This window comes from Microbacterium sp. JZ101 (genome assembly GCF_053903175.1).
Window position 1 is genome coordinate 3,353,799 of sequence record NZ_CP096400.1, and the last position, 57,671, is coordinate 3,411,469.

Here is a 57,671-nt window from a genome sequence, read left to right on the forward strand (position 1 = left end):
GTCGGCGCCGGGGTAGGCGAGCACGAGGTCGACGCGGACGGCGTCGAAGGCGGCACCCGGTCGGGCGAGAGGTGCGCGGGCGTCGGGGCGGAACGCGTACTCCGGTCGCTCGAGGACGCGCCCGATCGGCCCTCCGAAGACGTTCGCGAACGGCTGGGCGGCGAGCGTGTGCGCTTTGCGAAGCCCGAACGCGCTGAAGACCTCGCCCGCGAACACCACGAGCGCCCCGCGACCGCGGCTGTCGGGCGAGGCAGCCACGACGAGGGCGTCTCGCAGGTTGCGCGGGCCGTCGGTGTCCGGCGCGTCGGCCGAGCGCTGCGCACCGGTGAGCACGACGGGGCGGGGATCGTCGTGGACGAGGTCGAGCAGAGCAGCCGTCTCCTCGAGCGTGTCCGTGCCGTGCGAGACGACGATGCCGTCGACGTCGTCTCGGGAGAGCGCGTGAGCCACCGCGTCGGAGATGGTGCGCAGGTCGCGCAGCGCGAGGTTGAACGAGTTGACCGCCAGCACGTCGTGCACCTCGACCGTGATGTCGCCGTCGAGATCCCCCGCGGCGGCGGCGAGCTCGGCCGCGGAGTCGGTCGCCTTCGACCCGCCGGAGGGCATGCGCCGCGAGGCGATGGTGCCTCCGGTACCGAGGAGCACGAGGTGGGGCATGAGCTTCTTCCGAGGGTCGAGCGAGCGGGTTGCCGTCCATACTGCTCCCACACAATCGTTAAACGCAATCGTTTGTGTGAAGATCGTGTTACAGGAGTTTGCGGCAAACCGACGTGACATCGCGTCGGCGGCGACGGCGCCGTGCGCCACAATGGACTCGTCCCACGAGGAGCACGCGTGACACCACCACCGGGCCGGCGCCCCATCACCCAGCGCGGCATCGCCGACCTCGCCGGCGTGAGCATCACGACCGTCTCCCGCGTCCTGGGCGCCCCCGGCGAGGAGGCCCTGCGCTGGGCTTCACCGGGCAAGGTCGCGGAGATCCGGCAGATCGCCGAGGAGCACGGCTACCGACGCAACCCCCACGCAGCGAGCCTGCGCACGGCGCGATCGAACCAGATCGGCGTCATCGTCCCCCGGCTCCAGGACTACGTGCTCGCCACGATCTACGAGGGCATCGACGAGGCCGCCGGAGAGCGCGGCATCTCGACGTTCGTGACGAACTCGCTCGACGACGTCGCGCAGCAGCGCATCCGCACCCAGCAGATGCTCGACCGCCGCGTCGACGGGATCATCTTCGGAGACGCCCACCTCGACGACCCGTTCCTCGACGAGCTCGCGGAGCAGGGAGTGCCGTTCGTCGTGACCTCGCGACGACGCCCTCCGCACGTGGGGGTCACGTGCGACGACTATCTGGGAGGCCGCCTCGTCGGCGAGCACCTGCTCCGGATCGGCCGCACCGACGTCCTGATCCTCGCGGGCCTCGCGTTCGCCTCCACCGCCCGCGACCGCACGCAGGGGCTCATCGACAGCTTCCATGACGCGGGCGTGGACGTGCCGCCCGAGCGCATCGTCTATCGCGGATTCGACGCGGCCGCCGGGCAGGAGGCGACGATGGCGGCGCTCGACGCCGGGATCCGCCCCGACGCGGTCTTCGCGACCAACGACTTCGCCGCGATCGGAAGCCTCGGCGCCCTCATCACGCGGGGCCTGTCGGTGCCGGACGACGTCGCCCTCGTCGGCTACAACGACACGCCGCTCGCGGCCTCCGTGGGCATCCCGCTCACGACCGTCCGCTCGCCGATGCACGAGATGGGGCGGCGTGCTCTCGAGACCCTCCTGCGGGTCGTCGCGGGCGAGACACCCGAGTCCTCGCTGCTGACGCCCGAGCTCCTCGTGCGCGCGTCGACCACCGTGTCCGAGTCACCGTGACTCACGGCCCGGTCGCCCGAGTCACCGTGACTCACGCGGCCACGGACATCCCGATCACCGCCACGCCGAGCAGCGCGTCGAGAGCGCAGCAGAACTCGGCCATGGATGGCGCGACGACGCGTCGCGCACGCAGGTGCCGCGCATCCCACGCCGCGTGCCCGAGCAGCCCGAGCCCGACGAGCACTCCCGCCCACGGCTGACCGAGCGCCGCGACGACGAGCGCGATCCCGATGATCGCGGCCATCGCAGCGGCCTGCAGCGGGAGCCCCCACGGCGGCCGGATGGCTCCGCGCACGACGCCGACGACGGCGAGCGCGATCGCGAGGACGACCAGGGCCCAGAACGGGTCGAATCCGTCGACGAGGGCCCCGACGCCGATGAGCACGAAGGTGACGCCGAAGAGCGGCCACGCGAGGCTGGGCCGGCCGAGCGCGGCGGCGCCGAGGTAGACGAAGCCGGCCGCCGTGAGCACCTGAGCGACCTCGGCGGAGTCCGAGAAGCCGCGCGCGAAGGCGAGGGCGAGGGCCCCTCCGAACACGATCCCGGCGAGGGCGGCCCAGCGGCGCAGCAGCCAGGGACGGCTCCGGGGCGTGATGGCGGTCATGGGCACTCCTCCGGCGTCGAGCGCGTCGGCTTCTCGCACAGCACGGTAGGGCCGCGGCGCACGAGCGGCAAGGGCCCTGGCCCAACGTTGGGCCGCGGCCTGTCCGTACGATCGACCCATGGAACCGGACGAACGCCTCTACCTCCGCGTCACCCTGCGCGACGTCGAGCCGGAGATCTGGCGCGAGTTCGAGATCGACGGCCAGATGACCATCCGCCAGCTGCACATGGCGATCCAGGTGATGCTGGGCTGGCGCGAGACCCATCGACACGAGACCTTCGAGGGGCTGCCCCTCACCGAGGACCTGACCCCGCGCCCGCCGCTGCGGTGGGGGCAGCCGTCGTCCGACGATCCGGAGATCCTCGATGAGGACGAGTGGACCATCCTCGGCGCCCTCGAGGAGTCACCGCTCGCCTACATCTACGACTTCGGCGACACGTGGCACCACCTCGTGGAGATCAACCACGAGATGACGCCGATCGCCGAGGCCCCGCCCGTGCTTCTGCGCACGGGGCGCAATCGCGGGCCGTGGGAGGACTCCGGCGGCGCGGAGGGGTACCAGGAGAAGTGCGCGATCTGGGCCGACCCCGACCATCCCGAGCACGACGAGATCCGGCAGTGGGTCGCCGACACCGTCGGGCCCTGGGCGCCGGCGGACCCCACGTTCTTCGACCCGCCGTCGATCCAGGCCGAGCTCAATCTGCTCTTCAACCCCGGCGGCTCGGGCGTCCACCCGTACGACTTGTCGGGCCTCGTCAAGGCCGACGAGCTGCGCCCGCCGGGCGATGTCGACCTCGAGTCGCCCATCGTCGCGTTCGCGGGGACGCTGCCTCCGGCCATCCGCTCCGAGCTCCGCCAGCATCTCTATCGCACCGGCGTGCTCGCGCCGACCGACATCGACGATGCGGCGGCTGAGCGACTCATCCGACCGTTCGCGTGGCTCGTCGATGCCGTCGGCGCGGGCGGCATCGATCTCACCTCGGCGGGCTGGCTGCCGCCCGACGTCGTGCTCGACGGCATGACCGCGCTCGGCTGGATCGAGGACTGGATCGGCAAGGGCAACCGCGAGGACCTCACGCCGCCGATCGCGAACCTGCGCGAGACGGCGCAGCGCCTCGGGCTCGTGCGGGTGCAGAAGGGGCGCCTGCTGCTGGGCGCCGAGGCGAAGAAGTCGCTCGGCCACCCGCGGCGGCTGCTGCGACTCGTCGCGCGCGGGCTCTACCGCAAGCTGCAGGACGCCGAGGTCGACGCGGCGGTGCTCCTGTTCCTCTCGCTCGCCGACGGCACCCCGGCGGATGAGCGGTGGCGCGCGATCGCCTTCGGGCTCACGATGGCGGGATGGCAGCACCCGAGCGGCGAGTTCGCTCGCGATGACATCGCGAGCGTCGCCGGGCGCACGGAGGACCTGCTCGGGGTGCTCTTCGGATGGCGCGAGCGGCTCACGCGCGAGGGAAGCGCCGACATCGCCCTCTTCGCGCGCGAGGCGCTGCGGTAGCACCCGACCGGATCGGTCCGGAACGGTCGGGCGGAGCAGCGGTCGTGCGAACGAGACTCGATGCGGAAGGAGGGCCATGATCGCCGCACTCAACGACCTGATCGACGCCGTCGAGCGCACGCCCGACGACGAGATCGACGTGGCCGCCGTCGCGCACGCCCACGGCACGACGGAGCACCACCTGCGACGGATGTTCTCGTCGCTCGCGGGCATGCCGGTCTCGGAATACGTCCGGAGGCGGCGCATGACCCTGGCCGCGGCGGATGTCGCGGAGTCGTCGGGCGACCTGCTCGCGATCGCGGTGCGGTACGGCTACGGATCGACCGAGGCGTTCGCGCGGGCGTTCCGCAGCGTGCACGGCGTCGGCCCGAGCGAGGCCCGTCGCGACGGCGGCCCCTTCCGCAGTCAACAGCAGCTCAGGTTCCGCCTGACCGTCGAAGGGAGCACCCCCATGCACGTCCGCCTCATCGAACGCCCCGCACTCCGGCTGGTCGGCCACGCCACGCGCGTGCCGCTCATCCACGAGGGGGTCAACCCGCACATCCAGGAGCACATCGCCCGCATCCCGATGGAAGAGCACGTGCGTCTCAAGGCGCTCGGCGACACCGAGCCGGCGGGCATCCTCCAGGTGACCGACGACATCGAGCAGGACAGCGCGGAGGGCAGCGAGCTGACGTACCTGCACGGTGTCGCGATCTCGGACGACGTCGACGCTCCCGACGACCTCGATGCGATCGCGGTGCCCGCCGGCAGCTGGGCCGTCTTCACGAGCGACGGCCCGCATCCGAAGGCCCTGCAGGACATGTGGGCCGCGACCGCCGCCGAGTGGTTCCCGTCGAACCCCTGGCGCCTGCGCCCGGGGCCCTCCATCGTGGCCGTTCTTGAGCACGACGCCGCGTTCACGCACGCCCGGTGCGAGCTCTGGCTCCCGGTCGAGCGCGCCTGACGGGCATCGGGCCATCCGCCGCGTGCGAGACGCGCGGCGGATGGCCCGCCGTCAGGCGGCCGGCGCGCGGCCGACTTCCCGCAGCCATCCGAATCGATCCGGGACGGTGCCGAACTGCATGCCGGTCAGCTCGTCGCGCAGCCGGGCGGCGATCGGGCCGAAGCACGCGGTCGGCGTCTCGATGACGCGCTCGGGCGAGACGAGACGGGCGATGGGCGTCACGACGGCGGCGGTTCCCGTCGCGAACACCTCGGCGAGGGTTCCGTCCGCGGCCGCCCTGGCCCACTCGCCGACGCTCACGGGGCGCTCCTCGACCCGGTGGCCGAGGTCGGCCGCGAGTGCGAGCGCGCTGTCGCGCGTGACGCCCTCGAGGATCGTCCCCTCGGCAGGGGGCGTGACGATCGAGCCGTCGGCGAAGGCGAAGAAGATGTTCATGCTGCCGGCTTCCTCGACCCAGGTGTGCGTCTCGGCATCGGTGAAGAGCACCTGTGCGCAGCCGTGCGCCTCGGCCTCGCGCTGGGCGGCGAGCGATGCCGCGTAGTTCCCTCCGCACTTCGCGGCTCCCGTGCCGCCGCGCCCCGCGCGCGAGAAGTCCGTCGAGAGCCAGAGCGAGACACCCTCGCTCGCGCCCGAGAAATAGGCGCCCGCGGGCGAGGCGATCACTCCGAAGAGCGCCTGCTTCGCCGGCCGCACACCGAGGAACGCCTCCGATGCGATGACGAACGGACGCAGGTAGAGGCTCGCGCCGGGGCGCGCGGGAACCCATTCCGCGTCCTGCGCGAGGAGCGCGTCGACCGCCGAGAGGAACAGCGATTCCGGCGGGACCGGCAGGGCGAGCCGCTCCGCCGAGCGCGCCATCCGCCGCGCGTTCAGCTCCGGACGGAACGTGACGAGCCGGCCATCCGGATGGCGATAGACCTTGAGGCCTTCGAAGATCTCCTGGCCGTAGTGCAGGACGGCGCTTGCCGGATGGAGCGGAAGCGGCCCCATGGGCTCCACGCGCAGGTCGTGCCAGCCGCTGTCTGCGCTCCATTCCGCGATCGCCATATGGTCGGTGAAGCGCTGGCCGAACACCGGGTCCTCGAGGATGCGCTCGCGCTCGCCGACCGAGGTCGGGGCGGCATTCCGCCGCACCGTGAAGTCGCCTGCCGTGTATCCGGTCGCCGTCGTCGTCATCTCGTTCCCTTCCCGCGTGTGCATGGCACGCCCATCCGAGCAGGCTCGCAGAGGAGTGGGCCCTCCGTCTCGGGCCAATCGCGAGGTCGTGGCGTGCGCGCGGCCTGCCGCGATCGGGCCGCATCCGCTATGGTTGCGCAAACATGGTCTGTCGCAGCGGACGGCTCAGCCGGGTGCCGCGCGACGCTTTCGACGACGAAAGGGGCAGTGTCGATGCCGACATCGCACACGCTGCGGCGCGCCGCGGCGCTCACGACGGGCGCCGCGCTCGTGGGAGGGGCGCTGATCGCCTCACCCGCCGCGAGCGCGGCCGAGGCGGCGGAGCGATCCGTCACGATCACGCCGAACCCCGCCTCCGCGGGCGAGGCGTTCCAGGGGTGGGGCACAAGCCTCGTCTGGTTCGCGAATGCGACCGGCGACTACCCCGAGGAACTCCGCGAGGAGCTCTACCAGGCCGTCTTCGGCGAGGACGGGCTCGACCTCAACATCGCCCGCTACAACATCGGCGGCGGCAACGCCTCGGACGTGGCCGACTACCTGCGCGCAGGCGGCGCCGTCGAGGGCTGGTGGGCGCCGGATCCCGACGGCTCCGAGGGGCTCTACGGCGGAGCGGCGACGACCTACGCCGATCGCGACGCGGTTCTCGCGGCGTTCGACGCGGATGACCCCGCGCACTATGACTGGGGCGCCGACGAGACGCAGCGCTGGTGGGTCGACCGGCTGGTCGCCGACGGGCAGATCACGCACTGGGAGACCTTCGCGAACTCGGCGCCCTACTTCATGACCGAGAGCGGCTACGTCTCGGGCGGGTTCGACGCGGCTGCCGAGCAGCTCAAGCCCGAGGCGGACGAGGCGTTCGCCCAGTACCTCGTCAACGTCACGGAGCACCTCGAAGCCGAGCACGGGATCGAGGTCGACACGATCGACCCGTTCAACGAGCCGAACACGAACTACTGGGGGACGCGGCTCGAGAACGGCGTTCCGGTCGGCGGCCGCCAGGAGGGCATGCACGTCGGGCCGCAGCGTCAGGTCGAGGTCGTCGAGGCGCTCGCCGCCGTGCTCGACGGCGCCGAAACCGATGCGCGCATCTCGGCCATGGACGAGACGAACCCGGGGATCTTCGCGCGGAACTGGGCGGCATACCCCGCGGAGACGCGCGAGGACGTCAGCCGCATGAACGTGCACACGTATGGCACGAGCGGACGCCTCGTCGTGCGCGACCTCGCGAAGCAGGCCGACACCCCGCTCTGGATGAGCGAGATCGAGGGCAGCTGGGTCGACGGCTACGACCCCGTCGACATCGAGAACGGTCTCGGCATCGCGGGTCGGATCATGGACGACCTGCGCGAGCTCGAGCCGAGCGCGTGGGTGCTCTGGCAGCCCGTCGAAGACCTCTACAACATGCAGCCGCAGGGCGAGGACCTCAACTGGGGCTCGGTCTTCATCGACCTCGACTGCGAGCCCTACGAGGAGGATGGCCGCACCGTGTGGAAGTCGGCGCGACGCGTCGCGGACGCGGGCGGCGACTCGTCCGCCGTCGAGCCGTGCGGCGTCGAGGTCAACTCGAAGTTCAACACCATCCGCAACTTCACGAAGTTCATCCACGAGGGCGATCGCCTCGTGCCCGTCGACGACACCTCGAGCACCGCGGCCATCCGCGGTGACGGAACGGGCGCGACCATCGTCCACCGCAACACGAGCGCGGATGCGGCTTCGGTCACGCTCGATCTCTCCGCCTTCGGCGAGATCGCGGACGGCGCGACCGTGACGCCGTACGTCACGACGGAGGCCCCGTCGCCCGATGAGCCGACCGCGAACGCGCTCGTCAAGGGAGCACCCGTCGCCGTCGACGACGCGTCGGCCACGCTCACCGTGCCCGCGAAGTCGGTCACGACGTTCGTGATCGACGGCGTCTCCGGCGTCTCGGCCGATGCGCCCGCCATCGAGGATGGGCACAGCTACCAGCTCGTCGGCGCGCAGAGCGGAAAGGCACTCACCGCCGGCGGCTCGGGTGCGGCGACGAGCATCACGACGCTCGCCGACGACACGGCGACCGCAGCGGCGCAGAAGTGGACGGCCCACACGGTCGCCGTCGGCGAGAGGACCGCGACCCAGCGCGTCGTGCTCGAGAACGGCGACGGACGCGTCCTCGGCGCGACGAGCGCGGGCACCGACCTGCGCGACATCGACCCGACGGCCGCGGCCCAGAGCCCCGAGACGCGGTGGATCGTCAACACCACCGACGGGAAGAGCTTCTCGTTCGTGAACGAGGCGCTCGCGCTCGCCCTCGAGGTGGGCGGGCAGTCATCGGCCGAGGGCGCCTCGGTGGGCGTGTACGGCTCCAACGGAGGCGCGAACCAGGCCTGGGAGGCGCGCGACCTGACCCCCGTCAATGGGACGGCGATCCCGGCGCGCACAACGGCCGGCGTCGCTCCTCTGCTGCCCGAGACCGTCCTCTCCGCGTACGCGTGGGGCACGGGCGCGGCGGTTCCGGTCGAGTGGGACCTTCCCGATGACGCGACCTGGGAGAACGAGGGCCGCGTGGAGGTGCCGGGCACGGCCGTCGACCTGTTCGGGCAGAGGTTCACCGTCGTCGCGCACGTCGATGTCGGCGGCCTCACGGCGACGGATCCCGTATCGGTCACGGTCGCGGCGGGCACCACGGCGGACGCTGTGCGTGCCGCGGCGCCGGACACCGTCCCGGCCCGCGTGGGGGCGTCGGAGCACGCCTTCGAGGTGTCGGTCGAGTGGGACTGGACGACGCTCGATGCGAGCGCGCTGACCGAGCCCGGTGCGATCTCGGTCGCCGGGACGGCGCAGGCCGACGGCGCAGAGCTCGAGGCGCGGCTCGCCGTGCTCGTCACGGAGGGCACGCAGCGCAGCTTCGCGGCAGACGGCGGCGTCGCGGTCGAGGCCAGCTACACGGAGCCCGGCTACCCGGCGGAGCGCACCCTGAACGGCGTCCTCGACGACAAGGGATGGTCGAACTGGTCCGGCAGCGCCCAGGAGCAGACCAGCACCCTCACCTACACGTTCGAGGCGCGCGACCTCGACGGAGCCGCGATCCGCTTCTGGCGCGACGGTCGCCCGAGCTGGGCCGAGACGATGACGATCGAGGTGCGCGACGCCGACGGCGCCTGGGCGCCCGCGCCCGGCTGGGAGTCTCCGCAGGCCGTGGAGTCTCCGTCCACCGGCGCTCCGATCGTGACGGCCGAGTTCGCCACCCGAACGGCGACCGGGGTGCGCTTCACCCTGCACGCCGCCGAGGGGATGCACATGATCGTCTCGGAGGTCGAGCTGTTCGAGAGCGTGGCCTCGCCGGCCGCAGTCGCGACCCTCGCGGACCTCCGCGTGGCCGGCGAGACGGTGGAGGGCTTCTCGCCCGATGCCAGCGCCTACGAGGTGACCGCCGATCCGTCCGTTCCGCCCGTCGTGCAGGCCTTCGCGCTCGACGATGAGGCATCGGTCGAGGTGGAGCAGGCCGACGCCTCGAACGGATGGACCGCACGCATCGTCGTGACATCGGCCGACGGATCCGTCTCGAGGGAGACGACCGTCGCGATCTCGAGGACGGCCGTGATCACGCGGCTCGAGCTCAGCGAGGCGCCCGCGATCGGCGAGCCCGTCGAGGCGATCGCGGAGTTCGCCCCCGCCGACGGCGACGTCTCGTGGCAGTGGCTGCGCAACGGGCGGCCGATCGCGGGTGCGACGGATTCGAGCTACACGCCGGTCCGCGGCGACGCCGGCAAGCACCTGAGCGTCGAGCTCACCGTGTCGGCTCCCGGTGTCGAGAGCGCGACCCTCGTCAGCGAGGAGCAGCGGATGCTGCCGGCGCCGGCACGCCGCTGAGCGGCGTGGCGGGGCCTCGCGCGGAACGCGGACGAGGCCCCGCCACGGTCGGCGACGGCCGAAGATCGCCGCCTGACGGGACGCCTACTTCTGTTCGGCGGCCCGGTTCTGTGCGCGCGTCAGGCGCCCGCGGCCAGCTCGCCTCGAGCGTCCTCGAGCGCGCGCATGCGCTCAGGGCTGGGCGCTGCGGCGCTCTCCCGCGTGACGAGCGCCGGGCGCTCGGAGGAGAAGCGCTTGCCGCCGGCGCCGTTCAGGAGGTCGAGCAGCAGCTGGAACCCCCGGCGTCCCATCCCGGCGAAATCCTGATGGGCGGTCGTCAGGGGAGGCGACCAGATCTCACTCAGCGGGTGATCGTCGAATCCGACCACCGAGATGTCCTCCGGGACGCGCAGGCCGGCGTCGGCCAGACCGCGCATGACGCCCATCGCGATCTCGTCGTTGCCGCAGAACACGGCGGTCACGGTCGGATCCGCCGCGATCTCCCGCGCGACCTGCCGTCCGCTCACCGGCTCCCACGTCGCGTCGAACGGCGCGGGGATCGGTGCGCCGGCCTTCCGCAGCGCTCGGCGCCATCCGGTCGTCCGCCCGTCCTCCCGACGCGAGGGCGGCACGCGCACATGATGCACCGTCTCGTGGCCGAGTTCGAGCAGGAAGTTCGTGAGCTCCTCTGCCGCGCGGGTCTCGTCGAGCACCGCCTGCGGAACGCTCACGTCGCGCACGCCGGAGAGCGCGACGACCGGGATGTCGTCGGGAAGCCGGTTCACCACGGCCACCCCGGGAGGGTCGAACTTGAGCACGACCACTCCCGCGATGGCATGTGTGAGCGTGGCCGTGATCGCCCGATCGACCTCGTCGTCGTCTGCCGACTCGACGACCGTGATCATGACGGTGTATCCCTCGGCGCGTGCGGCGAGCTCCACGCCGCGGATCGTCTCGGCGTATCCGTAGCGGGACGTGTCCCCGGCGATCACGGCGATGACCTGCGAGCGCCGCGAGACGAGGGCGCGGGCGGCTGCGCTCGGGCGGTAGTTGAGCTCGGCGATCGCGTTCTCGACGGCCTCGCGCTTCGTCGGGCTGACCCTCGCCGCACCGGTGAGCACCCGTGACACCGTCGGCACCGAGACTCCGGCGCGCCGGGCGACGTCGGCGATGGTGGGGTGCTTGCTCTTCATGTCGGTGGTGTCCTTCGCCCTCATCGTCTCACTTGACCGCGCCGCTCGTGATACCGGAGATGATCTTGCGCTGCGCCACGATGAACGTGATCAGGAGCGGAAGGCTCATGAGCACGATGTACGCGAAGATCAGGTGCCAGTTCTGCAGGTAGAGTCCCGAGCTCGCGACCTGGTAGAGGTTCAGGGGCAGGGTGTCCAGGCGACCGCCGACCACGAAGAGCGCGTAGAAGACGTCGTTCCAGATGTAGAGGCAGATGAGGATCGTCGCGGTCGCGAGCACGGGCATGAGCAGCGGCAGGATGATCCGCACGAAGACCCGGACGGGCCCTGCGCCGTCGACCCGCGCGGCCTCCTCGAGCTCGGCGGGGATGGTCCTCACGAAGCCGGTCACGAAGAAGATCACGGTGGAGAGGTACATGCCCATGTAGACGCCGATCATGCCGAGCGGCGTTCCGGCGAGGCCGAGCTGCCTCAGCAGGAGGACGATCGTGACGACCGCGGGCGGGAGCACGATGCCGCTGATGCCGAGCGCGTACACAGCGGACATGACGCGGCCCCGCCGGCGCCCGAGGATCCAGGCGGCCATGGACCCGAGGATGAGCACCCCGAGCACGGAGGGGATCATCACGAGCGCGCTCCCGAGGAACGCCGGCCACATCCGGCCCTCCGTGAAGACCGTCGCGAGATTCTCGAGGAGACGCCACTCGGACGGCAGGCTGAGATCGGGCTCGAAGGCCTCCGCCTGGGTCTTCGACGCGGTGACGACGACGAGCCAGAACGGGATCCCGAGCAGCACGACAGCTGTCACGACGGCGACGACAGGCTGCGCCCAGCGCGAGGCCGCGACGCTCGAGCGACGCCGCGACGCGGCATGAGGGATGGTGGCGGTCACAGGACGTCCTCTCGCTTCCGGAGCATGCGGATGACGGGGAAGGCCAGCACGGCCACCGTCAGGAAGAGCACGAGGCTCATCGTCGTCGCCTGGGCGAAGAGACCCTGGCCGAATGTGCGGAAGATGAAGATGTTGAGGAGCTCGGTCGTGCCGCCCGGACCGCCCGCCGTCGTGGCCTGCACGATGTCGAACCCGTTCATCGAGCCGAGCAGCGCGGTCGCGACATTGAAGGTGACCGCGGGCGCGAGGAGCGGGAAGCGGATGGCGGTGAAGGTTCCCCACCAGCCGGATCCGTCGATCCGCGCCGCCTCGAGAACATCGCCGCTGATCGTCTTCAGCCCCGCGAGATAGATGAGCATGGACAGCCCCATCCACTTCCATGCGTGCACGAGAGCGACGACGACGATGGTCCAGGTCGTGCTTCCGAGCCACGCGATCTGCACGTCCTGCCCGGTGAGGAAGCCGAGGATGCCGTTGAGAGCGCCCTCGGGCTTGAGCATCGCCTGGAAGATGTAGCCGACCGCGAGCGCCGACATGATGACGGGGATGAAGAACGCGACGCGGATGATCCGGTTGAGCCGCGTGTCGCGCTCGAGGAGGAGCGCGAGCGCGAGACCGAAGAGGTTCTGGAAGACGGCGACGAGCACGGCGTAGAGGAGCGTCACCCAGAGCGCGTTCACGAGCTGCCCGCTCGAGAACAGCGCGGTGAAGTTCGCCCAGCCGACGAAGCCGATCTCGGACTTGAAGCTCGACCAGTCGGTGAACGCGTAGATGAAGTTGAAGATCGTCGGCACGAGGAAGAACACGACGAGAACGACGAGCGCGGGGATCAGGAACCAGGCCGGATGGTCCTGCGTGCGTCGTGCGGGCGGGGCCGGCTGCTCGTCGGGTCGAGCGGCCGGCGCCGCCTGGCGCGGGAGACCGAGGGTGGTCGTCATGGGTGAATGCCTTCCGGTGGGGTGCCGGGCGCCGATCTCGTCGGCGCCCGGCTGTCCGAGAGTCAGAAGCCGGAGGCGCCGATCGCCTTGGCCAGCTCGGCGAACTGGGCCTGCGTGGCCTCGCCCACCTCGGCCGGCGTCATGGTGCCCTGGATCATGTCGCCGAGGTTCAGGTAGAGGTCGGGGTTGGCGACGGCGAGCGCCTGCATCGAGCCGACCGCGTCGCCGAGCGACGCGCTCACGTCGAGAAGCGCCTGCGGCACCTCGTCCGACGACGGGACATCCGTCTGCAGCGAGACCGTGGACTGGGCGTTCACGAACTCCTCGTAGCCGTCGCCGAGCCAGTACGAGAGGAGCTGGCGCGATGCGGCCTCGCGCTCGGCATCCCCCGTCTTGAACGCCACGAGGGCGTTGGACTGATCGGGAATGAAGGTGCCCACGTTGCCGCTCGGCGAGATGGGGAAGAAGCCGATCTTCTCATCGAGCTCCGCAGTATCCGCCAGGGACTGCAGCTGGCCGAAGAACGAGTTCACCTGGACGACCATCGCCGCCTCGCCGCTCAGGAGGGCAGGGCCCTGCTCCTCGAACGTCGCGGTCTTGATGTCCTCGTTGAAGAGCCCCTCATCGATCAGGGCGGCGTACTCGTCGATCGCGTCCTGGATCGGCGACTCGTCGAACCCCTTCTCGTTCGCGTTCACCTCGTCCCACAGGCCGTCCTTCGCGGCGTCGGCGAGCTGCACCTGAACCCACCACTGCGTGGCCCAGGGCGTGCCCCCGCCGAAGTCGAAGAACGGCGTCGTGCCCTGCTCCTTGAGGTCCCGCGCGAGCGCGATGAACTCGTCCCAGTTCTTCGGGAGGTCGGTGACCCCGGCCTCCTCGAAGACCTCCTTGTTGTAGTACACGCCCTCGACAGCGGGGGTCGTGATGAGCGCCGCGTAGCGCGTGTCGTCGAGGATGCCGGTGATATCCCGCAGCTCGGGCTTGTACGCGTCGAGCCAGGGGGCGTCGTCGAGCGGCTGAAGGTTCGTCGGGGCGTTGAGCGCGGTCAGCATGGACGACGTCGGCTGCCAGAACGCGAGGTCGGGCTTGTCGCCCGTGGCCACCTTCGTCTGCACGCCCTGCTCGTAGGGATCCGGGATCGTGACGACCTCGACCTCCGCGCCGGTCAGCTCCTCGAAGCCGGCGATGACGCTGTCCGGCACGGTGTTCGAGTTCTGCGCCGCCCAGATCGTCAGGGTCGTTCCCGCGAGATCGGCGTCCTGCGCGGGCCACTCGGCGGGGTCGCTCGCGCCGGCTCCTGCGCCGGGATCCGAGCACCCGGTGAGGGTGAGCGCGGCGACGGCGGCGAGCGCCGCGCCTGCGCGGAACGTGTTCTTCATCGAATTGCTCCTTCGTGGTTGCTCCGGCGCTCGGGATGGGCACCGGAGAGAGGTCAGCGGGTCGGGGTGCCCACGCTGAGGCGGATGGTGCGCGCGGCGAGATCGGCATCGCCGGCGTGCAGCGTCAGGGTCCCGGAGGAGGCGTCCCACGTCGTCCGCCAGGCCGGGAGGTGGAGGGGGAACACCGGCGAGACCTCCACGTCGGCGCCGATGAGGTGCGGGAACGACAGGGACGTCGAGCTCTCGCCGTCCCGGCGCCAGACCGACACGACCTCCTCGCCTTCCGAGCGGATGGACAGCGCGACCCACGGGTCGGTCCATCCCGGAAGCCCGAGGGGCCAATGGGGCTTGCCGCTGCGGATGAGCGGGCGCAGCGACTTGGCCTGCGCGACGGCCGCTGCGACGACCTCGCGCTGTGCGTCGGTCATCCGGTTGAGGTAGCCCGACACGTAGAACCGGCCGAGAAGTCCCGTGACGAGGCTGAACGACAGCTCCTCCGCGTTCATGTCGGGCTGCGGGTACGCCCAGCTCGCCGCCTGCTCGGGCAGCATCGAGATCGGAGCCGCGGCTGCGATCGGCGGGTACTTCCGGAAGTCCTGCTGGTCGGAGGTCGACTGCATGGCCAGCCGCGAGAGCATCGCGAAGTCCATCCGCATCGCCCCCGAGGCGCAGTTCTCGATCACCAGTCCGGGGTGGCGGTCGAGGACGCCGTCGAGCCAGGCGAGGTGGGCGCGGTTGTGAGCGAGGAGCCCATCGCCCGGGCTGTCGGCGTCGTGGTCGGTTCCCGCACCGGGGTTCACGTTGTAGTCGAATTTGAAGAACCCGACGCCGAAGTCGGCGACAAGGCGGTCGACGACCGCATCGAGGTGAGCGACCGCCGCCGGGTGCCGCAGGTCGAGGTGGAATCGGTGGTGCTCGACGATCCGCTGTCCGTGACGCTGGAGGAAGGCCTCCCGCGGAAGCGTCTCTGCGACGGGGCTGCGCACGCCGACGACCTCGGGCTCGAGCCAGAGCCCTGGCACCATCCCGGCGTCGCGGATGGCGTCGACCACCTCCGAGAGACCTCCCGGGAAGCGGGTGCGGGAGGGCCGCCATTCTCCGACCGTGTCCCACCAGTGACCGCTGTCGTCGTACCAGCCCGCATCGATGCAGAAGACCTCGGCCCCCACCTCGGCCGCCGCGGAGATGAGCGGGAGCAGCCGCTCGGTCGTCGGATCTCCGTTGAGCGTGTTCATGTAGTCGTTGAAGACGACCGGCATCGCGACGTTGTCCGGGTGGGCGCGGCGCGCGGAGCGGCGGAAGTCCGTGAGAGCGCCCAGCGCGTCCTCGAAGTCCCGACCGTAGGCGAGCTCGACGGGAACCGTCTCGAAGGCCTCCCCCGGTGCGAGCCGACGCGTCCACGACGAGTCGGTGTCCGTCGGCCCCGAGAGGCTCAGGTACCCGCCGTCCGTGTCCTCGCCGATCTCGCTGCGCCAGGCTCCGTTGTGCTCGATCTGCCACACGAGCGCCAGCCCGAGCGCTGCGCTCTCCAGGCCCCCGACGGGCAGGTCCGCGCCCGTCGACCAGGTGCCGTCCGAGCTCACCGCCCAGGCGCCGCGCGGGTTGTGCCCCGTGAGGTGCTCGGCGAGGTGCGGGAAGTCCGGCCCGCGCAGCGGCGTGCGGCACCAGCGCCCCTCCCCGAGCCAGTCGCTCACGCCCGACACGCGCACCCACCCGTCGAGCTTCTCGGGCCCGCTCGCGTCGCACGCCGTGAAGCCGCCCGCCCATGACGTCACCGACCGCAGGACGACAGGGTCGGTTCCGACCGCGCGCACACTCGTCTGCGCGCGGACGGCCCGAGGAGCGCCCGCGAGCCTTTCGAGCTGGGTCACCGCCTCGACGCCGTCGGCCTGCTGGCGGATGATGAGGCGCCCGTCTTCATCGACCTCATGATCGATGTGGCGAAGGCGCGCACCGAGCTCGGTGTGCGAGAGGCGGCCCGACGCAGGCAGGTGCCCGGCCGTGGCCGTGAGGATCTCGACGAGCGGGACGCGGTACAGCGGCAGCGCGCGCTCGCCCATCCGGAGAGCCGCGAGATGGACGGGGGCGTCGTCGGCCCATCCGAAGGTGAGGGTCAGGTCGCCGTCTCCCCACGCCAGCTGTTCGGTCACGTCACTCCTCGTCATTGCGGTCCACGCGACCCGGTCGAGTCGCTGATAGCGATTTCAAGAGGCGAACGTAGCGGATTCTGAAATCGCTATCAAGTCTGCCTTGTAATCGTTATCACGCGTTGCTAGTGTCGCCTCCCAGTGGTGAGCCGAAGCACCCGACTCGATGAAGAGGAGATCCCTTCCCATGAAGAGAACACTGGGCGCGGCGACGACGCTCGCTGCCGCTGCGCTGGTCACGAGCGGCTTCGCCGCTCCACCCGCGGTCGCGGCCGACGCGGAGCGCCTGACCGTCGACTTCTCCGATCGCACCGGAGAGTTCCGCGGAGGCGCGAGCGGAACGCTGTACGGGTTCGGCGACGACGGCGCTCCGACTCAGGCGCTGATCAACGGCGCGCACATCACGAACACGTCCCAGAAGCCGCCGTACGGCACGCAGCACCCCGGCGGCGACACGCTGAAGATCGAGGACGGGTTCTTCGACAAGCACGGCGAGGACCTGTACATCTACCAGCAGGACTACTACCCCGAGTGGCCGTACAACAGCGGCGTCCGCCCGGGCGACGACCGCACCTACGACGTCGCGACCGGCTCCTACACCGAGGGCGGCAACGGCGTCTGGGACTACCTCGAGGTGATCGAGTTCGTCACCGAGGCGGTCGCGACGCAATCCGACCACCCCGAGGAGTACACCTTCATCCCGTTCAACGAGCCGGACTGGATCTGGTACTCGGACTGGGCGGCCGACAAGGAGCAGTTCTTCGCCGACTGGACCGCGGTGCACGAGAAGATCGAGGAGGTCTACGCGCGCCACGGTCTCGACCGGCCGCGCATCGGCGGCCCCGGCGACAGTCACTGGCGGAAGACGCCGAGCACGGAGTTCCTCGACTACGCGATCGCCGACGGATCCGTCCCCGACGTGTGGATCTGGCACGAGCTCGGCATCGACAATCTCGCGACCTATCGCGGTCATCTCGCCGAGTTCCGCGCGATCGAGTCATCGAAGGGCATCGATCCGATCCCCGTCAACATCACGGAGTACGGGATGCTGCGCGACATGGGGCAGCCCGGTCAGCTCATCCAGTGGTTCTCGATGTTCGAGGACACGAAGGTCGACGCCCAGACCGCGTACTGGGGCTACTCGGGCAACTTCTCCGACAACTCCTCGCGGCCGAACGGCGCGAACGCCGGGTGGTGGATGTTCAAGTGGTACGGCGACCTCGAGGGGTCGGAGACCGTGCGTGTGACGCCGCCGCGTCCCGACACCGCCGACACTCTGCAGGGCATCGCGGCCGTCGACGACGAGAACCGGCGCGCGACCGTGCTTCTCGGCGGGACGGACGCCGACGTCGAGGTGTCGCTCGAAGGGCTCGATCGAAAGGTGTTCGGCAACCGGGTCGACGTCGAGGTGCGCGAGATCGCGACGGTCGGCGCGCAGGGGCTCGCCGACACCCCGGCTCTCGTCTGGGCGGCGGATGGCGCAGCGCTCGCGGGCGGCAAGCTCACGATCCCGGTCGACACGTTCAACCGCTACGCGGCCTACCAGGTGCTGATCACTCCGGCCGGCACGCACGATGTCGAGCAGGATCTCGCGGCGCAGCCCTGGAGCGCGACGATCGAGGCCGAGAGCACCGCGATCACCGGCTCGTACGTGCAGAGCCACGACCCGAAGGCGAGTGGCGGCTGGACCTGGCTCGCCTCCGGCAACCAGGACGTGCGCGCGTTCAAGACGCTCGACTCGACCGCGACCTGGACGGTCGAGGTGCCGCGCGACGGTCTCTACCGGTTCCAGGCGATCGGCGCCTCCAACAAGAATCCCGGCCAGCACGCCCTGTGGGTCGACGGCGCATACGCGAGCACGGTGCAGTACCGGGCCGACCTGCACTGGAACTACCGCGGCAGCGGCGAGACCCTGGTCGAGCTCACCGCGGGGACGCACGAGCTGACGCTCCGCACCACCGCCGATGGCGAGAACCTTCTCCCCTACCCCGACGTCACGCTCGACCGCTTCCTGCTCACGGATGTGACCGACGGTGAGCCGACGGTGCACCCGGCATCGACGTTCCGTCTGTACGACGGCGCGAAGATCGCGTACCAGGGCAAGAAGGCGTCCGGATTCGCGAGCCTGTCGGACAGCGGGCGCGCCGACCTCTACGTCACGGCGATGGACTCGGGCTACTACGACCTGTCGGTCGCCTACGAGAGCGGCCGCGCGGGCGCGATCGAGGTCACGATCAACGGCGGCTCGCCTGTCGAACTCGCAAGCGAGCGAAAGGGCAGCTGGGAGTCGACGGCCCGAGTGCACCTCGCTGAGGGCATCAACGAGATCGAGCTGCGCTCGTCGGGCGATGTCGCGATCGAGAGCGTCACGACGACGCGGGTGCGCGCCGCCGACGACGCGCGCGTCGTCCTGGAGGCAGAGGACGGGCAGCTCACGGGCACCGCGCAGGCCGGAACGCTCGCCCCCGCCACGGGCACGAACGCGACGGGCGGCGGCTACGTCGACGGTCTGGGCGGCGGCGAGGGGAACGCGATCGAGTTCGCGCGCTCCGCGGGCTTCGACAGCGCCGGCGACTACGCCGTGTCGGTCTGGTACTCCAACGCGAGCCTCGCCTCGCCCCACCCGTACAACCCGCAGGTGGTCGACCTCCGCCTCGACATCGCCGAGGGCGACCAGGAGGTGGGGTACGGCTACCACCGCCACACCTTCAGCTGGAACAGCTTCCTGGAGCGCAGCATGCAGGTGACCCTGTCGAGCGACGGCGAGCCGCTCCGCGTGTTCAGCGCCGACGACGAGGCCCCGCGCGTCGACAAGCTGATCGTCGCGCCGATGGTGCTCGGTTCGCCGACGACGCAGCCGCTCGGCTGAGCATCCGGGTGGGTGAGGGGGTCGCCTCCTCTCACCCACCCAGGCGGCGGGCGGGGGTCTCCCCGCCCGCCGCCGCGTCAGCGCGCGTCGACCAGCGTGAGCACGCCGCCCTCGATGCGCAGCTCCGGCTGGTAGCCCTCCGGCAGCCCCGTGACCTCAAGCGCCGGAAGCGCGCCCGGGAACTTCGCGGCCTCGATGAGCGGCAGCTCTGCCGGCACCTCGGCCAGCGCCGACACGTCGACCGCGAGCGTGCCGCGCAGCTTCGCCTTGCCGTCGACCGAGAGGGCGGGAGCGGAGGCGTCCTCGATCGTCAGCGCGAGCGTCGCGCCCTTCTTCTGCGTGAGCTCCCCGCCGACCTCGAGCGTGCCATCCGCCTGCTCGCGGACGACGCCCCGCTGCAGCTCGACGTCGGCCGTGCCGAGCGCGGTCGCGGTCGTCGCGACGAGCTCGCCGCCCTTCACGCGCACGCCGCCCGTGAAGGAGTTCTCACCCGCGAGGATGAGCGTGCCCGTGCCGTCGAGCGTGAGCGACCCCGCGCCGTCGATGTCGTTCCGCCACACGTCCACCGCACCGTAGCCATCCGCCGTCGCGTCGAGCGAGACCGCGACGTCGCGGTCGAATGCGCCGAAGCCGTTCGCGGCGGCGAAGAGGTTGAGCCGGCCCCAGCCCTCGGCGTCGTCCGCGACGGGGAGGCCCGACTCGAGCGCGGTCGAGTAGAGCACCCAGCGCAGCTGCGCGTCGTCGAGGTAGGGGTAGCGCGTGCGGATGAGCTCCTCGGCGCCCCCCGGCACGACCGGCGCGACGCCCGCCTCGCCGACGGGGTCGAGGCCGAACGTGGTGTTCGCGAGGTACTCCGCGAGGCGCGCCTGGTACGCGTCGCGGTCGGTGTCGAGATCGAGCTCGGCCTCGAGCGCGGTGTCGGCGTCCGCCGTCGCCTCGGCGATCAGCTCGGCGTTCTCGTCGTCGGCGAGGGTCGCCGCGGCGAGCCCCGTCGCGAGGATGCGGCCGCCGATGATGTCGAGCGCCGAGTGCATCCCGGCCTCGGCACGGCTGTAGCCGAGGTCAGACGCCTGCAGCAGGAGGTCGTCGTAGTGCTCGGGCACGGCCGTGGCGAGCGCGATGCCCGCGAGGAAGGCGGCATTCGTATGCCCGCTCGGGAATCCGCCGTCCGACGCGGCCTCCGACTCGGGCTTCTTGACCGGCTCGAGCTCGGGCACGAGCACGACGTCGTCGCTCCAGCGGAACGGGCGCATGTACTGGTAGTACTCCTTGGCGCGGTTCGAGGTCGCCCACGGCCCGCGCACGGTGTTCACGAGCTGCACGACGCTGCCGAGCTCGGAGTCGACGTCGGCCCAGGCGCCGTTCTCGTTGCCGCGGTCGTCGTACTTGGTCGTGAGCGCGTCGGCGGGGATCTCGTCGGGGATGGTCGTGCCCGCGTTCGCGAGGTCGCGGAACTCCTGCGCGTCCTCCTCGAGGCCCTCGATCATCGAGTAGCTCTGGTGGCGGCGGTCGGCGAGGTAGGCGGCGTCGGCCTCCTCGTCGGTGCGGTTCTGCGTGATCCGCTCGATCGCCGCGATGTTCTGCTCATGCACCTGGGCGCTCAGGATCGTGCCGTCGTTCCAGGTGGTGCCGGGCGTCCAGTACTCGAGCATCTCGGCGAGCACGCCGATCGCGGGGTTCGTCTCGGGCGTCGTGAAGTCGGTCGTGTTCTGACGGTACGTGTCGACGAACGCGCCGTACGCCGCCGCGCGCGGCTCGATGGCCGACACGTCGACGAGGTCGTCGTCCTTCGCGGCGAAGGCCGGCTGCGCGAAGGCGGGGCCGACGAGGAGCGGGAGGAGCACAGCGCAGGCGACGGCCTTGCGACGAGGGAATGCGGATGGCACGGATCTTCCTTCCTGAGTCCGTCGGGTCGGACTCGCGGCGGGCGCGGTCGGATGGCCGCGGAGGGGATGCCGGAAGGCTCGCGGATGGCGGTGAACGGTCGGGAAACGCCTTCCCGACGCCCTATGCGCGGGGCCTGCGCCCGCGTGATCGGACGCCGGCCGTCCTATGCGGCGAGGTCCTTCCGCCACTCGGCCGCGAGGTACTCCAGGTCGCCCCAGCCCGTCGGATGCCGCGTGACGGTCTCGAGCGCATAGCCCGACTCGGCGAGCGCCCGCGCCTGGGGGTCGCGCGGCGCCGCCTCACCGCCATCCGCTGCCGGGATGACGTCGCCCTCCGTATCGGGGCGATGCAGGCTCACCGCGCGGACCGCCGCGAACCAGTGCGCCCGCGCCTGCTCCTCGACGGCCTTGATGAGCATCGCCTCGAGGATGCCGGCGTCACGGCGCGGCACGAACACGCTGATGCTAGCGAGCACTCCCCCGTCGGCCGGCGCCATGAACTGCGCGGCTCCCGCGGCCCGCCCGGCGATCCGCGCGAGCAGCGGCACGCACGTCGCGCCGCGCAGCCGCTCGAGGGCGTCGGCAGGCTTCTGCGCGCCGACACCGGCGCCGCTCTGCTCCCGCATGACGGTCGCGGCGATCTCGAGGTAGTCGAGGAAATCCTGCGCATCGCGCGCGTCGACGGCGTCCGGCAGCGTCACGGGTGCGATCTCGACGGCGATCATCCGGGTCATCCTGCCAGGAGAGAAGCGGATGGCACGGTGCACGCGCGCGGGACGCCGAACGTCAGGCTTCCGTCCCACTCCCACGGGTCGAGCGGGGTCGGCCGTCCCCGTCAGGGGGCAGGCGGACGAGCCACGAGCAGCTCGCCGACGCCGTCGACCTCGACCGGTCCCTGGCTTGCGGGCACGAGGAAGGTCGAGCCGACGGCGGCCCGCGCGCCATCGATCACGAGCGAGCCCTCCACGAGGACGAGGAGGGAGAAGCCCGCGGCGACGGTCGCCTGCCCGTCCACCGGCAGCCTCTCGAGCCGGAAGTACGGGTCCGCCGCTTCCGGGAAGACCGACCCCCGGACGGGTGCCGGACGCACGAGCTCCGCGAGCTCCTCGACGCGACGGGCGCGACGATTCACCGCGGCGAGCGCCCTGTCGAAGCCGAGGCCCAGGTGCCCCTCTGCCGCGCCGTCGATCGCGAACCCCTCCCACTCGAGCAGGATCGACAGGTCCTCGGGCTGCTGCAGCTCGAGGAGGAAGACGCCCTCGCCGATGGCGTGCAGCTCACCCGGCGGCACCCAGACGATGTCCCCCGGCTCCACGCGCACCGTGTGCAGGAGGCCCAGGAGCGCGTCGACATCCTGGGAGCGGACGAGATCGGCCAGCTCGTCGGGAGACACCTCCCGCGTGAGCCCGACGTGCACGGTGCCGCCCTCGAGGATGTACCACGCCTCGGCCTTGCCGTGCCGGCAGCCGAGATGGCGCTCGGCGAACCCGTCATCGGGGTGCGCGTGGACAGGCAGCCTCTGGCCCGCATCGAGCAGCTTCACGAGGAGCCGCACGTCAGCGCCCCAGCGGGCCGCATGCTCCGCTCCGAGCCAGGAGACCGGATCCTCCGCCACCGCGTCGCGAAGCAGCCTGCCATCGGGCAGGCGCGTCAGCCCGAGCTCCGCCTCCCCGCGGACGGTCGTGACGGATCCGATCCAGTCCTCCGGCTCCCACTCGGCGGCCGACGGCTCGCCGCGGAACGCCGCGATGGCCCGACCTCCGCGATAGAACCTCTCGGGCGGTCGATTGGGTCCGAGCTCGTGGATCATGCCGCCGCCCTCCGCGCGGGCGCGAACGCCGACAGGAAGCCGCCGACGAACGTGTCCCCGAGCCCGATCGTCGTCGGCGACGACGTGTCGATGTCGAATCCGGCGACCCCGGTGGAACCCGGAATCGCCGCACGCACTCGATCGACGACGAGGGCGCCGCCCTGATGCCGCGGGCACCGGTCGGTCACATCGAGATCGGATGGCGAGAAGCCGTCTCCGAGTCGATATCGGGTCGCGGCGATCCGAACCGCGCTCTCGAGAGCGTCGCGGTAGCGCTCCGCCTCGGGGCCGACGGCGACAGCCCACGTGCGGGTGTGCACGACGAGGGCCGGGGCGGGGATGAGCCGATGGATGTCGCGGAGCGCGACGACGACATCGTCCCCGTCGTGGAGATCCACGCTGCGACCGAGGTACTCCTGCAGCTCGTCCTCGTTCATGCCGTAGACGTCGATGCGATCGAGCAGCCGTGCTCGGATCTCCCGCGAGAACTCGCGCCGGTAGAAGCCCGCGTCCTCGTAGTAAACGACGGCGTCGCTCGGCAGTCGGCGCATGGCGGACCTCAGCTCATCGAGGCGCCGCATGAGCAGCCGGTCGTCCTGCATCGTGTTGAAACCCGAGACGAGGAACACCGCCGCCGTCGCGAGGGCGTCGCCCAGGCCATCCGCGATCGCCATCTCGCGGTTCGGCGGATCGTTCGCGAAGATCAGCCGATTGGCGCTCGGCGTGACGACCTCGCCATCCGCCAGCCGGATTCGCGCACCGGCCGGGTACTGCACGATGAGGTGCGGATCGAGGGTGTCGCGCGTCGCGGAGCTGACGACGCGCATCGACGACGGGAGGAGCCGGCGCACGGTGTCGTCGATGCTCACGAGGTGCTGGGTGCTCGGGACACCGAGTCGGTCGAGCGCGAGACCCGCCCGCACCCCCGTCCCGCCCAGGGTGACCGAGGTCGAGAACCGCGCGGCGAACCCCTCGACGATCTCCGAAGAGGCGACGAAGCGCTCCCCGCCCGTTCCCACGGCGGCGAAGGCGAGGATCGCCGCCACGAGCGTGCGCTCATCGACGATCGGCTCGTCGGCCGTCAGCTCCGCGCGGACGATGCCGAGCTCGTCGACTAGCGCGTTGACCACGTCGGTGTCCCAGCGGACCTCGTAGTCGACCGTCCCGCCCAGCCCCAGCACCAGATCGGCTCCCACGCCGGCTCCTTCCGTCTCCTGTGACGATCAGTACAGCGTGGCCTTGCCCGCGGCTCCGAACAGGTCGATCTTCTCGGCCGCCGTGACCTTCATCGCCTCGAGCGGCTCCGGCTGGATGGCGTTCGGCTCGCGCAGGCGCACGTCGGTGCCGAGGACCTCGCGCATGCGGTTGTGGTACGAGACCTTGATGTCGCTCGAGATGTTGATCTTGTTGATGCCGAGCGAGACCGCGCGCGCCAGCTCGCTGTCCGGATTGCCGGACCCGCCGTGCAGGACGAGAGGGATGCCCACGGCGGCCTTGATCTCCTGGAGCAGGTCGTGCCGCAGCTCGGGGTTCTTGTCGGCGGGGTAGAGACCGTGCGAGGTCCCGATCGCGATCGCGAGGCTGTCGACGCCGGTCTCCTCCACGAACCGGACCGCGTCGTCGACGTTCGTGTAGATGATCTCGGCTGCGCCTGCCTCGCCGTAGCTGTCGTTCGCCCCGATCGTCCCGAGCTCGCCCTCGACCTGCACGCCCACGGCATGCGCTGCCTCGACGACCTTGCGCGTGAGGGCGACGTTGTCGTCGAACGGCTGCAGAGAGGCGTCGATCATGACCGACGTGAAGCCGGCCTGGATGGCCGTGATCATCTGCTCGAAGGTGCCGCCGTGGTCCCAGTGGATGGCGACGGGAACGCTCGAGCGATGGGCACGCGCGTGCATGGCCGGGATGAGGTCGGTCGTGATGTGGGAGACCTCGTCGGGGTGGATGGCGATGATGACGGGCGCGTCCTTCTCCTCGCTGATATCCATGATCCCCTTGAACATCGCCCAGTCGCTGATGTTGAAGGCGGGGATGGCGAAGGCGTGCTCGTTGGCGACGTCGAGGATGGACCTACCGGTGTACAGCAATGTGATTCTCCTTGTTGATGGATGGCGAGGTCGGTCAGCTCTTCACGGAGCCGGCCGTGAGACCGCTGATGAAGAAGCGCTGCAGCACCAGGAAGAGGATCAGCACGGGGATCGAGCCGAGAATGCTCATCGCCATGATCTGGTTCCACTCGTACGAGTGCTGCCCCATGAGCAGCTGGATGCCGATGGGCACCGTGCGCATGTCGGTGGTGCGGGTGAGGGTGAGCGCGAAGAGGTACTCGTTCCACGCGATCATGAAGGTGTAGATCCCCACCGAGACGATCCCGGGCACCGAGATCGGCACGAGGATCCGCCAGAGCGCCGTGAGGGAGCCGGCGCCGTCCATCCGGACGGCCTCGTCGAGCTCGCGCGGCAGGGTGTTGAAGTACCCGGTCATCATGATGATCGCGTAGGGCAGCGTGAACACCATGTAGGTGAGGATGAGCCCGGGGTACGTGTTGTAGAGCTTGAGCGCGACGACCAGGCCGAAGTACGGGATGAGCAGCGTGATCGGCGGCACCGCCTGCACGCTGATGATCACGACGTTCAGCACGCGCTTGCCGCGGAACTCGAATCGGCTGAAGGCGTACGCCGCCTGGATGGCCACGACCAGCGTGAGCAGCGTGACGGCTCCCGCAACGATGTAGCTGTTGAGGAAGAAGCGGACCGTCTCGGGCGTCGTGAGGATCGCGACGTAGGCGTCGAGCGAGAACGAGTCCGTGATGAGCCGCGGGGGCAGCTCGAAGATCTCGGTGTTCGACTTGAACGAGCTCGAGAGCATCCAGAGCACCGGCCCGGCGGCGAAGACCGCGCCGAGAAGGAGCCCGATGATGACGCCGGTGCGCGCCGTGCGCGTGCGGGCGGTGACGGAGAGCGCCATGTCAGTCCCTCGCCTTCTGATGGCGGACGTAGAACACCGCGAGCACCATCGACATGAGGAGCACGAGGACGGCGGAGGTCGCGGCGAGCGAGAAGTCGTACTCGGCGAACGCGAGCTTGTAGGTGAATGTGCTGAGCACCTCGGTGACGTCGATGGGCCCGCCGCCCGTGGTCATCCAGATCAGCGCGAACTGCTGCGACGTCCAGATGAGATCGAGCAGCACGAGGCTCACGATGATGGGGCGCAGCTGCGGGATGGTCACGTTCCAGAACCGCTGGGGTGCGTTGGCGCCGTCGACCGTCGCCGCTTCGTTGAGCTCGTTCGGGATGCCCTGCAGGCCCGCGAGCAGGCTCACCATGAAGAACGGGTAGCCGGCCCAGATGTTGATGAAGGTGACGGTGCCCAGCGCGAGCTGCGGAGAGGCGAGCCACTCGACGTCGGTGCTGAGGAGGAAGTTGATGATGCCGTTCGGAGCCAGCAGCATCCGCCAGAGGACCGCGATCACCGCGGCCGTGAAGAGCCACGGAAGAACGTAGAGCGCGCGGAAGATCGCACGCGGCACCGCTCCGATCAGGGGGCTGTTGAGCAGCATCGCGAACGCCAGCCCGAGGATGAGGTGCGCCGCGACGCTGACCACCGTGAAGAAGACGGTGTTGCCCGTCGCCTTCCAGAACCCCGCGTCGGAGAGGACGGCGATGTAGTTCTCGAGCCCGACGAGTCCGGAGGACGACCCCATCACGGCCTCGTCCTGGAACGAGTACCCGATCACCATGACGATCGGCACGATCATCAGGACGAAGAGCAGGATGAGAGTCGGGGCGAGGAAGCCGTAGGACTCGCGGGCCTTCCGCAGCTGGCGGCGCTTCCGCGACAGCGGGGCACCCGTGACGAGCGTCTCCGTGTCGGGAGCGAAGGATGTCTGCATGCTCATATGGCGTCGACCTCTGTCGGGATCGGATGGCGCGCGCCGCCGCGCGCCATCCGACCGAACGGGAACGGGATCAGAATTCGGCTTCCCAGGACTCCTGCGCCTTCTCGAGCGCGTCCTGCATCGACTGCTGACCGTCGAGAGCCGACTGGAGCTGCTCGCCGAGGAGCCGCATGAGCTCCTCCGCGACGGGCAGACCGGTGAACTCGTTCGCGGGATAGCCGGCCTGGTAGATCTCGAAGGCCTTCGCGAAGAGCTCGTCATCCGCGACGAAGTCGGGCACCGACTCCGTGTTGCCGGGGAACGCGTTCGCCATCGTCGACAGCTCGGAGTTCGTCTCCGACTCCATCAGGAACGAGACGAGCTTGAACGCCGCCTCCTTGTTCTCGGAGTTCTCTGCGACGCCGATTCCCCACGAGGCGTAGGGGATGCCGCGCTCGCCTTCGTAGCCCTCCTCCGCGGGGATAGCCGAGATGGAGAACTCGAGGTCGGGGTTCGTCTCGCGGATGAGGTTGATGTGCGCAAGCGAGTCGATCATCATCCCGACGCGGCCGTTCGTGAACTCCTCGACCTTGTCCTGCTCCTTCATCGTGAAGCTGCCGGATGCGATGGAGCCCGCGTCCCACATCCCCTCGATGAACTCCATCGCGGAAGCGACGTCGTCATTCGTGAGATCCGGCTGACCGCCGTCGAGCATCGAGCCGCCCGAGGCCCACACCCACGACATCACGTCGTTCTGCACGCCGTTCGGCGCCTCGAGCGACAGCGGCAGGACCCATCCCGACGCGTCTCCATCGAGAGCCGAGACCTTCTCGGCCGCGTCGGCGAACTCCTCGCGGGTCGACGGCGGCTCGGAGACGCCGGCTTCCGCGAGCAGGCCGTCGTTCGTGAACATCGGGTACACGAAGTTGACCACCGGGATCATGTAGGTCTTGTCGTCGACCTTGATCTGGCTCGCGAGCTCGCTGTCGTCGTAGTCGTACTCCGCCATCAGGGCCGTGAGATCGGCGATCACTCCCTTGGAGGCGAAGTCGTTGACCCAGGCGCCGTCGAGGCCCACGACATCGGGCATCGTGCCCGAGGCGGCGCCGGCGAAGAGCTGCTCCTTCGTCGAGGCGTACGGACCGCTGACGAGCTCCACCGTGATGCCGGGGTTCTCCTCCTCGAACCTGTCGATGAGGGCGCGGAACTCGCCGTCGGGCAGCTCCGGCTCCCACCACTGGGCGAACTCGATCGTGACGTCTCCCCCAGACGCCCCCGAGTCGCCGTTCGCGCCGCAGCCGGACAGCGCCAGGACCGACGCTGCAGCCGTCGCGATGCCGGCGACGACTCGCGCCCGCCGGGCCGCACTCCGATCAATTGCCATGGTCTCTCCTCTTCGAGATCCTGCGGCATTCCGCGCTCTTCTGCGTTTTAATGCCGGTTTAGGACGAGTATGCGGCGAGCAGCGCGGTCTCGTCAAGCCCTTCTCTGGGCCCCTTCCACGGCTTTCCGCTGTTCGCGCGACATCAGCCGGCCCGTCTGACTGCCGCCGATCGTGCGGTTTCCTGCTGTTTCTTCAGTGATCTGGACGCTCTGTGCTAGATATGACCGCATGGAAGCTCCCTCACCCGCACGCGGTCGGCGCCTCCCGGCCGGCCGCAAAGCCGATCTCGCCGCCTACGTCGATGAGGTCGGCCGGGTGACCGTCGCCGACCTCGCGGCCCACTTCGGCGTCTCGATCGACACCATCCGCCGCGATCTCGATCAGCTCGACCGCGAGGGCGTCGTCGTGCGGACGCACGGCGGCGCGGTCAGCACCGCCGAGAGCCCCGGCCGGGATCGCGGGCTCGACGTCCGCCTGCGGATGCAGGTCGCGGAGAAGGAGAAGATCGCCCGCATCGCGGCCGAGCTGGTCGAGGACGGGTCGGTCATCATGCTGAACGCCGGCACGACGACGCTCGCTGTGGCGCGGGCTCTGCGCAACCACCGCAACCTGACGATCGCGACGAACAACCTGCGGATCCCGGCTGAGATCTCGCCGAACGCGTTCCGGGATCTCTACGTCTTCGGCGGCGCCGTGCGCACCCTGACGCAGGCGACGACCGGTCCGGTCTCCCTCGCGCTGAACTCGAGCACGCCGGATGTCGACATCCGATGCGACCTGGCGCTCGTCGCCGTCGGCGCGGTCGACGAGACGGGCTACTCGACCTCGAACCTCGGCGACGCGACGATGATGGCCGAGATGGTGCGCCGCGCCGACCGCACGGCCATCCTCGCCGACTCGACCAAGCTCGGCCGCCGCCTCTTCGCGCAGGTGGTCCCGCTTGAGCAGGCGGACTACCTCATCACCGACGAGCAGCCGAGCCCAGAGCTGAGCGCCGCCCTCGCCGCCGCGGGCGTCGAGGTGCTGACGCCGTAGCGGGCGAGGGGCATGGATACCGTCTCTTGCGCGAAGCGATGATGTGGATTTAGCGAAGAGGTTTCGGATCCGCAGCGGCGCCGCCGCGGCAGCGCGAGTCGAGTGAGGCCGCGGATTGCGTCTCCATCATCACAGCCGCTCGGCCGGAGAAAAACCTCGGCCGGCCGGAAACGTGTTGGTCCGATCCGGGCGGTGAGGCGGGGCGTCGCTACTGGAGAGCCGTAAGCAATGGGCCAAGATGGGAGAGTTCGCGGCCCTGCAGTCGCTTGTTCGCTCTATAGCAGGAGTGCCCTCGTGGTCAATTACGTCGCCGTCACCTGCAACATCGCGGAGTCTCTTCGCGGGCCTTTCAAGCCCTCAGAGTACGGTTCGGTCGTGCCCCCACTTACCGTGCTGCGCCGACTCGATGCGGTGCTCTCGGACACGAAGCCGGAGGTGCTGAAGGTCGCGAAGGCAACCGAGGATCTACCGGAGAAGCCTCGGGAAGTGCGAGGCTTGTCTGGACCTAGCACTCGACGCAGGTGCCGATATTGACCTATCCCGGCGCGAACGACGTGCTGCTCGCCGAACCGCTTCTTCCATGGATTGATGAGCACTTCATTCGGCCCGACCCATATGCGTTCGACGGAAGACGGTTCTCCAAATTCGTAGCGCGAACATGCGAGGAACTCGGAGTCGATCGCAATGGTGTGTTCTGCCTCGGGTCTGGCGCGATCGGCCTCTCGCTCAATCCGGACAACGTCGTTGATGGACGCCTCAAGGAGTTCGATGTGGGCTCTGATTTAGACATCGCCGTCGTCTCCGAGATCTTCTTTGAGCAGGCGTGGCGGGATCTCCGCGTCGCCACTCAACCGACCGCGGCTGAGGTGGATCCTGAGCTCCGAAGCGTGATCGGCTGGCAGAAGAAGCGCTTCTTCGATGGGGCGATCCTCGCCAACGTGATGCTTCCGTGGGTGTCGTTCGGGCGTGAGTGGCTCACCGCACTTGTACGGCTGGAGGAGTATGTCGCGATCGAGTTTGATCGGGAGATCGACGTCCATGTTTGGATCTACCGAGATTACTGGAGCGTCCGAAATTACGTCTCGGAGTCCATCATTCGATGCAGAAGGAAGATGACGGCATGAGCGCATCCCTCGAGTTCGTGAACCAAATTGCCTCGAACAGTTCCAACCTGTCGGTCAACCACTTCGATAAGGCCTTCGGTGAAGGGGCTCTAGTCCTTCGACCGGCTTTCCAAAGAAACCTGGTCTGGAATGAGTCGCAGCAGAGCTTTTTGATCGACTCCATACTTCGAGGGCTGCCTGTTCCGGAGGTGTACGTTCAGACGACGACGGCTGCGGACGGCTCCGAGCGCCTGACCGTCGTTGATGGACAACAGCGAATCTCAGCTTGCCTTAGATTCATCCATGGCGAACTTCGGCTTGAGGTTTCCGACGATCTGGACCCGCGATGGCGGGGCCGAACCTTTGGCGAGATCGGCGAGGCCCTTCAGGCTCGGTTCCGTGGCTTCAAGCTGATTGTCAGAGACCTTCCCGACCTCACGGATACTGTGCTGCGGGAGGTCTTTCGGCGCCTGAACAAGACAGTCGAGCCTCTTGAGCCACAGGAGCTCCGACATGCCGCGTATACCGGCCCGTTCATAAAGTTCATCGAGACCCTCGCCGCAGTGCCCATCTTGACTGAAGTCGGCGTTTTCTCCGCAAGGGACTATCAACGTCGGCGAAATGACGAATTTGTCGCCGAGGTCGTCTACGCCGTGGTCTCGGGGGCGTTCCCCAACAAGAAGGACGGCCTCGATACGCTCTTTCGAACCATGGACCTCCAGGGAATGCCTCAAGAACAACTCGTTGACCTGAAGCGCAGGTTTGGGCGCGTGCTTGGTCAGTTGGCGCCGATCGCGGCCGATATTCGACGCTCCCGCTTTCGCAATAAGTCGGACTTCTATTCGCTCATGATCTACCTGGCAAGAGAAGCAGAACGCCTGCCACTTAATGACGATGGTGGGCGCGCGTTGGCGGACACACTAAAGGAGTTCTCGACAACCGTCAACGACATAAAGAAGGAAGAGGCCGAGGGAAACTCCGTAGACGACCTGACTAGCACCCCTCAAGGCGAATCTGCCGTTCGCTACCTCCGGGCGGTCGAGCGAGCGGCAAGTGACCGTCTCAACCGTGTACGTCGACAGGAGTCCATTGCAGAGATGCTCGGCACGGTGGTGGCTACGGGAAGCACGCGCGCCCTCTCGAGCGCTGACGAGGCGTGGCTCACGGTTTATGAGGAAGAGACCGTCGAAGAGCCGGCGGATGGTGATGAGAAGGCCGAGACCGAGCGAGTGATTCTTGGTGACGCGCAGTCCGACTAGCGGTGCGCAGCCAATTTCGACGCGGACATTGCTCGCGGCGGACGCCGAGAGCAATGACCAGAGGAAGATGGAGATGCACGCAGGCACCCTTGTGCGCGACGCCCTTTAAGACCACTCCAGTACAGCTACCCGCAGACCGGAAATTCCTACCTGAACCACAAGATGCGCCCATCCTGGCGTCGTTTGAGGAAGCCTCGAGCGATCGAAGCGGCGCTTCCAATCCCGAGGGTTCGAAATACGATCACCTGCGCACTCGAGGGCAACTGCGATGCCCAGCTGCAGCACGCTTCCGGGACTGACGCGCTCGCGGTGTACAGCGTGGCATCCGCTGCCACCCTCTCACGGTTCATCGGGGGAACGGCGTCGTCGCACCGATGAGTTAACGGCCGGCGGTCTTCGGGTGCTCGCCGGGCACGGCCCGGTCCCGGCAAGGAGGGCGGCCGCCAGCGGCTCAGCCCCGCCGCCGACCTGCTGTCCGCGGGTACGCCTCCCGGCCGCACCTGGCATCACATCCAGCAGGCGCTCGATGGTCGGATGTTCGACCACGCGAGGTTCGGGTCGGCTATTCAGGCACGATCAGCGCGGGTTTCGGCCTCGCTCACAGATCTTGTGTGCTGCCACGAACGACAGGTCGACACGATGCTTCAAGCGGCCTGGTCTCGCCAATGGCTGAACCGGCTGATCGAGGCTTCGATGGTGCGCGCTCGACCTTCGTCGCATGCGGCGACGCCACGTCGCATACCAGCCCACGGGTGCCCAGAAAGATCATCAGGGCACACGCGCCTTCCCTTCCACGATACTGGGTGTCCACTGACTGTCAGCCTGTGTCCGATCTAGCCGCTAATCTGTCCTCATGGAACACTTCTCTGTCGTCAGGTCTCTGGTTCGGGTCTCTCTCGCGCAAGGCGATGACACCGTGCGGCACCAGGTCGAACGGCTTGCCTCAGCGATGGAGAAGGCGGGCGATAAAGATGCCTCAGCGCTCACTCGCATGCTCCGCAGCGAGTCGGCATCGAAGGCGCTCGCGCCAAGCCGGCTGGCCAAGAGCAGCACCGGGGAACGGATGAGGCCGGGTGTGCGCGTGCCCGTCGACCGCGAGACATCCGCACCACTGGCGACCGTGGTGTTCCCCGATGAGAACGATGCGACCCGACCTGTGTTCCCTGAGGATGTCGCAGCGGCGGTGGACGGCCTGCGCATGGAGTGGGAGAACCAGGCGCGGCTAGCCGACGCGGGGATGCGACCTGCGCTCAGCTGCCTGATCTATGGTCCACCCGGCACCGGAAAGACAAGTCTCGCTCTGTGGCTGGCTCGGGACCTCGGTTTACCTGCAGTGGTTGCCCGGCTGGACGGACTCATCAGTTCCTTCCTCGGAACCACCGCGCGCAATCTGGGCGCTCTCTTTGACTTCGCCCAACGGTACGAGTGCGTCCTGATCCTCGACGAGTTCGATGCCATTGCCAAGCTTCGCGACGACCCTAATGAAGTCGGCGAGATCAAGCGCGTGGTCAACACTCTGCTGCAGAACATCGATACCCGCGCAAACACCGGCATCACGATCGGCATCACAAACCACCACGGACTCCTGGACCCAGCCGTGTGGCGACGGTTCGAGGTACAGCTGGCGACACCGCTGCCGAGCGCACATGAACGTCTTGAGATAGCCAACGCCTCCATGAAAGACCTGACGACCGAGTCAAAGTTTGTCGCGTGGATCTCCGAGGGCTACTCCGGTTCGGAGCTAATCACGCTCGTCGATCGATACCGCAAACGCTCGATCCTCGCCGAGCAGACGACCACTCCGGTAGCAACCATCCGCCCGCTTGCAGCCTCCACCACGGCCACGGCCGGGGCCAGCAAACCAAGGATTGGGCTCGACGAGACGTCACTCATGCAGGCGCTCGCGACGTCCACCGACATCCGTTTTCAAAAGTCCGAGATCGCTTTCCTCACGGGCGTCAGCACCAAAACCGTCAGCCGTCGTGTGAGCGAGCTCGCAGAGGGAGGCCAGGACCATGCCGAATGAGCCAGTACAGGTAGTCACCAACCCGCAGCGCCTGCGAACACCACGCGAGAAGAATCGACCGGGCAAAGCCGGTGACGACTTCTTTGCGGGCGATGACGCCGGGTTCGCTCTGCACCGAGACTTCCTCGCCGCATCACTTCGTGACGTAATCGCGACTGTGCGCAGCGACGCGTGGCAACGGAATAACGGCGATGCTGCCCACATCAAAGTCACGATGAGACCTCAGGCGATCGCAAAAAGCCACCGTCCGCAGCGCGCCGTGTTTCGAGCGAAGGTCGCACCCCACGTTGCGACCGCCCGGATCGGTGAGCCCATTTACGCGGTCACTTCCGCCGCGCTCCAGCAGATTGCGGACCTCGTTGCCACTGCGCCCACCGAGGTAGAGACGAAGATCGACAACGTAAGTGAGAGAGTCAAACCGAACCCCACTCGCCTGCGCTGCGAGCTCTCGGCCATCGCAACGATCGAATTGTGGGGGCCGGCCGACAAGCGATCATTCAGTATCACCGACGGCGCGGAATGGCTGAGCCGTGCGGGCGCCGGCGGCCAGTACATCGTCAATTTCTTCCCCCTCGCCGATTCTACGGCCGCACCCAATCTCGTCGCGGCCGAACAGGTAGCCGCACGCGCTCTGCATACCCGCCTTTCACAGTTGGGGGTGGTTGCTCGTGCTCGCGCCGCGCTCGGCCGTGGCTCGGGTCGCGTCGTCACGGTTGGGCTCCTCGAAGAGGGCAACAAGTCGGTCCTGCAGCTCGGGCTCCTCACGCAACCGGTAGGCAGCGATGTCGGCTCGGCGGTATTACGGGCAGTCTCCCTAGACCGGCACGAGGCGGTGCTTCGCGCTCTCGAGGAATCCACGCTCGTGCGCGACATCACGCTTCCACCTCTTGTCCAGTCGGACAAGGCCACGACACTCCCAACGAACGAGCTTCTCGGTACTGGACTGCCGGACCGCGGTTTCGAGCCGGTGGCCAGAGTCGGCGTGATCGACGGAGGCGTATCGAAGTCCGCCGACGCATGGGTGACTGACCGTTGGGAGCAACTGTCTCCAGAAGACAGGGATGAAGCCCACGGCACGTTCATCTCCGGCCTGCTCGTGGCATGCGGCGACTTCAACCCTGGCTTCCTCAGCAGCGTGTCCTCTGGCTGCGAAGTTGTGGACATCGATGTGCTCCCGGCAGATCCCGCCGGCACGAATCAGGCGTTCGCGCGCTACTACCCCAATGGCGTCATCGACTTCATGGACGAGGTCGAATCAGCCGTTAGCGAATATCGATCGCGGCTGGGGGTACGCGTCTTCAACTTCAGTCTCAACTTCGTGGGTCCCGGCGACGGCACTCGCTACGGCTATGCGGCACGTCGCCTCGATCAGATCGCCCGGGACCACGACGTCATCTTCGTCGTCTCGGCTGGCAACCTCGCACCCGCCGAGCAACGACCGGAATGGCCCGGCGACACGGCCGCGGCCGTTGCCACGCTTGTCGGTGACTCCGCGGGCCTCATCAACGAGCCGGCCGAAAGCCTATTCAATGTGTCCGTCAGCGCGCTTAACCCGCCGGGCTTGGCCGGACAGGTCCCTTATGCGCTGGCACGGTACAGTCGGCGTGGACCAGGGCTTCGGGGCGCAACCAAGCCAGACTTCGCTCACGTGGGTGGGTCCGGGACTCCTGATCCGAGACGCGGGCACGGCTTGACGAGCATCGGTGTCGGCGGAGAGCAAGCCACTGGCGCTGGGACTAGTTATGCTGCGCCTTTGGTCGCACGGATGCTAGCTGACCTCGATCAGGCGATCGACGGAGATGCTCCGCGCGAGGTTCTTCTTGCGTTGCTCGTCCATTACGCTCACATGCCGGCGATCATGCGGCACAGCAATGTCCTCCCGCTCGCGCGTGACCTCGCGGGTTATGGTCTCCCATCCTCAGCGGCGGCGACGCTGCAGCGGCCGGATAACGAGATCGTCATCGTCGTGCACAGCACCGTCCTCAGCGGCCAACAGCACACTCTCGACTTCAACTGGCCAGCCGCGCTTGTCGATCCATCTGGAAAGTGCCGGGGATACGCGCGCCTCACGCTTGTCGCCCGGCCTGTGCTCGCCTACGAGCACGGAGACGAGCGGGTTCGGGTCAACATTGACGCGAAGCTGATGCAGCAGCAAGAGGACGATTCGAACGGCACCCCGAGGTTCAAGAACGCCCTTAAGACAATCAACCGCCCAGCCACCGTGAAAGCTCCGCGGAGCGAGAGGGAGCTGCTACAGGAAGCCTCGAAATGGCAGGTCGTCAAGAGCTTCGAGACGCCCCGAATGCGCGGCCGCGGCGTGCGATCTGATTGGCGGTTCCTCGTTGAATACCTCACCCGCGCCGAAGAACAGTTCCCTGACGCGGGCGTCGAGTTCGCCGCCGTCCTGACAATCGCGGACGACCAAGGCGATGCCCCCGTCTTCCAGCAGATGCGCCAGCACCTTGGAGACCTGGGCGTGCGCACCGGCGATATCCGGACCAACATCCGCACCCGTGTGCAAGGCGGAGCTTCATGAACGCTGCTGATGTCTCCGAACTATTCGGTGCTTGTAGGCGACCGGTACGGTCGTGCCGGTTGCGCAACCTCGCCGAGCCAGCACCGTGAACGAGGTCTAGGTCATCACTCTTCTGTTCGGAGTGGGTCGTCGCGTAGCGGCAGCCGGTATGGCTCGTGATCCACCGATAATGTCTCCGAGATGGATCGAAATGAAGGCTGACGCGCTATGACTGCTACTACACCATTGGTGGTGGCCTGTGACGAGTCAGGGAACGACGGCGAGAATTTGCTCTCGGGGCGGTCGACCGTCTTCGCCCATGCCAGTGTGGCGCTGATGCCGGATGATGCCGCCGATCTGCTGGATGAGATCCGCGCGCGCACGCTCAGCCAGGCCACAGAGCTGAAATCGAAGACGATCCTTCAGCCTCGCCACCAGGCCACGGCGAAGTGGCTACTGTCGCATCCTTCAATCCGAGGCAACGCATCGGTGCACCTCACCCACAAGGAGTACTTCGTCGTTTCGAAGCTGTTCGACTCCACCGCGGAAGAGCTCGCGCATGAACTTGGGTACGACATCTACGAGAGCGGCGTCGCTCTGGCGGGTGCGAACCTGCTCTTCTTCCTTGGCCCTCAGAGCTACGGCACCGCGTGGGACCGGCTCCTCATGACATTCCAGCACTTTATGCGAGCGAAGGACACGGCCCACGCGCAAAGGTATCTGACACGCCTGATCAAGAGCATGGTCGAGCTGCTGTCCAACGAGGACGCGCTTGCACGAGACGTGCTCGGCACAGTGTTCGCTGGATTCAGCCACCTCGGGTCTCTGTCGAAGCTGCAACTCGGCGGGGGCGTTGAGGAACGGCTTCGTACTATGGATCCGCTCATCCCCGCGGTGGGGGCGGCGGTGCACTTCTGGGCATCGACCTCCGGCAGGCCCGTGGAGTTGATACACGATGCCTCCAAGGTACTGACCCCGGTGAAGATCAATTGGGCGAAGCACGCTCTCGCCCGCCCGGAGGACGTTGCCCCCTCGCGACAAGGCTTGGCGAGCGAGTTGACTGGTGTTCGACTCGTCGACTCGAAGGATGATCCGCGCGTCCAAGTGGCTGATCTGCTCGCCGGCATCGGTCGCATCGTAGGGGAATCGATGGTCGACGAGCGACAGCATCCGCTTGGCCCAAACCTGGTCCCGATAGTGAGCGGAGCCAGTCTGTGGCCGATACGGGAGAACATGGACGTCGAGAACGCTCGTAAGGTGATGCTCTCTCAATTCTCGCCCCAGGCCGGTCAGCACCCCTGAGACGCCTTACCGGATGACCGTTAGATTCTTCTTAGCAACGTGATCGAGCGGCGTCATGGCGATCTATGGAATTGTGCGGCCGCTCGGCCACTGACGCTTCCTCCGAGAGGCGCAGCAGCTGCCGGGAGGTTCTCGTCACATCACGGCAACTAGATCAAACAACGTCCCTGGGCACTACATCATGCCTAGCCCTAGGAATCGATCGAAGAAGCGCGTGAGCGCCTCGACCACGCGCTTCTTCTTCTCGCCGTGACCAGCCTCGCGGTTGAAGCGTGACACCGGCGGGAGGATACGAGTGATCTCCGTCCCCGAGGTCCGCAGCTGACCGTCACGAAAAGCGCTGTCGACGAACGCTCGCGCCTGCTCAGGCTTGAGGTTCTCCTCCTCAATGATCGCCTGAAGTTCTGCCTCACGCTTGGCGGCGATGAATGCGCGCCACTGCTCGTCGATGCTGCCGTCCACCGAGACGGAGTCGACGAAGTTCTCGACCAGGTCGCGCTTGCTGCGAAGGCTCGGACTGGCATCCACAGCGCGGGTGATCTGAGCGCGAATCTCCTTGTTCTCGCCGTCACCGAACGAGTCACGGTACTTCTCGACGAGCATGAGGATGTAGTCGACGTTGATCTCGACCTGCTTGACGAGCTCGATCTCGAAGACGACGTCGTCGTTGATCAGTTCCTTGTCGCCATCGGCTTTCGGCCTCCAGTCAGCGTAGAGGTCGAGGTAGACGCTTCGGTAGTCCTGATGCTGCCGCTCGGTGAGCGGATCCTGGCCGGCGAACTCGTCGAACGAGGTCAGGATGTTCTGCAGGCGCAGGATGGCACCGAAGAGCTGAATGAACTGCTTCTGCGCGACCTCGCCGACGATCTGCTGCCCGAGCGGGAAGCTCTCCAGCAGCTCGGCGACCTTATCGGCGTACTGCGCGTAGTAGTCGCCGAACGGCTTGAGCAGCACGACGCCGCGAGCGTCCTTGTTGCCGAACAGTTCGAGCGCGGCGTTCGTCTCCTCCTCCAGGTCGCGGAAGGCGACGATGTGACCGTAGGTCTTGACGGAGTTCAGGATGCGATTGGTGCGCGAATACGCCTGGATGAGGCCGTGCGCGCGGAGGTTCTTGTCGACGAACAGCGTGTTCATTGTGGTCGCGTCGAAGCCAGTCAGGAACATGTTGACGACGATGACCAGGTCGATCTCGCGGTTCTTCATCCGCTGCGACAGGTCCTTGTAGTAGTTCTGGAACTTATCCGAGCTGGTGTCGTAGCTCGTCCCGAACATGTCGTTGTAGTCCTGGATAGCGTCCTCGAGGAAGCTTCGTGCGTCGACGCTCAGCGCATCCGTGTCGAAGGCTTCGTCGTCGAGGATCCCGTCGCCGGCAGCGTCGTTGGCGCCGTAGGAGAAAATCAGCCCAATCTTCAGGCGCCGATCGGCTGGCAGGTCCTCCATCTGGATCTGGAACTGGTTGTAGTAGCGGCGCGCGGCCTCGATCGATGCCGTCGCAAAAAGGGCGTTGAAGCCACGAACCCGCTTCTTCTCGCGGATGGCTTCGACGGCCCGGCGGGTGCGAACGGACTCGGCGACGTTGGTGACGATGGAGTGCTCGTAGCCGGCGACGCCGCGCTTGGTCTTCTGGTCGAAGTGCTCGAGCGTGTACTCCACGATCTCGCTGATGCGGCGAGGATCCAGCAGCGCCTTCTCGGCGTCGATGGCCGGCACCTGCTTGTCGATGACCGTGCCGACCTTGACGGTGTTGACGTAGTCGATCTTGAACGGCAGGACGTTCTTATCCGTGATCGCATCGACGATCGTGTAGGTGTGGATCGCCATCTGGTGCGCCTCCGGCGGGCACGTCGAGGGGTCGCCGTGCAGGAAGCAACCGAACGCCTGCGCCGTAGTGCGAAGCGTCGGGTTACCGCCCGTGCCGGCGTTGGCGGCGAAGATCGGAGTACCGGTGAAGCCGAACAGGTTGTAACGCTTGAACGCCTTCGTGATCGCCTCGTGCATGTCGCCGAACTGCGAGCGGTGACACTCGTCGAACACGATCACGACATGGCCCGAGTAGATCTCGTGCCCCTTGTTCGCCTTGATGAACGTGGCGAGCTTCTGGATCGTCGTGATGATGATCTTCGCGTTCGGATCCTCAAGCTGCTTCTTCAGGATCGCGGTCGACGCGTTGGAGTTGGCGGCGCCCTTCTCAAAGCGGTCGTACTCGCGCATCGTCTGGTAGTCGAGATCCTTACGGTCCACGACGAACAGCACCTTGTCGACACTCGGCAGCTTCGACGCCAGCTGCGCCGTCTTGAACGACGTCAACGTCTTGCCCGAACCGGTGGTGTGCCAGACGTACCCACCGGCATCGATCGTGCCGAGGCGCTTGTAGTTGGTCGAGATCTCGATCCGCTGCAGGATCCGCTCGGTCGCGACGATCTGATACGGCCGCATGACCAGCAGGTCACGGTCAGCAGTGAGCACGCAGTAGCGGGTGAGGATGTTGAGCAGCGTGTGCTTGGCGAAGAAGGTCTTCACGAACGCCGTCAAGTCCTGAATCGGCTTGTTCTGCGCGTCCGCCCACCACGAGGTGAACTCGAAAGAGTTGCTCGTCTTCTTCCCCTTGGCCGGATTCTGCGCCTCCTTGAGGTGCTTGAACCGGGTGCTGTTGGAGTAGTACTTCGTAAGCGTGCCGTTGCTGATGACGAACAGCTGGACGTACTCGAACAGGCCAGATCCCGCCCAGAAGCTGTCGCGCTGGTAGCGGTCGATCTGGTTGAACGCCTCACGGATGTCGACGCCGCGACGCTTCAGCTCGATGTGGACCATCGGGAGGCCGTTTACCAGTACCGTGACGTCGTAGCGGTTCGCGTACTTCGCACCGCCATCGCCCTGGCCGATCTCGTACTGATTGATGACCTGCAGGCGGTTGTTGTGGATGTTCGTCTTGTCCAGCAGCGTGATGTTCTTCGTCGAACCATCGTCGCGCTTCAGGATCTGGACATGGTCCTCCTGGACCCGCACCGTCTTCTCCACGATGCCGTCGTTCTGCCCGGCGATCTTTGTCGTGAAGAACGTCTTCCACTCGGTGTCCGAGAACGTGATGCCGTTGAGCCGCTCCAGCTGCACGCGCAGGTTCGCCACCAGCTGCGCCTCGGAGATCACAGGTAGATACTCATACGCCTGCGCCTCGAGCAGGCGGATCATCTCGCGTTCGAGCGCAGCCTCCGACTGGTAGGCGGACTCAGCGTGAGCATCCGGAAGGTACTGCGCGACAACAGTGCTCTCGGCCGAGACCGCGATCGGATCGTACTTGCGAGCAGGCACGTCACTCATGCTGCGAGCTCCTTGAAGGTCAGCAAGCGGTCGCGGTAGAACTCGTATTGCTTACGACGAGCAGCAAGCTCAGCCGGGAGACCGACGCTGATGTCGTTAACAAGGGCGTCGAAGCGATCCATGAGAGCTACGACTCTCTCCTGTTCGCCCGATGAAGGAACCGGGATCTCGAACTCCCACAGTTTCCTGCTGTCAAGCGAAGCGACCGACCCTCCGCTACGACGAACGCGACGAAGGATCTCCGTGCGCTGCCCGCGAATGGCGTGGAACAAGTACCGCGGGAGAATACCGTCTGAAGCGACAACAGCCTTCAGATCCTGGTTCAGAGCTGCCGGGCGTGTGAGATACGCCACGGGCAGAGTGTGATCAAGAATGCTCGATCGAGCCACGATCGCTACTGCATGTTCCGGCACAAGCTTGGTTGCAGATCCTGCCACTGCAGCCTCAGTGATGTGGTCTTCAGTATCGACGACCGCCGAAACTCCCATGTCCTTAGGGGAGATCCAAGGAATCGTGCCATTAACCCAATACTCCGAATTACCCTTCGACGGCGTGCCGCCTCCGTACCAGCGTCCAAGATCACGCATCGAAACCATTCGGGCGCCGCGCGCGACCAATTCGTCAAAGAGAGACGTTGAGTAGTAGGAGTACTGGGCGCGCCGCGCTTCCAGCTCCGCTTCCAGCTCCGCTTCCAGCTCCGCTTCCAGCAGAGTGAACTTATCCAACACTCCCACGATTTCGCGCTGGATCTCGATAGGCGGGACGGGGACCCGAAATCCACGGATCACGGCGGCGTTCAAGTTGTTGATCGTCGATGTCGAAAGTGAGCGGTCAAGATGAGCCTTGAAATGATCACTGGTGAGGACGTGAAAAAGAAATCGGCTCTTCACGCGCGCGTCGCTTACACGAAGCACGGCCATAAACCCGCCAAACGTCGGGTCAATGTCCTCGCCGATGTACGCGACCTTGCCGATGTGATCGCGACTACCGCTGCCCGCGCAGATCAGAGTGTCGCCCGCTCGCAGGCGTTGCGCATCACGAACGCGAACATGATCTGAGACACGCTTTACATCCTTAAGGTTGAGCGTGTTCGAGGCAAGCGTGATGTTGTTGGCACGAAGTACCTGAATCGCCCCCGCCGAGTCCTCGTCGTCCTTGCTATAAGTAATGCCGCGCACATAGTCCGCGACATCGAGCACTCCAGCATGCTCCACTCCATCCGGGCACAACTCTCGGATCAGGTCATCGATGCGACTCACCTGGAGCCCTCCAGATCCGCCACGAGTGCGTCAATCGCCGTGCGGAGCTCGGCCTGGCGCGCGACGATGCGGGCGATCTCGGCGTTGAGAGCCTGGATATCCACGGCCTCTCGCATGTCCTCCGCCTCGACGTAGCTCGACACAGCGATGTTGTAACCGTTAGCCGCGATGTCCTCGTTGCTGACCAGCTTCGCGAAGTGGTCTTCGTCTTCGCGGAGTTCGTAGGCGCTGAGGATGTTCTGCTGGTTGTCCGGCAGCAGCTTGTTCTTGTTGCCTACGCGCTTGAACTCGGCCGAGGCGTCGATGAACAGGACGTCGTTGGTCTTCTTCGACTTCTTGAGCACCAGGATGCAGGTCGCGATGGTGGTCCCGAAGAAGAGATCCGGCGGCAGCTGGATGACGGCGTCGACGTAGTTGTTGTCAATCAGGTACTTGCGGATCTTCGCTTCCGCTCCCCCGCGGTACAGCACCCCAGGAAACTCAACGATGGCGGCGGTGCCGTTGACCGCCAGCCAGCTGAGCATGTGCATCGTGAACGCCAGGTCCGCCTTCGACTTCGGCGCCAGCACACCGGCCGGCGCGTACCGCTCGTCGTTGATGAGCAGAGGGTTGGCGTCGCCCTCCCACTTGATCGAGTAGGGAGGGTTGGAAACGATCGCCTCGAACGGCTCGTCGTCCCAGTGGGCCGGGTCGATCAGGGTGTCACCGTGGGCGAGGTTGAAGTCGGCGTAGTTGATGTCGTGCAGGAACATGTTGATCCGCGCCAGGTTGTACGTGGTCAGGTTGATCTCCTGGCCGTAGAACCCCTGGCGGACATTGTTCTTGCCGAGCACCTTGGCAAACTTCAGCAGCAGCGAGCCCGAGCCGACGGCCGGGTCGTAGACCTTGTTGACGGACTTCTTGCCTGAGACGGCGATGCGCGCCAGCAGCTCAGAGACCTCCTGCGGCGTGTAGTACTCGCCACCGGACTTGCCGGCGTTGGCCGCATACATCTGCATCAGGTACTCGTAGGCGTCACCGAACAGGTCGATCGAGTTGTCCTCGAAGCGCCCGAGCGGCAGGTCGCCGATGGCGTCGAGCAGCTTCACGAGCTTCTCGTTGCGACGGGCAACGGTGGAGCCGAGCTTGTTGCTGTTGACGTCGAGATCGTCGAACAGCCCTTTCAGATCATCCTCGGAGTCGGTGCCGAGCGCGGAGCCCTCGACGTTCTTGAACACGCGCTCCAGCGTCTCGTTGAGGTTCACGTCCTGAGCGGCACGACGGCGAACGTTGACGAACAGTTCGCTCGGAAGGATGAAGAACCCCTTCTCCGCAACCACCTCTGCCCGTGCGAACTCTGCCTCGTCGTCCTGAAGCTTGGCGTAGTCGAAGTCGACGTCGCCCGCCTCGTGCTCGCCCTTGTTGATATAGGCGGTCAGGTTCTCCGAGATGAAGCGATAGAACAGCATGCCGAGCACATAGCTCTTGAAGTCCCAGCCGTCGACCGAACCTCGCAGATCGTTCGCGATGCGCCAGATCGTCTTGTGAAGTTCGGCGCGCTGGGCTTCTTTGGTGATCGGCGGCATAGTTCAGTGGCTCCATTCGCGCGTCTCCCTATGCGAGACGCATTCAGTTCTCAGGCTATCCATCCACGAACATCCGACATTGGCTTCATCGTCCGCGCCCCACCCATCCGCGACCCGACCATCCCCTCCCCCCCTCAACCGCCCCACGCCCCGCCCGGTAGACTCTCCTCGTCCGCTCCCCCTCGCCCCTCAGGAGCTTCCGCGTGACCACGCCCGCATCATCCGCTGCCCCGCACGCCCACGTCGCCGACACCGTCGAGAACGCCGTGGCCACTCCCGACAAGGAGCAGCCGTACGACGCGCTGGGCCTGAAGCCCGACGAGTACGAGCAGATCAAGGCCATCCTCGGCCGCCGCCCCACGTCGGGCGAGCTGGCGATGTACTCCGTGATGTGGAGCGAGCACTGCTCCTACAAGAGCTCCAAGATCTACCTGCGCCGCTTCGGCCAGAAGGTCAGCGACGAGATGCGCGAGCGGCTCATGGTCGGCATGGGCCAGAACGCGGGCGTCGTCGACGTCGGCGAGGGCTGGGCCGTGACCTTCAAGGTCGAGTCGCACAACCATCCGTCGTACATCGAGCCGTTCCAGGGCGCCGCGACCGGTGTCGGCGGCATCGTCCGCGACATCATCTCGATGGGCGCGCGCCCGGTCGCCGTCATGGACCAGCTGCGCTTCGGCGCGATCGACCACCCCGACACCGCGCGCGTCGTGCACGGCGTCGTCTCGGGCATCTCGTCGTACGGCAACTGCCTCGGCCTGCCGAACATCGGCGGCGAGACAGTCTTCGACTCGGTCTACCAGGCGAATCCCCTCGTCAACGCGCTCGCGGTCGGCGTCATGCGCCACGAGGACATCCGCCTCGCCAACGCGACCGGAGCCGGCAACAAGGTCGTGCTCTTCGGCGCCCGCACGGGCGGCGACGGCATCGGCGGCGCGTCGATCCTCGCGTCGGACACCTTCGCCGACGGCGGCCCGACCAAGCGCCCCGCGGTGCAGGTCGGCGACCCCTTCGCCGAGAAGGTGCTCATCGAGTGCTGCCTCGAGCTCTACAAGGGCGACCTCGTCGAGGCCATCCAGGACCTGGGCGCCGCGGGCATCTCGTGCGCCACGAGCGAGCTCGCCGCGAACGGCGGCTCGGGCATGAAGGTCGAGCTCACGAACGTGCTGCTGCGCGACCCCTCGCTCACCCCCGAGGAGATCCTCATGAGCGAGTCGCAGGAGCGCATGATGGCGATCGTCGCTCCCGAGAAGCTCGACGCCTTCCTCGCGGTCACGTCGAAGTGGGATGTCGAGACGAGCGTTCTCGGCGAGGTCACCGGGGATGGCCGCCTCGTCATCACGTGGGACGGCGAGACGATCGTCGACGTCGACCCCTCGACCGTCGCGGTCGACGGCCCCGTCTACGAGCGCCCCGTCGCCTACCCGACGTGGATCGACGCCCTCCAGGAGGACTCGGCGTCGGCCCTCCCCCGCCCGACCGAGCCCGAGGCCATCCGCGAGCAGTTCACCCAGCTCGTCGCGAGCCCGAACCTCGCCGACACCTCGTGGATCACGAACCAGTACGACTACTACGTGCTCGGCAACACGGCCCTGTCGTTCCCCGACGACGCCGGCATGATCCGCGTCGACGAGGAGTCGGGCCTCGGCTTCTCGATCGCGACCGACGCCAACGGCCGCTACTGCCAGCTCGACCCGTACGCGGGCGCGCAGCTCGCCCTCGCCGAGGCGTACCGCAACGTCGCCGTCACGGGCGCGACCCCGACGGCCGTCACCGACTGCCTGAACTTCGGCTCGCCCGAGAACCCCGAGGTCATGTGGCAGTTCTCGCAGGCCGTCGACGGCCTGTCCGACGCGTGCCTCGCCCTCGGCGTGCCGGTCACGGGCGGCAACGTCTCGTTCTACAACCAGACCGGCGACACCCCGATCCACCCGACCCCCGTCGTCGGCGTGCTGGGCATCATCGACGACGTCGCGCGGCGCATCCCGAGCGGATGGCAGGACGCGGGCGAGAACATCTACCTCCTCGGCATCACGCGCGAGGAGCTCGACGGCTCGGCCTGGGCCGACGTCGTGCACGGCCACCTCGGCGGACGCCCGCCGGCCGTCGACCTCGAGGGCGAGAAGCGCCTCGCGGGCCTCATCGCCGCCGCACGCGACGAGTGGCTCATCTCGTCGGCGCACGACCTCTCGGAGGGCGGCCTCGGCCAGGCCCTCGCCGAGGGCGTGCTGCGCTTCGGCGTGGGCGCGCGCGTCTGGCTCACCGAGATCATGGAGCGCGACGGCGTCGACGCCGCGACCGCCCTGTTCAGCGAGTCGACGGGCCGCGTCATCGTGACGGTGCCCCGCGAGGAGGACGTGAAGTTCCGCGGACTCTGCGAGGGCCGCGGCTACCCCGTGCTCCGCATCGGCGTCACCGACACCGTCGCCGACCTCGAGGTGCAGGACGTCTTCACCGTGTCGGCCGCCGAGCTCCGCGAGCTGTCGACCTCCACTCTGCCGAAGCACTTCGGCCCGACCGTGGTCGAGCCCACCGCCTGATGACGACTCCGGAAGAGGACGACGAGTTCGCCGCGTACTCCACGCAGCGCACGCGCCGCATCCGCATCACGGCGTGGATCGCCATCGTCGCGCTCATCGCGACGGGCGGCGGCTCCGCGCTGTTCGCGCTGCTCTTCCCGTAAGTCATCGTCTTCGACGCGCAGCGGCCATCCGGATCTCCTCGGATGGCCGCTGTCGCGTTGTGGGGGCTTCTCCCTCCGGCATGTCTCACTCGTTCAGGCTTACGGGGTGGTTTGGCCTGCATAAGCGAGACATGCGAGGGGCGGAGAGCCGCTCACACCGCGCGCATAAGGTCGGCGGATAGCTTCGGTCGCACAGAGGGAGTACTTCCACCGCGGTCGACCCGTCAGTACGGACTCGCCATCGAGTCCCGGGCGGCCGGCTCCGCATCCGGAGCGAAGGAGACTTTGGCAGACGTCGGCTGCGCCGACCCTTCCGGAAGGACCCCATGAGCAAGCTCAACCAGTTCATCAAGCTCGCGAAGAAGGCCATGGACGCGAGCTCCTCCTCGTCCTCGTCGCAGCGCGGCTCATCGAGCACCGACTGGATGGCCAAGGCGCGCGGCGCCGTCGACTCGCTCCTCGGGGACGAGCGGCCGGCGAGCCATCGGCCGGCGCACCGCCAAGACCCCGCGCCGGACACCCGGCGCTCGACCGGGCTCACCCCTCCTCCGTACCCCGCCTCGCATCCGTCGGCATCGCGCTCGGCGCGCACCGCGCCATCCGGATCCGCGCAGGACCGCGCCGCGATCGCCCGCTACGACTACCTCCTGCAGACCGCGCGCCCCGATCAGATCGAGCAGGTGCACCGCGAGGCCTTCGCGCGGCTCACGCCCGAGCAGCGCGCGCAGGTCGCCGAGCGGATGCGGTCGGAGCTGCCCCCGTACGAGCACCCGCGCTCGTACGATGCTCCCGAACTGGCCCGGGTCGCCGCCCGTGCGGAGGCGTCGCAGCCGGGCCGGCTCCGCGGGCTCCTCGCCCGCACGCGGACGGTCGGCATCGCTGGCGGCGCCGTCGCGGGCGGCCTCGCGGTCGGCGGAATCCTCGCGGCGGTCGCGGGCGGGGCCATCCTCACGAGCATCGGCTCGGAGATCATCGGCCACGCTCTCGGAGCCGGTGTCGACTTCGACGCCCTCGCAGAAGGTGTCGACGTGTCGGCGATCGCCGAAGGTGCTGGCGGCTTCGTCTCGGAGGCCGGCGAGTTCACGCAGGGTCTCGGCGACCAGGTGTCAGAGGCTGGCAGCGGCCTGGGCGACCTCGCGTCGGAGTTCGGGCTCGGCGACTTCTTCGGGCGCTGAGCCCCCCCCCCCCTGCATGTCTCGCTTTTTCACCCCAAACGGCGGCGGAAGGGTGCATAAGCGAGACATGCCGTTGAGCGCCTACGCCCCGAAGCGCACGCCGGTCAGCTGCTCAGACACCTCCCACACGCGGCGGGCGTCCTCGGTGTTGCGCAGCGGACGGTACAGCGCGTGCTCGGCGGGAGCTCCCCCGAGGTGGCCGGGCCCGCTCGGGCCATAGAGCGCCCCGGGCTTCGCCTTCGGGTCCGTCGCCGCCATGAGCGCCGGGAGCCCCGCGCTCTCCAGCGTGCCGAGAAGGATGCCCCGGGCCGACAGCCAGCGGATGATCCGCACTCCCGTCGTGTCGCCGCTGCGCCCGATCTCGGGCCGCGCGGCGAGCAGACTCGTCGGAGCCACCCCCGGATGCGACAGATTGCTCGTGATGCCCCACCCGTGCGCGCGACTGCGGCGCTCGAGCTCGAGGCCGAACAGCCCGAAGGCGATCTTCGACTGGCTGTACGCGCGCTGCCCGTCATAGCGGCGCTCCCACTGCAGGTCGTCCCAGTTGATCCGTCCGCGCCGCGCCGCGATGCTCACCTGCGACGTGACCCGCGCCCGCCCGGCGCTCAGCAGCGGCAGGATCCGCCCGACGAGCGCCACATGCCCGAGGTGATTCGTCCCGAACTGCAGCTCGAAGCCATCCGCCGTCGTCTGCCTGGATGGCGGCGTCATCACCCCGGCGTTGTTCACGAGGAGATGCAGGGGCTGGCCCTCGTCGAGGAGCGTGTCGCTGAGCGCCGCGACCGAGTCGAGCGACGACAGGTCGAGCGCGCGCAGCACGAGCCGCGCGTCGGGGTGGCGCGAACGGATGGCCGCGGCCGCGGCCTCGCCCTTCGCCGCGTTGCGGACGGGCATCACGACCTCGGCGCCGGCCGCGGCGAGGCGCTCGGCGATGACGAGTCCCATGCCGTCGCTCGCGCCCGTGACAATCGCGCGCTTGCCGCGCAGGTCGGGGATGGTGATGTCGATCGGATGGCGTGGCATCGGCGTGCTCCTCGGCTCGGATGGCTGTCGCATCGATGCTCGTCGGGTGCGGCGGGCGCATCCAGGGACTGCCGATCCGTCCCTCGCGAGAGGGGGATCCGCGATCCGTGGCACGCGGGGCCCGGGTCGTGTGAGATGGGGACGTGACCACGATCGACCGACCCGCGCTCGCGGAGTTCCTGCGGCGGCGCCGCGAGGCGCTCCAGCCCGAGGACGTGGGCCTCGCCCGCGGAAGCCGACGCCGCACGGCCGGGCTGCGTCGCGAGGAGGTCGCTGCGCTCTGCCACATGTCGACCGACTACTACGCGCGTCTCGAACGCGAGCGCGGGCCGCAGCCATCCGCTCAGATGCTCGCCGCGATCGCGCAGGGCCTGCGCCTCTCGCTCGCGGAGCGCGACCACCTCTTCCGGCTCGCGGGGCAGCAGCCGCCCGATCGCGGGTCATCCGAGCACGTCAGCCCCGGGCTCATCCGCATCCTCGATCGCCTGACGGACACCCCCGCCGAGATCGTCACGGAGCTCGGCGAGACCCTGCGGCAGACGCCCGCCGGCGTCGCGCTCACGGGAGATCTCACGGCGCACGAGGGCCCGTTCCGGAGCATCGGGTACCGGTGGTTCGCGGATCCCGATGCTCGGCGGCTCTACGCCCCCGAGGAGCACGCGTTCCTGTCGCGGATGTACGTGTCAGGGCTGCGCGAGCTCGCCACGCTGCGCGGTCCGTCGTCGCGGGCGGCGCGGTACGCCGAGCTGCTCCTGGCCGAGAGTGCGGAGTTCCGCGAGCTGTGGGAGCGCCACGAGATCGGCATCCGGCCGCGCGACGTGAAGCACTTCGTCCATCCGGAGGTCGGCGCCCTCGAGCTGCAGTGCCAGCGGCTCATCGACCCGGAGCAGTCGCACTGCCTGCTCGTGTACACCGCGACGCCGGGCTCGGAGAGCGCCGAGAAGCTGCGCCTGCTGTCGGTGATCGGCGCCCAGTCCCTGGCGTGAGCCGGCGGGGTGACACCGACCCTGGGAGACTGAGGACGTGACCCGCGCGCAGACCGTTCTCGATCGCATCGTCCGCAGCGCCGAGGAGCAGGGCTTCGTCGGCCACGGTGTGCACGTCCGCATCGGCGACGACGCGGCCGCGCACATCTGGGCCGAGGACATCCGCCGCGACATCCACTCCGCCGCGAAGGGCGTGTGCGTGATCGCGGCGGGCATCGCCTCCGACAAGGGCCTGTTCGATCTCGACGCGCCTGTCGCGACGTACCTTCCCGGCATCGCGCTCGGCGAGGGCGTCGATGCTGTGACGACGCGGCACCTGCTGACGATGACGAGCGGCATCGACTTCCCGTGGTCGGAGACGATGATGACCGACTGGCCCGATCTGGCGCGGGAGTTCCTCGGGCGTCCGTCGCAGGGCCGGGTCTTCCAGTACTCGAATGCGAGCACGTACACGGCCATGCGGGCGCTGGGCGCGGTCGTCGGCGACGTTCACGGATGGCTCGAGCCGCGGCTGTTCGCGCCGCTCGGCATCGTCGGCTCGGCGTGGGAGCGCTGCCCGAACGGGTGGATCGTCGCGGGCGGCGGCCTCTCGCTCACGCTCGACGAGTTCGCACGGATCGGTCGCCTCATCCGCGATGGCGGGCGGTGGGATGGCCGACAGCTCGTCTCGCGCGGATGGATCGACGCGATGCACGGCGACTGGATCGAGCGCGACGCGAATCCGGGGTACGAGCGCTACGCCCTCGCCGGCTGGGGAGGGCCTGGCGATGCGTGGCGGCTTCACGGGGCGTATGGTCAGCTGCTCATCTTCCTCGACGATGCCGTCGTGACGATCACGGCCGACGATCACTTCGGCGCCGACGAGATGGCGGCGAAGGCGGTCGCTGCGCTTTTACGGTGACCCTCCCGTGGGTGTCTCGCTCCTGCGTCTCCGCCACTGCGGTCGGCGGACGACCCATGTCTCACTCGCCGCGGTTATTCGCCCCGCTAACCCACGGCAACCGAGACATGCAGAACCGGGCGTCGGAAGCCTGGCAGACTGACCGCGTGACCGCGGCACAGACAGCCCTCGACCGCTTCGTCCGCGCCGTCGATGCAGAAGGGCTCGGCGCGTACGGCGCGCACGTCCTCATCGGCGACAGCACGGCCGAGCACCGGTGGCGCAGCGACGACCGCGAGAACGTCTACTCCGTCTCGAAGGGCGTCTCGGCGCTGGCGATCGGCATCGCGATCGACGAGGGCCTCGTGACGCTCGACGAGCCCATCCGCTCGTACCTCCCCGAGCTGGAGTTCGGCGCGGGTGCCGAGGAGGTCACCCTCCGGCACCTGCTCACGATGACGAGCGGCATCGACTTCGCGTGGTTCAGCGACGAGCCGGTCCGCTGGGACGACCTCGCTCAGGAGATGCTGCGTCGGCCATCCCGCGGGCGCGTCTTCCAGTACTCCGACGCGAGCACGTATGTCGCGATGCGGGTTCTCGGCGCCCGCGTCGGCGACGTCCGCGACTGGCTGCTGCCGCGGCTGTTCGATCCGCTCGGCATCCACAATCCGCAGTGGCATCGGTGCCCGCTCGGATGGATCGTCGGCGGCTCGGGACTCGAGCTCCGCACATCTGAACTCGCCCGAATCGGGAGACTCCTTCGCGACCGCGGAGCGTGGGATGGCCGGCAGCTCGTCTCCGCCGAGTGGATCGACGCGATGCACGGCACCTGGGTCGACGTCGGAGAGCCCCCATATGCCCGCTACGGCATAGCCGTGTGGGAGGGCCCCGGTGACGCCTGGCGCCTCGACGGACGCTACGGCCAGTACGTCATCGTGCACGAGCGACGCGACGCCGTCCTGACGATCACCGCGCACGAGGAGTCCCGCGACCACCGTCTGGCCGAGCTGGCCGTCGAGGCGCTCGACGGGTCCACCCCCTGACCCATGTCTCACTCGCCGCCGGTTTCCGCCCCGCTTACCCGCGGCAATCGAGACATGCAGACACGGCGCGAGGCAGAGCGCCGCACGGGCCCTCGACGGAACCCCGCAGGCGCCTGGCAGACTGAACCGATGACCTCGGCACAGGCCATCCTCGACCGATTCGTCCGAGCCGTCGATGCAGAGAACCTCGGTGCCTACGGCGCGCACGTGCTCATCGACGACGACACCGCCGAGCACCGGTGGCGCAGCGACGACCGCGAGAACGTCTACTCGATCTCCAAGGGCGTCTCGGCCCTCGCCGTCGGCATCGCGATCGACGAAGGCCTCGTGAGCCTGGATGAGCCCATCCACTCCTCCCTCTCCGGCATGCGGCTCGGCGAGGGCGTCGAGGAGGTGACCCTCCGACACCTCCTCACCATGACGAGCGGTATCGACTTCGAGTGGTTCGCGCTCGACCCCGTGCCCTGGCCCGACCTCGCGCAGGAGATGCTGCGCCGCCCATCGCGCGGCCGCGTCTTCCAGTACTCCACCGTCAGCACGTACGTCGCGATGCGCGTGCTCGGCGCGGTCGTCGGCGATGTGCGCGACTGGCTCCTGCCGCGCCTGTTCGATCCGCTCGGCATCCACAACCCCCAGTGGCATCGGTGCCCGGCCGGATGGATCATCGGCGGCAGCGGCCTCCAGCTCCGCACCGAGGAGATCGCGCGCATCGGGCGGCTCCTCCGAGACCGCGGAGCGTGGGATGGCCGGCAGCTCGTCTCCGCGGAGTGGATCGACGCGATGCACTCCGATTGGGTCGACACCGGAGCGCCCGAGCCATCCGCGCGGTACGGACTCGCGGCCTGGGGTGGACCGGATGGCACCTGGCGACTCGACGGGCGCTACAGCCAGTACGCGATCATCGACCCGGCGCGGAACGCGGTCTTCACGATCACCGCGCACGAGGAGACACGCGATGCCCGCCTCGGCGAGCTCGCCGTGGAGGCGCTGCGCGGGTGATCCCTGATCGAGCCCCGCGTCACGGGGCCGCGAGGCGACGTGCGGCCTCGACGACCGCCGCGCGATAGCGCTCGTCGTCGGTCCCGACGCCCGTGATCATCCGGACCACCTGCGGCGCCAGGGCGCCGTATCCTGCGAGCGCGAGCAGGAGCACGTGCAGCATGTCGGCATCGAGCGAGGTCGTGAGCGCGCCTGCTTCCTGCGCCACCCGGATCTCATCGGTGCGGCGCGCGTACCGCTCGACGCGCTTCTCCTCATCCGGCACGGCGTCGGTGTAGGCCAGCGCCTCCCACGCGAGCAGGCGGACGAGCTCGGGATGCGCCTGATTGAAGTCGACCAGCCGCGACTCGAATCCGCCGACATCGTCGATGCCCGTGGCGACGTACGGAACGGACACCGCCCCCTCCGCGACCTTCTCGCGAAGCACGAGAGCGAACAGCTCGGGCTTGCCGCCGAAGTAGTTGTAGACCCGCTCCTTGTTCACGCCCGCGCGCTTCGCGATCCGCTCGATCGTCGTGCCGTGCTGGCCGTGCGCGACGAACTCCTCCGTCGCCGCCTCGATGATCTTGCGCTTCGTGCCCTCGACGTCCCAGGCCATCCGCTTCCCCATTTCCAACGCCAGCGTTGCTTATTGCCCTCCACGGTACTACAGTGACTTCCAACGTGAACGTTGGTTTTAGTGAAGAAGGCACCATGACCGAGTCAGCCAGCCCCCGAGGGATGGCCGCAGGCGCGACGCTCCTGTTCGCCGTCGCGGCGGGCGCCGCCGTCGGCAACCTCTACTGGGCGCAGCCGATCCTCGACGTGATCGGCGCGGACGTCGGCGTCTCCGCGAGCACCGCGGGCCTCATCATCACGGTCACCCAGCTCGGCTACGCCGTCGGCGTGTTCTTCCTCGTCCCGCTCGGCGACGTCGTCGACCGCCGGCGCGCCATCCCGCTCTTCATGCTGCTCGCCGCGGCCATGCTCGGGCTGAGTGCCCTCGCGCCGACCTTCCCGATCCTGCTCGCGACGCTCGGGCTCGTGGGCGTGAGCACAGTGTCGGGGCAGTTCCTGGCGCCGCTCGCAGGCGACCTCGCGACCGACTCGCAGCGAGGGCGCGTGCTCGGCACCGTCGCCTCGGGGCTGCTGCTCGGCATCATGATCGCGCGCGCGGTGAGCGGCATCGCGACCGACCTCATCGGATGGCGCGCGCTCTACGCCCTCATCGCGCTCGTCATGATCGTGCTCGCGTTCGTCATGTGGCGCTCACTGCCCCGGCTCGAGCCGCGAGCGCGGGTGTCGTACCCCGCGCTCCTGGCATCGGTGCTGCGCACGCACCTCGTGAGCGCGACCGCGCGGGCGGTGGGGCTCATCGGAGCGGCAGCGATGGCGAGCTTCACGCTCTTCTGGACGGCGCTCACCCTCCTCCTCTCGGCCGAGCCCTTCGGCTTCTCCGCGACCCAGATCGGCCTCGTCAACCTCGTCGGGATCGGCGGCGCGGTCGCGGCGCAGCTCGTGGGGCGCCTCTACGACCGCGGACTCGCGGTGCCGGCGATCGGCGCGGGTCTCGTGCTGGCCATCCTCGCCTTCGCCGTGTCGGGAGTCGCGCCGCACTCGCTCGTCGCGGTGATGGCGTCGATCGCCCTGTACTCGATCGGCGTGCAGTCGGTCATGGTCCTCACCCAGACCCGCATGCTCGCCATCGAGCCGTCGGCGCGCAGCCGGCTGAACACGGTGTTCGTGGTGGGCAACTTCCTCGGCGGCTCGGTCGGCTCGACGCTCGCGGTCGCACTGTGGGATCTCGGCGGGTGGCCGCTCGTCATGGTCGCCGCCGCGGCCATCCTCGCGTTCGCGCTGGTCGTCTGGACCCTCCAGCGCCGACGCTCGCTCGCCCTCTGACCCGACGCCTCTTGGGCATGTCCCCGGAGGCTCGGGGCTCGAGGGCCGCTCCCCACGAGGAAGCCCCGCGCCTAGCATGGCCCCGTGGGAATCTTCGAGTTCATCGGCAACAACTGGTGGCTGTGGTTCATCTTCGGCGGCCCCATCGTCGCCGGACTGAGCAGCGCCGCCAGCTGGTGGTCGAAGCAATCCAAGCTCCGCCATAAGCGTCGGCTTGAACTCCTGAAGGCACAGAGCGAAGCCCGCGCGGTCGAGATGCAGGCGCGGGCGCAGCTCAAGGCGTCGAAGGCGCAGGATGGCCCCGCCGAAGACATCGAGGCCGACGACGCGGCGAGCCGGCAGGCCAGGCTCGCGCGCCTCATGGCGACGCACGACGAGGTCATGCACCGCTGGCTCGACTACGAGCTCGACGTCGCGAAGCTCATCGCGTTCCCGACGATGAGCGACGGCCGCCAGCCGCTGACGGCCGCGTTCCTGCGGGCGAAGAAGGTGGCGGACGGCCTCCGCCCGGCATCCGCGGACGTCAAGATCGATGCGGCGACGCTCGCGGAGTACCGCGACGCCGTGCACGACTTCGAGGTCGCGTTCGACATCGCGGAGCAGGACGCCCGACGTGTGCGCGACAGCGGCTTCACCGAGGACGAGCGCCGGCGTCTCGACCGCGCGCAACAGCTCCTCCGCACCGCGGTCGATCAGTCGGCCACAGCGGCCGAGCGCCAGATCGCGTACAAGCGCGTGCGCGAGGAGCTCGACGGGCTGATCGTCCTCTCCGACGACGCGGTCGAAGTGCTCGAGAAGCAGGTCGCCCCCGAACTCGAGGCCGGGCGCCCCGCCGCGACCCCGAAGCCCCGAGAGACCCCGAAGGCCCGGGAGACCCCGGAGACCCCGGCGCAGCCCGAGCGGACGCCCCTGCGCCCGCCGGCGCCCGAGGCCTGAGCCTTCCTGCGGCACCACCTCGACGGCGGCCGCGAGCCCGCGAACGCGGTGATCGAAGAGGGCCGCGGGGGCCTGGACCGCTCGGCTGAGGTCACCATCCGAGCGCGGCGACCCACGAGCGCGCCAGTTCATCGGGATCGCGGATGGGCCTCCCGGCGAAGCTCGCCACGAACGCCTCATGCAGCGCCGCGCCCGTGAGCAGCGACGCGACGGCATCGACATCGCGGGCCGGAGCGACGCGGCCGAGGCGCTGCTCCTCCCGGAGGTACTCCGCCACCAGGCGGCGCGGCGCCTCCGGTCCGCCACCGCGCGCCTCGCTCTGCGCACGCCAGCCGGCGAGCGTCTCCCGGTCGCCGAAGAGCGCCGCGGCGATGGGGAAGCCCGCCTCGTAGAACGCGAGCAGCGCGACGACAGCGCGCTCGAGGTTCTCACCCAGGTCGCCTTCCCCTGGACGGACATCCGCGAGCGGCTGCGGCAGACGCTCGCGGAGCACCGCGGCGAACAGCTCCTGCTTGCTCGGGAAGTGTTTGTAGAGCAGGGCCTCCGAGCAGCCGGCGGCCCGGGCGATGGCCTTGGTCGTGGACTTGACCACGCCGAGGTCGCGCATCACGGTCGCCGCCGCGTCGACGATGCGGTCTCGAGTCGACATGACGTCCTCCGGTTGACGGGTGAGTGCTCACTCACCACACTAGTGGGTAAGTATTCACTCACCACCTCGAAGGACGGCTCCCGTGCTTGAGAACCTGCGGCTCGCGCTGCTGATCATCCATCTCGTAGGCACGTCGGCGATCGTCGGCGCGTTCATCCTCCAGATGCCGTGGCGCAAGGACTTCGACTTCTCGCCCCTGCTCATCGGCTCGATCGTGCAGGTGCTGTCGGGCAACGCGCTCATCGCCGTCCGGATGATCTCGGGCGCGGGAGTCATCGAGGCGAAGATGATCGTCAAGCTCGCTCTCGCCCTGGTGATCCTCGGGCTCATCATCGCCGCCATGGTGCGACAGCGCCGCCTGCGCTCCGCGGGCTCCGACGACCGAGCCCTCCGCCCTCTGCTGCAGATCGCCGGCTGGCTCGGGGTCGTCGAGATCGCGGTCGCCGTGCTGTGGCATTGAGCGGACGCGCGCTCGCGACCCTTTGGCTGCGGCCGGCACGGCGCTACGTTGAGGCACATGGCGGCGATCGAGACGAAGGCGCTCCACAAGCGGTACGGGCAGCGCACGGCCCTGCACTCCCTCGACCTGCGGGTCGAGCCCGGCACGGTGTTCGGGCTCATCGGCCCGAACGGCGCCGGCAAGACGACGACCCTGCGCATCCTGCTCGATGTCATCCGACCATCCGGAGGCGAGGTCCGTGTGCTCGGCGAGGACCCGCAGCACGGCGGCCCCGCGCTGCGCCGCCGCATCGGCTACGTCCCGGGCGAACTGCGGCTGGATGGCCGCACGACCGGGCGCGGGATGCTCGACTTCTACGCGAAGGTCTCCGGCCCCGTGCCGGACGGGCGGATCGACGAGCTCGCCGACCGGCTCGGGCTCGACCTCGACCGACGCGTGCGCACCCTCTCGAAGGGCAACAAGCAGAAGCTCGGGCTCGTGCAGGCGTTCATGCACGAGCCCGAGCTGCTCATCCTCGACGAGCCGACGAGCGGCCTCGACCCGCTCGTGCAGCGGGCGTTCCTGCAGCTCGTGCGCGAAGCGCGCGACCGCGGGCAGACGATCCTGCTGAGCTCGCACGTGCTGAGCGAGATCCAGCAGGCGGCCGATGAGGTCGCCGTCCTGAGCGCGGGCCGCGTCGTCGCGGCGGGCGACGTCGCCTCGCTGCGCCTCGGCGCCGTGCGCCGCATGCGCGCGGGCATCGCAGACGCCTCGGTCGCATCGGTGCGCGATGCGCTCGGCCGGACCGGCGCGGAGACGACCCTGCATGACCTCGAGGTGTCGGATGGCACGGGCCATGTCCGCGTGGCGGTCACGATCGAGGGCGACGTCGACCCGATCGTGAAGGCGCTCGCCCGGTTCCGCGTCGTCGACCTCACCCTCGAGGAGCCCGACCTCGAGGAATCCGTCCTGCGGCTGTACGGCGAGGGAGCGGGCGCAGAAGCCGCCCCGTCCCGCCGACCGAATCCGCCTTCCCCCTCTCCCGCACCCGCACCCGCGCCCGCGGACCCGCCGCCATCCTCGCCCGCGTCCTCGCCGTCGGGCTCACCCTCATCCCCGCCCGCCGACCCGCCGCGCCTCCGACGCGACCGCCGGCGACAGCCATCCGGCGCCGCCTCATCCGGAGACCTGCCGTCCGCCGGGCCGGTCCAGCACGAGGGAGGCGCCCGATGATCCCCGTGTTCATCCGCACGCTCGCCGAGTCGTGGCGCGGCCTCCTCGTCTGGACGCTCGCACTCACCGCCG

Annotated in this window: 46 protein-coding genes (2 of these 46 cut by a window edge); 24 read left to right on the forward strand and 22 right to left on the reverse strand. The window is 68.3% G+C overall.

The genetic code is table 11. The features are described 5' to 3' along the window. Positions 1–657 carry the 5' portion of an asparaginase gene (locus tag M1D56_RS15455; RefSeq protein WP_456284121.1) on the reverse strand. 381 nt of this gene lie to the left of the window's left edge, so 657 of the gene's 1,038 nt are visible here — the first part of the coding sequence; it begins with the start codon at positions 655–657; its stop codon lies off the left edge, out of view. A gap of 177 nt (positions 658–834) precedes the next feature. On the opposite strand from M1D56_RS15455, the gene M1D56_RS15460 reads away from it, so the two are divergent. Beyond that, positions 835–1,869, forward strand: a complete 1,035-nt coding sequence (locus M1D56_RS15460) for a LacI family DNA-binding transcriptional regulator (RefSeq protein ID WP_456284122.1) — start codon at positions 835–837, stop codon at positions 1,867–1,869. A 31-nt stretch (positions 1,870–1,900) separates the two neighbouring features. On the opposite strand, the gene M1D56_RS15465 is transcribed toward M1D56_RS15460, so the two are convergent. Continuing rightward, positions 1,901–2,473 carry a hypothetical protein gene (locus M1D56_RS15465; protein ID WP_456284123.1) on the reverse strand — a complete coding sequence of 191 codons (573 nt, stop codon included), beginning with the start codon at positions 2,471–2,473 and terminating at the stop codon, positions 1,901–1,903. A gap of 118 nt (positions 2,474–2,591) precedes the next feature. Here M1D56_RS15465 and M1D56_RS15470 point away from each other — a divergent pair, with 118 nt between their 5' ends. Both M1D56_RS15470 and M1D56_RS15475 read left to right on the forward strand, forming a co-directional pair. Next, on the forward strand, positions 2,592–3,968 hold the full coding sequence (locus tag M1D56_RS15470) for an IS1096 element passenger TnpR family protein (protein WP_456284124.1): 1,377 nt from the start codon (positions 2,592–2,594) through the stop codon (positions 3,966–3,968). Positions 3,969–4,044: 76 nt separating this feature from the next. Continuing rightward, entirely contained in the window at positions 4,045–4,914 is an 870-nt protein-coding gene (locus tag M1D56_RS15475) for an AraC family transcriptional regulator (RefSeq protein ID WP_456284125.1), read from the forward strand. 51 nt (positions 4,915–4,965) lie between these two features. On the opposite strand, the gene M1D56_RS15480 is transcribed toward M1D56_RS15475, so the two are convergent. Beyond that, entirely contained in the window at positions 4,966–6,090 is a 1,125-nt protein-coding gene (locus M1D56_RS15480; protein ID WP_456284126.1) for a branched-chain amino acid aminotransferase, read from the reverse strand. Between the two features lie 213 nt (positions 6,091–6,303). On the opposite strand from M1D56_RS15480, the gene M1D56_RS15485 reads away from it, so the two are divergent. Next, positions 6,304–9,939, forward strand: coding sequence for a glycoside hydrolase (locus M1D56_RS15485; RefSeq protein ID WP_456284127.1), 3,636 nt, complete (start codon positions 6,304–6,306; stop codon positions 9,937–9,939). A 119-nt stretch (positions 9,940–10,058) separates the two neighbouring features. On the opposite strand, the gene M1D56_RS15490 is transcribed toward M1D56_RS15485, so the two are convergent. The 5 genes from M1D56_RS15490 to M1D56_RS15510 all read right to left on the reverse strand — a co-directional run bounded on the left by M1D56_RS15490 (position 10,059) and on the right by M1D56_RS15510 (position 16,470). Continuing rightward, complete coding sequence (locus M1D56_RS15490; RefSeq protein ID WP_456284128.1) at positions 10,059–11,111, reverse strand: LacI family DNA-binding transcriptional regulator; 1,053 nt, start codon at positions 11,109–11,111, stop codon at positions 10,059–10,061. 28 nt (positions 11,112–11,139) lie between these two features. Continuing rightward, complete coding sequence (locus M1D56_RS15495; protein ID WP_456284129.1) at positions 11,140–12,003, reverse strand: carbohydrate ABC transporter permease; 864 nt, start codon at positions 12,001–12,003, stop codon at positions 11,140–11,142. Continuing rightward, the gene (locus M1D56_RS15500) at positions 12,000–12,941 is read right to left on the reverse strand and encodes a carbohydrate ABC transporter permease (RefSeq protein WP_456284130.1); all 942 of its coding nucleotides are present in this window, start codon (positions 12,939–12,941) and stop codon (positions 12,000–12,002) included. Before M1D56_RS15500 ends, M1D56_RS15495 begins: the two co-directional genes overlap by 4 nt. A 62-nt stretch (positions 12,942–13,003) precedes the next feature. Then, positions 13,004–14,320: an ABC transporter substrate-binding protein gene (locus M1D56_RS15505; RefSeq protein WP_324013490.1), complete on the reverse strand. Its 1,317-nt coding sequence runs from the start codon at positions 14,318–14,320 to the stop codon at positions 13,004–13,006. Between the two features lie 53 nt (positions 14,321–14,373). Next, positions 14,374–16,470 carry a glycoside hydrolase family 36 protein gene (locus M1D56_RS15510; RefSeq protein WP_456284131.1) on the reverse strand — a complete coding sequence of 699 codons (2,097 nt, stop codon included), beginning with the start codon at positions 16,468–16,470 and terminating at the stop codon, positions 14,374–14,376. 184 nt (positions 16,471–16,654) lie between these two features. Between M1D56_RS15510 and M1D56_RS15515 the strand changes: the two genes are divergently transcribed. Then, a complete protein-coding gene (locus M1D56_RS15515; RefSeq protein ID WP_456284132.1) occupies positions 16,655–19,336 on the forward strand; it encodes a carbohydrate-binding protein in 2,682 nt (893 codons plus the stop codon). 77 nt (positions 19,337–19,413) lie between these two features. Here M1D56_RS15515 and M1D56_RS15520 read toward each other — a convergent pair whose 3' ends face one another. The 8 genes from M1D56_RS15520 to M1D56_RS15555 all read right to left on the reverse strand — a co-directional run bounded on the left by M1D56_RS15520 (position 19,414) and on the right by M1D56_RS15555 (position 28,293). Continuing rightward, positions 19,414–21,222 (reverse strand): phosphatase PAP2 family protein, encoded by a 1,809-nt coding sequence (locus M1D56_RS15520; RefSeq protein WP_456284133.1) that lies wholly within the window; start codon positions 21,220–21,222, stop codon positions 19,414–19,416. A gap of 164 nt (positions 21,223–21,386) precedes the next feature. After that, the gene (locus M1D56_RS15525; RefSeq protein ID WP_456284134.1) at positions 21,387–21,956 is read right to left on the reverse strand and encodes a hypothetical protein; all 570 of its coding nucleotides are present in this window, start codon (positions 21,954–21,956) and stop codon (positions 21,387–21,389) included. A gap of 101 nt (positions 21,957–22,057) precedes the next feature. Continuing rightward, on the reverse strand, positions 22,058–23,032 hold the full coding sequence (locus tag M1D56_RS15530; protein ID WP_456284135.1) for a class I mannose-6-phosphate isomerase: 975 nt from the start codon (positions 23,030–23,032) through the stop codon (positions 22,058–22,060). Further along, positions 23,029–24,228 (reverse strand): ADP-dependent glucokinase/phosphofructokinase, encoded by a 1,200-nt coding sequence (locus M1D56_RS15535; protein ID WP_456284136.1) that lies wholly within the window; start codon positions 24,226–24,228, stop codon positions 23,029–23,031. Before M1D56_RS15535 ends, M1D56_RS15530 begins: the two co-directional genes overlap by 4 nt. Before the next feature lie 27 nt (positions 24,229–24,255). Continuing rightward, positions 24,256–25,119, reverse strand: coding sequence for a ketose-bisphosphate aldolase (locus tag M1D56_RS15540; RefSeq protein WP_456284137.1), 864 nt, complete (start codon positions 25,117–25,119; stop codon positions 24,256–24,258). Between the two features lie 34 nt (positions 25,120–25,153). Further along, positions 25,154–25,999, reverse strand: a complete 846-nt coding sequence (locus M1D56_RS15545) for a carbohydrate ABC transporter permease (RefSeq protein WP_271174147.1) — start codon at positions 25,997–25,999, stop codon at positions 25,154–25,156. Position 26,000: 1 nt separating this feature from the next. Further along, positions 26,001–26,924, reverse strand: a complete 924-nt coding sequence (locus tag M1D56_RS15550) for a carbohydrate ABC transporter permease (RefSeq protein ID WP_456284138.1) — start codon at positions 26,922–26,924, stop codon at positions 26,001–26,003. A 76-nt stretch (positions 26,925–27,000) separates the two neighbouring features. Continuing rightward, positions 27,001–28,293, reverse strand: a complete 1,293-nt coding sequence (locus M1D56_RS15555; protein WP_271174149.1) for an ABC transporter substrate-binding protein — start codon at positions 28,291–28,293, stop codon at positions 27,001–27,003. A gap of 228 nt (positions 28,294–28,521) precedes the next feature. Here M1D56_RS15555 and M1D56_RS15560 point away from each other — a divergent pair, with 228 nt between their 5' ends. The 7 genes from M1D56_RS15560 to M1D56_RS15590 all read left to right on the forward strand — a co-directional run bounded on the left by M1D56_RS15560 (position 28,522) and on the right by M1D56_RS15590 (position 37,533). Beyond that, on the forward strand, positions 28,522–29,328 hold the full coding sequence (locus M1D56_RS15560) for a DeoR/GlpR family DNA-binding transcription regulator (RefSeq protein WP_421075940.1): 807 nt from the start codon (positions 28,522–28,524) through the stop codon (positions 29,326–29,328). A 228-nt stretch (positions 29,329–29,556) separates the two neighbouring features. After that, positions 29,557–29,862 (forward strand): type I restriction-modification system subunit M N-terminal domain-containing protein, encoded by a 306-nt coding sequence (locus tag M1D56_RS15565; protein WP_456284139.1) that lies wholly within the window; start codon positions 29,557–29,559, stop codon positions 29,860–29,862. Beyond that, a complete protein-coding gene (locus M1D56_RS15570; RefSeq protein WP_456284140.1) occupies positions 29,859–30,452 on the forward strand; it encodes a hypothetical protein in 594 nt (197 codons plus the stop codon). Before M1D56_RS15565 ends, M1D56_RS15570 begins: the two co-directional genes overlap by 4 nt. Next, the gene (locus tag M1D56_RS15575; protein ID WP_456284141.1) at positions 30,449–31,690 is read left to right on the forward strand and encodes a DUF262 domain-containing protein; all 1,242 of its coding nucleotides are present in this window, start codon (positions 30,449–30,451) and stop codon (positions 31,688–31,690) included. Before M1D56_RS15570 ends, M1D56_RS15575 begins: the two co-directional genes overlap by 4 nt. Before the next feature lie 853 nt (positions 31,691–32,543). Then, entirely contained in the window at positions 32,544–33,716 is a 1,173-nt protein-coding gene (locus tag M1D56_RS15580) for an AAA family ATPase (RefSeq protein WP_456284142.1), read from the forward strand. Then, positions 33,706–36,252 (forward strand): S8 family peptidase, encoded by a 2,547-nt coding sequence (locus tag M1D56_RS15585; protein ID WP_456284143.1) that lies wholly within the window; start codon positions 33,706–33,708, stop codon positions 36,250–36,252. Before M1D56_RS15580 ends, M1D56_RS15585 begins: the two co-directional genes overlap by 11 nt. 231 nt (positions 36,253–36,483) lie before the next feature. Continuing rightward, positions 36,484–37,533, forward strand: coding sequence for a DUF3800 domain-containing protein (locus M1D56_RS15590; protein WP_456284144.1), 1,050 nt, complete (start codon positions 36,484–36,486; stop codon positions 37,531–37,533). Between the two features lie 174 nt (positions 37,534–37,707). Here M1D56_RS15590 and M1D56_RS15595 read toward each other — a convergent pair whose 3' ends face one another. From M1D56_RS15595 to M1D56_RS15605, 3 genes are read right to left on the reverse strand one after another with little or no spacing between them, the layout of a single operon-like run. Then, positions 37,708–40,851 (reverse strand): type I restriction endonuclease subunit R, encoded by a 3,144-nt coding sequence (locus M1D56_RS15595; protein ID WP_456284145.1) that lies wholly within the window; start codon positions 40,849–40,851, stop codon positions 37,708–37,710. Beyond that, positions 40,848–42,050 carry a restriction endonuclease subunit S gene (locus M1D56_RS15600; RefSeq protein WP_456284146.1) on the reverse strand — a complete coding sequence of 401 codons (1,203 nt, stop codon included), beginning with the start codon at positions 42,048–42,050 and terminating at the stop codon, positions 40,848–40,850. The genes M1D56_RS15595 and M1D56_RS15600 overlap by 4 nt, the downstream gene beginning before the upstream one ends. A 56-nt stretch (positions 42,051–42,106) precedes the next feature. Continuing rightward, entirely contained in the window at positions 42,107–43,675 is a 1,569-nt protein-coding gene (locus M1D56_RS15605; protein WP_456284147.1) for a type I restriction-modification system subunit M, read from the reverse strand. A 203-nt stretch (positions 43,676–43,878) separates the two neighbouring features. Here M1D56_RS15605 and purL point away from each other — a divergent pair, with 203 nt between their 5' ends. The 3 genes from purL (at position 43,879) to M1D56_RS15620 (ending at position 47,530) form a co-directional block, all read left to right on the forward strand. Then, complete coding sequence (gene purL, locus M1D56_RS15610) at positions 43,879–46,212, forward strand: phosphoribosylformylglycinamidine synthase subunit PurL (protein WP_456284148.1); 2,334 nt, start codon at positions 43,879–43,881, stop codon at positions 46,210–46,212. Continuing rightward, positions 46,212–46,355 (forward strand): hypothetical protein, encoded by a 144-nt coding sequence (locus M1D56_RS15615; RefSeq protein ID WP_282979923.1) that lies wholly within the window; start codon positions 46,212–46,214, stop codon positions 46,353–46,355. The genes purL and M1D56_RS15615 overlap by 1 nt, the downstream gene beginning before the upstream one ends. A 326-nt stretch (positions 46,356–46,681) precedes the next feature. Further along, complete coding sequence (locus tag M1D56_RS15620) at positions 46,682–47,530, forward strand: cation-transporting ATPase (protein ID WP_456284149.1); 849 nt, start codon at positions 46,682–46,684, stop codon at positions 47,528–47,530. An 81-nt stretch (positions 47,531–47,611) separates the two neighbouring features. Here M1D56_RS15620 and M1D56_RS15625 read toward each other — a convergent pair whose 3' ends face one another. Beyond that, positions 47,612–48,553, reverse strand: coding sequence for an SDR family oxidoreductase (locus tag M1D56_RS15625; RefSeq protein WP_456284150.1), 942 nt, complete (start codon positions 48,551–48,553; stop codon positions 47,612–47,614). Positions 48,554–48,696: 143 nt separating this feature from the next. Here M1D56_RS15625 and M1D56_RS15630 point away from each other — a divergent pair, with 143 nt between their 5' ends. The 4 genes from M1D56_RS15630 (at position 48,697) to M1D56_RS15645 (ending at position 52,461) form a co-directional block, all read left to right on the forward strand. After that, positions 48,697–49,539 carry a helix-turn-helix transcriptional regulator gene (locus M1D56_RS15630; protein ID WP_456284151.1) on the forward strand — a complete coding sequence of 281 codons (843 nt, stop codon included), beginning with the start codon at positions 48,697–48,699 and terminating at the stop codon, positions 49,537–49,539. Positions 49,540–49,576: 37 nt separating this feature from the next. After that, positions 49,577–50,440: a serine hydrolase domain-containing protein gene (locus M1D56_RS15635; RefSeq protein ID WP_456284152.1), complete on the forward strand. Its 864-nt coding sequence runs from the start codon at positions 49,577–49,579 to the stop codon at positions 50,438–50,440. Positions 50,441–50,586: 146 nt separating this feature from the next. Further along, a complete protein-coding gene (locus tag M1D56_RS15640) occupies positions 50,587–51,462 on the forward strand; it encodes a serine hydrolase domain-containing protein (RefSeq protein ID WP_456284153.1) in 876 nt (291 codons plus the stop codon). Between the two features lie 129 nt (positions 51,463–51,591). Next, entirely contained in the window at positions 51,592–52,461 is an 870-nt protein-coding gene (locus M1D56_RS15645; RefSeq protein WP_456284154.1) for a serine hydrolase domain-containing protein, read from the forward strand. A gap of 19 nt (positions 52,462–52,480) precedes the next feature. Here the strand turns inward: M1D56_RS15645 and M1D56_RS15650 are convergent, their stop codons facing one another. After that, a complete protein-coding gene (locus M1D56_RS15650; protein ID WP_456284155.1) occupies positions 52,481–53,059 on the reverse strand; it encodes a TetR family transcriptional regulator in 579 nt (192 codons plus the stop codon). A 95-nt stretch (positions 53,060–53,154) separates the two neighbouring features. Here M1D56_RS15650 and M1D56_RS15655 point away from each other — a divergent pair, with 95 nt between their 5' ends. Continuing rightward, entirely contained in the window at positions 53,155–54,342 is a 1,188-nt protein-coding gene (locus M1D56_RS15655) for an MFS transporter (RefSeq protein WP_456284156.1), read from the forward strand. 84 nt (positions 54,343–54,426) lie between these two features. Further along, entirely contained in the window at positions 54,427–55,278 is an 852-nt protein-coding gene (locus M1D56_RS15660; RefSeq protein WP_456284157.1) for a hypothetical protein, read from the forward strand. 91 nt (positions 55,279–55,369) lie between these two features. On the opposite strand, the gene M1D56_RS15665 is transcribed toward M1D56_RS15660, so the two are convergent. Then, on the reverse strand, positions 55,370–55,927 hold the full coding sequence (locus tag M1D56_RS15665; RefSeq protein ID WP_456284158.1) for a TetR/AcrR family transcriptional regulator: 558 nt from the start codon (positions 55,925–55,927) through the stop codon (positions 55,370–55,372). Positions 55,928–56,009: 82 nt separating this feature from the next. Here M1D56_RS15665 and M1D56_RS15670 point away from each other — a divergent pair, with 82 nt between their 5' ends. The 3 genes in view from M1D56_RS15670 to M1D56_RS15680 are tightly spaced (at most 57 nt apart) and all read left to right on the forward strand, a layout consistent with a single transcriptional unit that may run on beyond the window. Continuing rightward, positions 56,010–56,387, forward strand: coding sequence for a hypothetical protein (locus M1D56_RS15670; protein ID WP_456284159.1), 378 nt, complete (start codon positions 56,010–56,012; stop codon positions 56,385–56,387). Between the two features lie 57 nt (positions 56,388–56,444). Continuing rightward, the gene (locus tag M1D56_RS15675) at positions 56,445–57,599 is read left to right on the forward strand and encodes an ABC transporter ATP-binding protein (RefSeq protein WP_456284160.1); all 1,155 of its coding nucleotides are present in this window, start codon (positions 56,445–56,447) and stop codon (positions 57,597–57,599) included. Further along, on the forward strand, positions 57,596–57,671 hold the 5' portion of the coding sequence (locus M1D56_RS15680; protein WP_421075954.1) for an ABC transporter permease subunit. The gene runs 713 nt beyond the window's last position; only the first 76 of its 789 coding nucleotides appear in the window; its start codon is at positions 57,596–57,598; the stop codon falls past the right edge of the window. Before M1D56_RS15675 ends, M1D56_RS15680 begins: the two co-directional genes overlap by 4 nt.

Excerpts from the sequence above, each read along its gene's own strand:
- M1D56_RS15465 (WP_456284123.1), bottom strand. The coding sequence starts at position 2,473 with ATGACCGCCATCACGCCCCGGAGCCGTCCCTGGCTGCTGCGCCGCTGG.
- M1D56_RS15470 (WP_456284124.1), top strand. The coding sequence starts at position 2,592 with ATGGAACCGGACGAACGCCTCTACCTCCGCGTCACCCTGCGCGACGTC.
- M1D56_RS15475 (WP_456284125.1), top strand. The coding sequence starts at position 4,045 with ATGATCGCCGCACTCAACGACCTGATCGACGCCGTCGAGCGCACGCCC.
- M1D56_RS15480 (WP_456284126.1), bottom strand. The coding sequence starts at position 6,090 with ATGACGACGACGGCGACCGGATACACGGCAGGCGACTTCACGGTGCGG.
- M1D56_RS15485 (WP_456284127.1), top strand. The coding sequence starts at position 6,304 with ATGCCGACATCGCACACGCTGCGGCGCGCCGCGGCGCTCACGACGGGC.
- M1D56_RS15490 (WP_456284128.1), bottom strand. The coding sequence starts at position 11,111 with ATGAAGAGCAAGCACCCCACCATCGCCGACGTCGCCCGGCGCGCCGGA.
- M1D56_RS15500 (WP_456284130.1), bottom strand. The coding sequence starts at position 12,941 with ATGACGACCACCCTCGGTCTCCCGCGCCAGGCGGCGCCGGCCGCTCGA.
- M1D56_RS15505 (WP_324013490.1), bottom strand. The coding sequence starts at position 14,320 with ATGAAGAACACGTTCCGCGCAGGCGCGGCGCTCGCCGCCGTCGCCGCG.
- M1D56_RS15515 (WP_456284132.1), top strand. The coding sequence starts at position 16,655 with ATGAAGAGAACACTGGGCGCGGCGACGACGCTCGCTGCCGCTGCGCTG.
- M1D56_RS15525 (WP_456284134.1), bottom strand. The coding sequence starts at position 21,956 with ATGACCCGGATGATCGCCGTCGAGATCGCACCCGTGACGCTGCCGGAC.
- M1D56_RS15530 (WP_456284135.1), bottom strand. The coding sequence starts at position 23,032 with ATGATCCACGAGCTCGGACCCAATCGACCGCCCGAGAGGTTCTATCGC.
- M1D56_RS15545 (WP_271174147.1), bottom strand. The coding sequence starts at position 25,999 with ATGGCGCTCTCCGTCACCGCCCGCACGCGCACGGCGCGCACCGGCGTC.
- M1D56_RS15550 (WP_456284138.1), bottom strand. The coding sequence starts at position 26,924 with ATGCAGACATCCTTCGCTCCCGACACGGAGACGCTCGTCACGGGTGCC.
- M1D56_RS15555 (WP_271174149.1), bottom strand. The coding sequence starts at position 28,293 with ATGGCAATTGATCGGAGTGCGGCCCGGCGGGCGCGAGTCGTCGCCGGC.
- M1D56_RS15560 (WP_421075940.1), top strand. The coding sequence starts at position 28,522 with ATGGAAGCTCCCTCACCCGCACGCGGTCGGCGCCTCCCGGCCGGCCGC.
- M1D56_RS15565 (WP_456284139.1), top strand. The coding sequence starts at position 29,557 with ATGGGCCAAGATGGGAGAGTTCGCGGCCCTGCAGTCGCTTGTTCGCTC.
- M1D56_RS15575 (WP_456284141.1), top strand. The coding sequence starts at position 30,449 with ATGAGCGCATCCCTCGAGTTCGTGAACCAAATTGCCTCGAACAGTTCC.
- M1D56_RS15580 (WP_456284142.1), top strand. The coding sequence starts at position 32,544 with ATGGAACACTTCTCTGTCGTCAGGTCTCTGGTTCGGGTCTCTCTCGCG.
- M1D56_RS15585 (WP_456284143.1), top strand. The coding sequence starts at position 33,706 with ATGCCGAATGAGCCAGTACAGGTAGTCACCAACCCGCAGCGCCTGCGA.
- M1D56_RS15595 (WP_456284145.1), bottom strand. The coding sequence starts at position 40,851 with ATGAGTGACGTGCCTGCTCGCAAGTACGATCCGATCGCGGTCTCGGCC.
- M1D56_RS15605 (WP_456284147.1), bottom strand. The coding sequence starts at position 43,675 with ATGCCGCCGATCACCAAAGAAGCCCAGCGCGCCGAACTTCACAAGACG.
- M1D56_RS15615 (WP_282979923.1), top strand. The coding sequence starts at position 46,212 with ATGACGACTCCGGAAGAGGACGACGAGTTCGCCGCGTACTCCACGCAG.
- M1D56_RS15620 (WP_456284149.1), top strand. The coding sequence starts at position 46,682 with ATGAGCAAGCTCAACCAGTTCATCAAGCTCGCGAAGAAGGCCATGGAC.
- M1D56_RS15625 (WP_456284150.1), bottom strand. The coding sequence starts at position 48,553 with ATGCCACGCCATCCGATCGACATCACCATCCCCGACCTGCGCGGCAAG.
- M1D56_RS15645 (WP_456284154.1), top strand. The coding sequence starts at position 51,592 with ATGACCTCGGCACAGGCCATCCTCGACCGATTCGTCCGAGCCGTCGAT.
- M1D56_RS15650 (WP_456284155.1), bottom strand. The coding sequence starts at position 53,059 with ATGGCCTGGGACGTCGAGGGCACGAAGCGCAAGATCATCGAGGCGGCG.
- M1D56_RS15655 (WP_456284156.1), top strand. The coding sequence starts at position 53,155 with ATGACCGAGTCAGCCAGCCCCCGAGGGATGGCCGCAGGCGCGACGCTC.
- M1D56_RS15665 (WP_456284158.1), bottom strand. The coding sequence starts at position 55,927 with ATGTCGACTCGAGACCGCATCGTCGACGCGGCGGCGACCGTGATGCGC.
- M1D56_RS15675 (WP_456284160.1), top strand. The coding sequence starts at position 56,445 with ATGGCGGCGATCGAGACGAAGGCGCTCCACAAGCGGTACGGGCAGCGC.